The following is a 55,060-nucleotide window of genomic DNA, read 5'->3' on the forward strand; positions in this document are numbered from 1 at the left end:
TACGGACGCGCAGGCGCGCGGCGCGCTCTAACACCATAGCATCGGAGGCCGCCTGCATCTCGCCGGCGATCTTGCCCATGACGGCGCGCGACTTGCCACGCAGGAAGTCGCCGGCCTCGTCCACCAGGGCGTTGTAATCCGGCAGGCTGATCAGGCCGGTGCAGGGCGCGGCGCAACGGCGGATCTGGTGCAGCATGCAGGGCCGGGTGCGGCTGTCGTACACGCTGTCGGAGCAGGACCGCAGCAGGAAGGCCTTTTGCAGGGTGTTCAGCGTGCGGTTGACCGCGCCGGCGCTGGCGAAGGGGCCGAAGTAGTCGCCCTTGATCGAATGCGCCCCGCGATGTTTGCGCAGCTGGGCGGCGGCGTGCTCGCGCCGGATGACGATCTCGGGGAAGGACTTGTCGTCGCGCAGCAGCACGTTGAAGCGCGGTTTCAGCTGCTTGATCAGGTTGATTTCCAGGAGGAGCGCGTCGGTCTCCGTCCGGGTGGTGATGAACTCCATCGACCGGGTGAGGTCGACCATGTTGGCGATGCGCTGGGTGTGGAAGCGGCCCTGGGCGTACTGGATGACCCGCTTTTTCAGCGAGCGCGCCTTGCCGACATAGAGCACCTCGGCGTCCTCGCCGATCATGCGATAGACGCCCGGCCGGTCCGGCAGGCGGGTCACTTCGTCCTTGATGAGCGCGGCGCCGCGCAGCGGCGCATTCGCGATGGTGGTCGGCATGGACGCAGATATAGGCGAGTCCTGCTGACAACGCAGGGGCAGGATATCGCCTTTACCTCCCGCCGCTTTCGCGGGGGAGGTAGGCCGCTATTTTCCCATGACGTTCAGGACCGCGAGCGTCATGGCCTCGACGCCGGTGCGGATCGCCGGTTCGGGCGCGGGCGCGAACTGCGGCGAGTGGTTGGAGGGCAGGATCTCGCCCTTGGCCTGGGCCTCGGCGATCACCTTGGGGTCATAGCCGCCGAGCCCCCAGAACAGCGACGGGACCCCGGCGTTGATGAACTCCGAATAGTCCTCGCTGGCCGAGCCGGGGCCCGGCGAGACCTGGGCCTTGTCAGCGAAGGCGGCCTTGAAGACCGGCGCGGTGCGCGCGGTGACGGCGTTGTCGTTGATCACCGCCTCGCCGCCGGCGCGAAGGTCGATCTCCGGAGCCGGCGCGCCGGACATGGCGGCGACGGCGTTGGCCGTGCGGCGGACGCCTTCGAGGATGTGGGCGCGGACGTCGGCGTCATAGGTGCGAATGGTGCCGCGCAGAATGGCGGTGTCCGGGATGATGTTGCCGGCGCTGCCCGCCTGGATCGAGCCCACGCCGACCACGCCGAACGCCGCTGGGTCCTTCTCGCGGCTGATCACCGTCTGGACATCGACCACGAAGCGGGCGGCCTCCATCACCGGGTCGATCGAGACCTGCGGTCGTGAGCCGTGCGCGCCTCGACCATGGAAGGTGACCACCAGCTCGTTGGAGGCCGAGGAGTTGACGCCGGCCTTATAGGAGATCGTGCCCGCCAGGCCGTTGCCGACGTGCTGGGCAAAGCCGATGTCGGGCTTGCCGAAGCGGGTGAAGAGGCCGTCCTTGAGCATGGCCCGGGCGCCGCCGACGGTCTCTTCCGAGGGCTGGCCGATGAACATCAGCGTGCCGCGCCACTGGCCCTTCATGGCCACCAGCTGCTGGGCGGCGCCGACCCAGGCGGCCATGTGGATGTCGTGGCCGCAGGCGTGGTCCACCGGCGTGGGCTTGCCGTTGTAGGTCTGGATCACGTGGCTGGCGTAGGGCAGCCCGGTCTTCTCCTCGAGCGGCAGGGCGTCCATTTCGGTGCGCACCATGACCAGGGGGCCCGGGCCGTTCTTGAAGATCGCGACGATGCCCGTGCCGCCCACATGCTCGGTCACCTCGAAGCCCAGGTTGCGCATCTCGGCGGCCAGCCTGGCGGCGGTGCGGGTCTCCTGGAAGCCGAGCTCGGGATGCTCGTGGATGTCCTTGTAGAGCGCGTCGAGGCGGCCGTAGGCCTTGTCGAGGCCAGCGTCGATCTGGGCCTTCTGGCGGGCCACGTCCGCCGGCTTGGAGCCGGCCTGGGCCGCTGTCGCCAGCAAGGCGGCGGCGCCAAGCGAAAGAAGGGGGGCGAGGAGGACAGCGCGGACGGGAATCATTGGCTCACCTGAAATTGGGCAAGCCGCACCATAGCCCGTCCGCGCGTCTCGTCACTTAGCGGCCAGGAACGCGTCCAGGGCGTCGGCGAAAACCTTAGGCTGATCCAGCATGATGAAATGCTGGGAGTCTTTCACCAGGACCGTCTTGACGGTGGGCGCCGGCGCATAGAGGGCGGGATAGATCTTCTCCATCATGCCGGCCGGCACGCCCAGGGGCGCGTTGTCCGGGTACAGCAGGGTGATCGGGGTCTTGATAGCCGACAGGCCGTCGCGCAGATCCAGCGTCAGATCGTCGTACATGGCCCGCCCGACCACCGTGCGGTCGCTGATCGCGCCCCATTCCGAGACCAGCATCTGGGTGGCCGGGTCCTTCGACATGGACTTCATCTGCGGCAGCAGGTCCGCGGCTGTCGCCGGCTTGGTGTTGGCGGCCATGCCGTCGCGCATCTTGGCGGCCATCGGGCGGATACTGTCGGCGGTGGCCTTGGGGTCCATCATGCCGCCGAAGAACGGCAGGGCGTCGACGATCAGCACCGTCTTCAGATGCTCCGGATGTTTCTCGGCGAGATAGAGCATGGTCGTGCCGCCGAGCGAATGGCCGACGATGGTGGCGGGGGCCAGCTTCTGTTGCACCAGATAGGCGTCGATGGCCTCGGCGGTGGGGATCAGCACGTCGCCGGTGGCGTTGGCGCGGGCTGGCTCTCCGGAGAAGCCGGCGACCTGCAGCAGGTGCAGCCGGTAGTGGCCGCGCAGCCGCTCGGCGGTGGCCTTCCAGGTGGCGCGCGACGACGCCAGGCCCGGCATGAAGATCACGTCTGGCCCCTTGCCGACAATCTCGTCGGAGAAGCGGTCGCGGACCACCAGCTTGGAGTCGGCGAACAGGCGGTTGGGATCGGCGGGCGCCTTGGCCGGCAGGTCGGCGGCGAGCGGGGCGGTGGCGACCGTGGCGGCCAGGGCGCAGGCCGCCAGAGCGAAGGCTCGCGTCGCGACGGACCGGCGAAGAAGGGTAAGCATGGGAAGATCCTCTACTGGGGCTGGGAATTTACCAGACGCGCCATGGCGTCGAGGTATCGGATGAAGGCCGTGCGGCCGGGTTCGGTGAGCGTGATGGTGGTCAGCGGTTTCTTGCCGACGAAGCGCTTGTCGATGGCGACGTAGCCGGCGTCCTCCAGCTTGCGCAGATGGACCGAGAGGTTGCCGTCGGTGGCCTGGAGCCGGGCTTTCAGCGCGTTGAAGTCGGCGGCCTCGGCGCTGGAGAGATAGGCCATGACGCCCAGTCGCAGGCGCCCATGGATGACCTCGTCGATCCCGTCGATGTCGAAGTCATCAGCCATTGCGTCAGGCCGCCAGCTTGCCGGCCTGGCGGGCCAGGATGCCGCCGGGCAGCGCGGCCAGCAGATAGAGACTGAGCCCGTAGACGAGGTAGAGCGCAGCGCCTTCCGAAGTGAACCAGGCGACCACCAGAGCCATGCCGAAGGACGCGAAGGCGACCGCGTAGAGCCAGCGTATCCCGGTCAGCGCGGCGGCCAGGAACCAGGCCGAGCCGTAGATCGCCAGGATGAAGGGCATGAAGGCAGCGGCCACGTAGGGGTCCTTGCCGTGGACCGCCATGATCGCCAGCGAAAGACCCACGAAGAAGATCGCGAAGCCCGCGCCCGACCAGGCCATGCCGATGGCCTTTGACGCGCCACCGCCGCGGGTGCGCATGACCTTCGAGCCGAACATGTAGGCCATGAAGACCGCCATGCTGGCGATCCACACGCCGGGGATCGCCCAGTTACTCCGGACCAGCTTCCAGGTCAGCTCGGCCCAGACGGCCAGGCTGGCGCTGCCGAAGGACAGGCCCGAGACCAGCAGCACCGAGCCCCCGACCAGCGGCCCGACGCGGCCCTGCTCGGCCAGTTCACGCATGAAGGCGATGTCGTCGCGGATGGCGGCCTGGTCGGTCATGGAATTTCAGAGCCTTCGTGATCGTTGGCCTCGATATGAATGAAGTACTTTGGGATGTAAAGTACTTTTCCATTATCCTCCCCCAGCGCGGAGCGCGATTGCGGGGGAGGATCTAGGGCAACTAGAGCTTCACCAGGCCTGCGGAGAGCTTCTCGAAGACGCCCTTGGTGATCTTCACGTAGCCCTTCTTCGGGTCGCGGAAGAACAGCGGGCCCTTGATCTTGCCGGGATCGAAGCCGTCGGCGATCAGGTCCATCTTGCGGGTCTTGAAGGTGCCGGTGGTCTCCAACGCCGGCAGGATGCGGACGAACAGGGGCTGGGCATAGGCCGGCAGCTCACGCGCCACGGCCTCGCCGAACTGGGCGATCTCGAACTCGGGTCCGACCACCAGGCCGGCCATGCCGGCCCGACCCTCGGCGCCCGCCACCTCGACGCCATAGACGTTGGCCTCCCGGACGCCGGCAAACCCCAGCAGGTGCTCGGCCACCTCGTTGGTGGAGACGTTCTCGCCCTTCCAGCGGAAGGTGTCGCCGATGCGGTCGACGAAATAGAAGTAGCCGTCGGCGTCGGTCTTCATCAGATCGCCGGTCGCAAACCAGCGGTCGCCCTTTTCGAAGACGTCGTGCAGCACCTTTTTGTCGGACTCGGTCTTGGAGACGTAGCCGGAATATTCGCTGCGCGCGTCGCCGCCGATCTGGCCGATGCACTCGCCGATCTGGCCCGCGCCCGCCTCGATACAGAGGCCGCTCGCGCCGCGGATCGGCGCCTGGGTCTCCACGTCGAACTGGACCAGGCGGATGTTGAACTGCTTACGCAGCCACTTGGGCGCGCGGCCGATGGCGCCCTCGCGGCCGTCGAAGTTGAACATCGAGACGTTGCCCTCGGTCGATCCGTAGAACTCCAGGATCTCGGGGATTTTGAAGCGCTGTTTCATGACCGGCCAGATGTCCGGACGCAGGCCGTTGCCGAAGGCCATGCGAATCTTGTGGCGGGTCTCGTCGTCGCCGGGCGGCTGGTTCACCAGATAGCGGCAAAGCTCGCCGATGTAGACGAACATGGTGCAGCCTTCGTCCACCGCCTCACCCCAGAAATGGCTGGCGGAGAACTTGCGGCGCAGGAACCCCGAGCCGCCATTCAGCAGCGCCGCGCCCAGCGCGCAGAGCCCGCCGGTGGCGTGATAGAGCGGCAGGGCCACATAGATGCGGTCGCTGGCCTTGGCGCCGGTCGAGCCCGCGAAGCCGCGCATGTAGAGCTGGGCGCGGACGTGGGTGATTCGGGCGGCCTTGGGCATGCCGGTGGTGCCGGAGGTGAAGATCAGCAGCGCCGTGTCGCGCGCCCGGATGTCCTCGCGCACGATCTTGTCGGGCGGCAGCTGGCTGCAGCTTTTCAACGCCTGGACCAGGTCGCGCTGGTCGCCGTGGGCCGGCCCCAGGATCCACTGCGGGAGCGGCTTTTCCAACAAGGACCGCGCGGCCTCGAAGACCGGCGAGGTCTCGGCGTCCACCAGGATACAGGCGGCCTGGGAGATGTTCAGACAATGGGCGAGCGCCAGGCCGGAGAGCTGGTTGTTGATCAGGGCGGTGACCACGCCGATCTTCGCCAGGCCGTACCAGACGGCGAAATACTCCAGCCGGTTCGGCATGAACAAGGCCACCGTCTGGCCCCGCCGCAGGTTCTGACCCTTGCCCCAGTGGGCGTAGCGGTTGGCCATGGCGTCCAGCTCGCCATAGGTCAGGGTCCGGCCCTCGAAGGTCATCGCCGGGCGGGCGCGCCAGGTCTCGACGGCCGCCTGGATGTCGTCGCAGATCAGGTTGTCGCTGTCGCGGGCGATGGACTTCACCCGCTTCAGGGTGCGGCTCAGCCCCTGCCAGAAGCGCCAGTCGCGTTTGAGCCCGGCCTCGAGCCGCATTCGTGACCTCCAGTCGCGACGGCCAGCTTGGCGAGCGCCGCTCACAACCGCAAGCGGAGCCGGGACACACTTCTCCGGAGAACCCTTAAGAGAACCGCTCCCAGGCGGCCTGGCGCGAGACGCCCAGTTGCTCGGCGATGGCGGCCCAGCTGATCTCGCGGCTGCGCAGGTTGTCGACGATCGACTGCAGGTGGTTGCGGTGGCCGTCGGCGGTCAGGTTGAGCGGCTGGACCAGGGCCAGCAGGCGTTCGGTGGGCCAGGTGGCGGGATCGAAGGCGCGGTTCAGGCCCGGCGCACCGCCGGCCATCAGCACCTGGCAGGCCGCCACGCACGCGTCGCAGATCGAGATCCCGCCCGGGCCGGCGCAGAGCTTGGCGACGTCGTGTTCCGACCTGCCGCAGAACGAGCAGTGGAGCTTGGGCGGGATCATGGCGTCAAGGTAACCCTGACGTCTTGTCTGTCAAGGCACCCTTGACGACGGAGAATGTGTCCAGGATGAGGCGTGAATTGGCGGGAACTCCGGCAGAATAAAATTCTTAGTCCAAGTACATTAAGACAAACAAATGAAAACGTGATCGCAACGGCGGAGCTTATATCGGAACCCTACAGCCATGGCGCCGTTCTTCAGCTCCTGAACATCATGAGGGACGAGCCATGTCCATGGACTTCACCGGACGCGAACCGCAAATTTCCCCCACCGACGCCGAAGGTGTCATGTTCTCGGCCACGCCGGCCTGGGAGCGCAATCGCAAGCGCCGCGGCTTCGGCCTCGGTCACCGGACCTCGACCGTGGCCCCGGAGCCGCGCAGCTTCGCCCCGAGCGACTCGGTGCTGGACGCGCCGCTGGAGCGGCCGATGGACGACCTGTCGACCGTGACACCGTCCACCCTGGCCGCTGACGACGCCCTGATCGCCGCCGACGAAGGCCTGGCGGTCGATGCGCCGCCGGCCGCGCCGATCAGCCGGACCACCACCGTTCGCGCCCGCCATTCCAGCGGGGCGTCCCCGGCCGTCATCGTCGCGGCGCTGGGCGCGGTCGCCGTCCTGGGCGTCGGCGGCTGGTACGCCATGAGCCGCCACAACGACACCACGGTCCTGACCCCCGGGACGACCACCAGCGAGGTGGCCGCGGCCCCGATCACCCCGGCCGACCAGCCGGCGGGCGTCGGCACGGCCGCCAACACCCTGCCGCAGCCGCGCGCCGCCGCCGCGCTGCGCCAGATGGCGGCCGCCACCCCTGCCCGCGTCCGCCCGGCCCACGCGGCCAGCGTTGCGACCGCCGGGACGAACGCCAGCGCCACCCTACCGGACGGCCCGCAGCCCTATGCGGTCAATCCGGCCGCGCCGCCCGCCCCGGTGACCCCGGCCGCCCCGCCGACCCCCAGCGAAGCCGCGCCGGCCGTCACATCGGCGAGCCCGCCGATCGCGCCTGAGGCGACCCCGGCGCCGGCGACGCCCGCCCCGACCCCGGCGCCCGACACCACCACACCGCCGACCAACTAACAGCCTAGGTTGCGTTGGGACTGCAGGGCGGCGCTGCCCAGGAGCGCCGCCCTTTCCATGCCCGGCCGCCTCAGCCGTCGTCGGCGGGGATGGCGATCAGTTCGATCTCGAACAGCAGGGCGCTGCCCGGCGGGATCGGGGCGCGGTCGCGGTCGCCGTAGCCGATGGCGGCCGGGATCACGAACTCCCAGACTTCACCCACCCGCATCAGCGGCACCCCTTCCTGCCAGCCCTTGATCAGCCGGCCGAGCGGGAAGGTGGCCGGCTCGCCCCGCTCACGCGACGAGTCGAACACCCGGCCGTCGATGAACCTGCCGACGTAGTGGATGGTCACCACCGCGCCGGGCGGCGGCCTGGGCGCGGAAGCCTTGGCCGCCTTGACCTGATGATACTGCAGGCCGCTGGGCGTGGTGGTCCAGCCGGGGCGCGCGGCAGACCAGGCCAGGTAGGCGGCCTGGCCCTGGACCCACTGCTCCTGAGGCGTGCCGGTGTAGGCGACCGGCTGCGGCGCAGCGTGCGGCGGCTCCTTCATGGCGCAACCGCCCAGCGTTGCGCCGACGGCGAGGAGGAGCGTGAGGCGGGCGAGCATGGCGGGTCCGGGGCGAGGTTGATCGGCATGCCTCTCGTTAAGGCGCCGCCCGGCGTCTGTCGCGCGCCGCCCCGGCCCGCTATGACGGTTTGTGCCCATCCCTCCGCTTTCCGACCTCCGCGCCCATATGGCCGCCAATCTCGCCGGCTTCGCGCGACGCGCGATCGACGGCGCGGGCCTGCGCCACGCCGCCGTGGCGATCCTGGTCTCGCCGTACCGGCGCAAGGCCACCTTCGTGCTGACCCGGCGTGCGCTGACCATGCGCCGCAACGCCGGCAACTACGCCCTGCCCGGCGGCAACTGCGAACCGGGCGAGGACGCCGTCGACACCGCGCTGCGCGAGACCGCCGAGGAGCTGGGCGTGAGCGGCCTGCACCGCGACGCCGCCCTGGGCCGGCTGGACGACTTCGTCACCCTGGGCGGGCACCGGGTGACGCCGGTGGTGCTGTGGTCGGACCAGGCGCTGACGCTGGCCCCCGACCCGGTGGAGGTGCACGCGGCGTGGCGCATTCCGCTGGCGGAACTGGACCATCCAGGCTCGCCGCGCCGCCTGGCCCATGCCGGCAGCAACGATCCGATCCTGCAGATGCGCCTGCGCGGCAGCTGGATCAACGCCCCCACCGCGGCGTGGGTGTGGCAGTTCCGCGAGGTGGCCCTGCACGGCCGCGCGACGCGGCTTGACGGGGTGGGACAACCGGAGTGGACGCGGGGATGAAGGGGTTGGCCCGTCCCAAGCGCGGAACGGGCGGTCGAATTTCGAGCATTCGCGTGGCCTGACAACTTGACCGGATCGGGCAGGCCTCCATAGCCTGACGCGATCTTCGGAGGCTTCGGGTCGATGGTTCTTAACGTCTGATTTGAGGGGCTGGATCTGGGCTCCGGCCCGGTGGCCATCATGAGCCGGCTGCGCGATGGCGCGGCGGCGTCTTCTCAGGCTGCGGACGACAGATGCCCGAATCAGAATTTCACCTCTCGCGACCGGGGCGTGGACTCGAGGTGATTCCCGAGGCGCGACGCGACGGCGTGCGCGCCGGCCTGCATGCCGTATTCGGTCTCAGCATGGTCGGCGAGATGCAGCCGATCATCGGCGGCGTCTCCGGCGCGCTCATCCTTCGCTTCGAGGTCCGTGACCGCGCCTACGTCCTGCGGCTCGAACCTAAACGCGTCGCGCTGCCCCATCGTGAGCGAGGCTTTGCCTGCATGGCGGCGGCCGCCGAAGCAGGCGTCGCGCCGCAGGTGTATCACGCCGACCCGACGACCGGCGTGGCCATCATGGACCATGTGTCCGGCCGGCCTTTGTCGGGGCATCCAGGCGGACCAGCGGGAACGGCGCGCGCGCTGGGCGCGCTCATCGCGGGGGTGCAGGCGGTTCGATGACGCTCTGAAACAGGCGGCTCACGGCTGATCTGATCCCACGGGCCGCCCACCCGTGCCCCTGACCCCTGCCTACAGCTCCCGCGCCACGTCCTGGATCAGGTCGCGGAGCCAGGCGATGGGGGGTTCCTGGAGGCGGTCCTTGCGGAACAGCAGGCCGATGGCGACCGCCGGGGAGGCGTAGGGCGGGTCGATCAGCTTCAGCAGGCCGGCCTCGGCCCAGGCGCCGGCCAGTCGCCGCGGGACCAGGGTGGCCAACTCCGAGCGGCTGGCCACGGCCAGGGCCGTGGAGGTGTCGGGCACGGTCACGGCGATGCGGCGGGTTAGGCCCTGGTCGGCCAGGGCCTGGTCCAGGGCGCCGGCGTCCTCCCAGCTGGCCCGGACCACCAGGCCGCGCCCGGCGACCCCGTCCTCGCGCAGGGTCTGGCCCTCGATGGCGATGTGCGGCGTGGCGGCCAGGGCGGCGAGGTCGACGCAGGCCAGCCGCGCCAGCGCCGCGCCGGGGCTGACCGCCCAGGCGAGGTGCTCGCTGACCAGCGGGTCGTGGGTGAAGCGGTCCGGCGCGGAGAGTACCCCGGCGACGGCGAAGTCCGCCGCGCGGGTGTCCAGGGTGTCGAGCAGGTCGCGGCCATAGCCGCTGACCACCAGCTCCGCGCGGGGCGCCAGTTCGGCCAGCCGGCGGACCAGCGGCGGCGCCAGCACCGCCGCGCCATAAGCCCCGGCGACCAGGGTGAAGCGCCGCTGGCTGGTGGCCGGGTCGAAGTCGGTCGGCGCGAGCGCCGCCTGCAGCTGGGCCATCGGCGCATGCAGCCGTGCGCCTAGATCCAGCGCCCGCGCCGTCGGCTGCATGCCCGATGGACCCCGCACCAGCAGTTGGTCGTTCAGCATGTGGCGGAGCCGGTTCAAAGCGTGGCTTACTGCCGACTGGGAGAGCCCCAGCCGCACGCCTGCCCGGGTGACGCTGCGCTCCTCGAGGAGCACATCGAAGACGCGCAGCAGGTTGAGGTCAGGGATGGACATGCATGGGATTCATATCGGTCGTGACGATATACCATTTGGCTCATCGGACGGTGCTTCCTATTTCAGCGTGGCGGGAGAGCCGGCGCCGAGACGCCTTGGGCCCCGCGCATTCTTCCGATCTCGTCACAGTGACTGAGGGCCAAGGGACGTGAGCGATCCACAGATGGACGCCGTACAGGATTCGAGACCGCGGCGGGCGACCGGGCTGCGGCGCTGGCGCTGGCCGCTGATCGTCGGCGGCCCGCTGGTGATCCTGGCGATCGTCGCCTTCTTCGTGCTGACGGGCGGACGCTACCAGTCGACCGACAACGCCTATGTGCAGATCGCCAAGACCCCGGTGGCGCCGTCGATCGCCGGCCGGGTGGTCGAGATCTATGTGCATGAGAATCAGGTGGTGCGGCGTGGCCAGGTGCTGTTCCGGCTCGACCCCCGCGACTTCCGCGCCAACCTGGAGGCGGCGCAGGCGCAGGCGGCCAATGCAGAACTGGACGTCAGCCAGGCGCGCGCGGCCTACCAGCGCGAGGCCGCCAATGTGGCCGGGGCGCAGGAGACCGTCAGCTACACGGCCCGCGAGGCGGTGCGACAGCAGCAACTGGCCGCCGCCGGGGTGTCCTCCCGCCAGCAGGCGGACGAGGCGGTCCACGCCGCCCACGCCGCCCGCGACCAGCTGGCCGCGACGCGCCAGCAGGCGGCCCAGGCGCTGGCGGCGCTGGGCGGCGACCCGAATATCAGCTCACGCGCCCCGGCCGTGATGCAGGCCCGCGCCCAGCTGGAGCGCGCGCGGCTGAACGTCTCCTACGCCACGGTGGTGGCGCCGGCCGACGGCATCGTGGCCCGGGTCGACCAGATGCCGGTGGGCGCCTATCTCAACGCGTCGCAGACCGGGTTCTGGCTGCTGTCGGGCCGCCCCTGGGTCGAGGCCAACTTCAAGGAAGACCAGCTGGCCCACATGAAGGTCGGCCAGCCGGTCAGCATCGACATCGACGCCTATCCGGACAGCGACCTGCGCGGCCACGTGGTCAGCTTCGCGCCCGGCACCGGCTCGGCCTTCTCCGCCCTGCCGGCCCAGAACGCCACCGGCAACTGGGTCAAGGTCACCCAGCGGCTGCCGGTGCGCATCGCGTTCGACCGGACCCCGCCGGGCATGGCCGCGCGCGCCGGCCTGTCGGCCAAGGTGAAGGTCGACGTGCGGGCCCCGGAGAAGACCACTGGCCGAGCCGCTGGCCGCGCGGGCTGAGGCGGCACGCGCGATGAGCGAAGCCCGCGACACGGCCAACCGCTGGCCCATCACCATCAGCATCATGCTGGCCACGGTGATGAACTCGCTGGACACCACCATCGCCAACGTCGCCCTGCCGCACATCCAGGGCAGCGTGCAGGCCGGGCCGGAGCAGATCGGCTGGGTGCTGACCTCCTATATCGTCGCCGCGGCGATCATGACCCCGCTGACCGGATGGCTGGCCATGCGGCTGGGGCGCAAGCGGCTGTTCCTGGTCTCAATCGCCGGCTTCGTGGTCGCCTCGATGCTGTGTGGCCTGGCCACCAGCCTCCCGGAGCTGGTCGCCTTCCGGCTGCTGCAGGGGGTGTTCGGCGCCTCGCTGATCCCGCTGTCGCAGGCGGTGCTGCTGGATATCAACCCGCCCGAGAAGCACGGCCAGGCGATGGCCATCTGGGGCGCGGGGGCCATCCTGGGGCCGATCCTGGGGCCGGCGCTGGGCGGCTACCTGACCGAGGACTTCTCTTGGCGGTGGTGCTTCTACATCAACCTGCCGATCGGCATCCTGGCGTTCCTGGGGGTGTTCTTCTTCATCGCCCGCGACAAGCTGCAGGCGGCCCGGCGGTTCGACTTCCTGGGCTTCGGGATGCTGACCCTGTTCATCGGCGCCTTCCAGCTGGTGCTGGACCGTGGGCCGGGCGAGGACTGGTTCTCGTCGCGCGAGATCTGGACGGAGACCATCCTGGCGGCGGTCGGCCTGTGGGTGTTCGTCGCCCACACGATCACCGCCGAGCATCCGTTCTTCGACCGCCGCCTGCTGGCCGACCGCAACTTCGTCACCGCCAGCGTCTTCGGCTTCTTCGTCGGCATCCTGCTGTTCTCGACCATGGCCCTGCTGCCGCCGATGATGCAGACGCTGATGGGCTATCCGGTGCTGGCCTCGGGCCTGGCCAGCATGCCGCGCGGGATCGGCTCGTTCGTCGCCATGTTTGCGGTCGGGCAGCTGGTGGGGCGGGTCGACACGCGGCTGATCCTGTTCACCGGCCTGTGCCTCAGCTGCGTCGCGCTGTGGCAGATGATGCACTTCGACCTGTCGATGGGCGAGACGCCGATCGTGGTCTCCGGGATCGTTCAGGGCCTGGGGATCGGCCTGTTGTTCGTGCCGCTCTCGACCCTGGCCTTCGCCACCGTTCCCGCGGCGATCCGGGCGGAGGGGTCGGCGGTCTACACCCTGGTCCGCAACCTGGGCTCCAGCGTCGGGATCTCGGTCATGCAGGCCCTGCTGGTCGCCAACACCCAGACCGTGCACGCCTCGCTGGCCGCCAGGATCGTGCCCACCGACCCGGTGGTGCGCGACGGCCTGCCGGCGATGTTCAACCCCGATACCCTGGCCGGCCTGCTGTCGCTGAACGGCGAAATCACCCGGCAGGCCACCATGGTCGCCTACATCGACGACTTCCGACTCATGTTCATCATCACCATCGCGTGCATGCCGATGCTCCTGCTCATGCGCAGGCCACGGCGCGCCGGCGCCCCGGATCCCGCCCATGCCGCTGTCGAATAGGCTCCCCTGCACGGCGGTCGCCCTGGCGCTGGCGCTCGGCGGATGCGCGGCCGTGGGCCCAGAGTTCCGGCCGCCCGCCGCGCCGGCCGGCCCCGCCGGAGCAGGCTACGCCATGGTCGGGGATCCCGCCGCGCCCGGCGCGCGCCTGGATCCCGAGGCCCGCAGCGCCGGGCCCTGGTGGGAGGCGTTCGGCGACCCGGACCTGGACCGCGTCGTTCGCCAGGCCCTGGCCGAGAGCCCCAGCGTCGCCGAGGCCGGCGCCACCCTGGCGCGCTACCAGGCCGAGGTCCGCGCCGCGCGCGGCGCCCAGGCGCCCGAGGTCACCGCCAACGGCAGCGCCCAGCGCGAGCGGATCAACACCCAGGCGTTCGGCTTCAACTTCCCGACCCCGACGATCACGCTCTATTCGATCGGCGCCGGGGTCAGCTACGACCTGGACCTGTTCGGCGGCAAGCGCCGGGCGACCGAGGCGGCCCAGGCCCGCGCCGACCAGGCCGCCCGCCAGGCCGACGCCGCCTTTCTGGCGCTCTCCGGCAACGTCGCCCTGCAGGCCATGCGGGTGGCGGGCCTGCGCGCGCGGATCGCGGCGGTCGAAGCGGTGATCGCCGACGACCGGCGCACCATCGACATGGTCCGCAAGGCCGAGGCGCTCGGCGGCCAGGCGCCCTCCGCGATCACCGGCGGGCGGGCCCAGCTGGCCGAGGACGAGGCGCTGCTGCCGCCGCTGCAGCGCGAGCTCGACATGGCCCGCCACCAGCTGGCCCTGCTGGTCGGCAAGTCGCCGGCCGAGTGGTCGCCGCCGGACTTCGACATGGCGCGGCTGACCGCCCCGGCCGAGATCCCGCTCAGCCTGCCCTCGACCCTGGTCCGCCGCCGACCCGACATCCTGGCCGCCGAGGCCGAACTGCACGCCGCCACCGCCGAGATCGGCGTGGCGGTCGCCGCGCAATATCCGGACATCAGGCTGTCTGCGACCCTGACCCAGAGCACGATGAAGCCGGAACAGCTGTTCAACTACAGCTCCAGCGGCTGGAACCTCCTGTCCGGAGTGACCTCGCCGGTGTTCGACGGCGGGCGGCTCAAGGCCGAGCGCCGCGCCGCCGAGGCGACAGCGCGGGTGTCCCTGGCCCGCTACCAGCAGACGGTGCTGCGGGCGTTCGTGCAGGTGTCCGACGCCCTGGCGGCGCTGGGGTCGGACCAGCAGCGGATCGCCGCGCTGGGCCGCGCGGGCGACGCGGCGACCGCGCGGGTCCGCGACGCCGAGGCCGCCTACCGGCTGGGCGGCGGGGCGCTGATCCAGGTGGTCGACGCCCAGCGCCAGCTCAGCCGCGCCCGTCAGGCCCTGGCCGAGGCCCAGGCGCAGCGGTTCGCCGACCTGGTGGAGCTCTATGCGGCCACGGCGACGGACTGGCGCAAGGGTTAGGTCGCGGGCTCGACCGGGCCCACTTCGGCGAAGAACTCCGCGTCCGAGACCAGGCGGCGGGAGATCAGCAGGCTGCAGCCGATGTGGTCGACGAGGTAGGCGCCCGTGCCGCCGGACCACCAGCGTTCCAGCAGGCTCTTCTTGCGGTGCCCGACCACCAGCAGGTCGGCCTTGATCTCCCGCGCGCAGGCGGCAATCTCGGCGGCCGGTTCGCCGGTGACCAGCCGGCCGCGCCGCTCGAAGCCGAACGCCTGGAGACGCTCCATCGCCTCCTCGAACAGCTGGACGTGGACGTCCTGGGTGTGGACCATGGCGCCGGCATGGGCCGCCTCGCCGATCCGCACGCCAGGGTTCTCGGGCACCACGCAGAGCAGGAACACCTTGCTGCCGAACCGCCGCGCCAGCAGGGCGCCTTCGCGCAGGGCGGTGCGCCCCTCGCGGGAGCCGTCGTAAGCCAGAAGCACGGAGTCATACATCGGCAGCTCCCTGACCATGCGCGAAACGCCTGAGGCCGGTGATCGGCGCCCATTCCACTCCGACTTGCGGCCGATCTCAACGACTCCCTGCGGGGCCGCCCCTTGTCCGGGGTCCATGGGCGCCTACATAGCCTCCGATCGCGCTTGCCATCCGGCTCCCCCCTTCCGGAACGCGAGCGACGGGTGTGCGGCCCTGGCGCCTTCGATGGCCGCCGGGGCCGCCTTCGTTTTGAGGCCCCGCCGCCCATTGCGCAGCTCGCCGCGAACGGCCATGTCCCGATCCTGAACAGCACAAAAAAACGGGAGGCGGGACCATGGCCAATATTCCTTCGAGCGGGCTGCAACTGCGGTCGATCATCAAGGCCAGCGGCGAGCTGGAGCTATCTCTGGCCGAGGCGCCGGTGGCGGCGCCGGGCGGCGACGAGGTGCTGGTCCGTATCGAGGCCTCGCCGATCAATCCCTCCGACCTGGGCCTGCTGCTCGGCGCGGCCGACATGTCGACCGCGAAGGCCTCGGGCGGGGTGACGACGGCCAGCGTGCCGGCGCAGCTGATGCGGGCGATGGGCGCGCGCGTCGATCAGTCGATGCCGGTGGGCAACGAAGGCGCCGGCGTGGTGATCGCGGCGGGCCCCGATCCGGCGGCCCAGGCGCTGGTCGGCCGGACCGTCGCCGTGCTGGGCGGGGCGATGTACGCCCAGTACCGCACGATCAAGGCCGGCGACGTGCTGCCGCTGCCGGCGGGCGCCACCGCGGCGGACGGAGCCTCATGCTTCGTCAATCCGCTGACAGCCCTGGCCATGGTGGAAGTGATGCGGCGCGAGGGACATACCGCCCTGGTCCACACCGCGGCGGCCTCGAACCTGGGCCAGATGCTGAACAAGATCTGCCAGAAGGACGGCGTGGAGCTGGTCAACATCGTCCGCAGCCCGGCGCAGGCCAAGCTCCTCGCCGACAGCGGAGCCCGGCACATCGTGGACTCCACCTCGCCGAACTTCATGGACGAGCTGGTCGCGGCCCTGACGGCCACGGGCGCGACCCTGGCCTTCGACGCCATCGGCGGCGGCAAGCTGGCCAGCCAGATCCTGTCGGGCATGGAGATCGCGGCCAATTCCAAGCCGGGCGCCTACAGCCGCTACGGCTCCACCACCCACAAGCAGGTCTATATCTACGGCGGGCTGTCGACGGCCGCGACCGAGCTGGCGCGCAGCTACGGCATGGCCTGGGGGCTTGGCGGCTGGCTCCTGACCCCGTTCCTGATGAATCTGGGGGCCGAGGGCGTGCAGCGGCTGCGCCAGCGGGTGGCCGATGAGCTGAAAACCACCTTCGCCAGCCACTATACCGCCGAGATCTCCCTGGCCGAGGCCCTGCAGCCGGACGTCATCGCCGCCTACAACAAGCGCGCCACCGGCGAGAAGTACCTGATCAATCCCAGCAAGGGACTCTGAGCGGGCGCGGAGCGCCGGACAAAAAAAGGCCGGCGGGTCACTGGAGGGGACCGGCCGGCCTTGAAGTGGAATTTGGCGGGGGAGCTGTGCCGAAACGAGGTTCCGGAGCAGCTCCTGAGGTCCACGTTTCAAGTCGCGTGCCAGGATCGGCGCACCGGATCGGGACAGCCGCGCTTGTTGTCCGCCGCGAGCCCCTAAATAGGCCGCTCGCCCCGGCAGCTTGCGTATCTGGCCAAGGGGGAGCGGCGGCCTCGGCCCGGCGTCCCCGGGTTGGGGCCGCTGTCGTTTGGGGGCCGCTGTCGTTGGGGGGCCGCTGTCGTTTGGGGGCCGGTGTCGCTGAGGGTCGGGCCGCGTGACGCAGACCGCCGGCAACACCCAAATGCGCGGCTCAGGCCGCCGATCCTTCCGGCGTGAAATATATTTCCAAAGCTGAGCTTTTTTTGAGCGATTTGGCTGCCCGGCGCGTTTGGGGGCTGTCCCGTTGCGTCAGCTTCACCGTGTGAGGCCGAGGCCAACGGGGGCCCCATCACGTCTAGGAACCTCTCGTCATGCGACTTCACCAACTGGCCGCCGGCGTCGCCGTCGCGGCCCTGATCCCCACCTTCGCCCTGGCGCAGCAGAGCTGCGAGCAGCGGCAGTCCAACCGCGCGGTCGGGACGATCGCCGGGGCCGGCCTCGGCGCCCTGCTCGGCAGCGCTATCGCCGGCCATGGCGACCGCACCGCCGGCGCGGTAGTCGGTGGCCTGGGCGGCGCGGTGATCGGAAACCAGATCGCCAAGCCGCGTGGCGACTGCGCGCACGCCTATGGCTATTATGACAGCGCCGGAGCCTGGCACGCCAACAGCGTCGCCCGCGAGAACGCCTCGGGCTACTACGACCGCGAGGGCGCCTGGGTCGATGGCGCGCCGAACGGCTATTATAGCCGCGACGGCCGCTGGATCGCCTCCAACACGCAGGCCTCGGCGGCCGGCTATACCGACAGCCACGGCCATTGGATTCCCGCGTCCTCGACCGGCTACTACGATGCCGATGGCCGTTGGGTCGCCGGCGCCGCGGGCGGGCACTACGACCGCTCCGGGCAGTGGGTCGCCTCGCCGACCACCGGGCGCTACGACTCGCGCGGCAACTGGATCGCGGGCCAGCCGGCGCGCAGCACGGACGTGCAGCCCGGCTACTACGACCAGGGCCGTTGGCACGCACAGCCGTCGACCGGTTACTATGACGCCCAGGGCGGCTGGGTTCGCGTGGAGGCCGACGCCAATGTCGGCGAACACCGCGGCGCCGGGCTCCCGAGCGATATCGCCGGGCGCGCGGCCTGGCTCGACGATCGCATCCATCACGGCCTGGATGACGGCACCCTCAGCCGCGACGAGGGCGGGCGGGCGATGCAGCGTCTGGCCTCGATCAATCGCGAGGCGCGCGGCCTGCGCCGATCCGACGGCTACCTGCGGGCGCGGGACCAGCGGATGATCATGGCCAAGCTGGACGCCCTGACCTCGGACGTGCGCGACATGCGCCGCGGGCCGGTCCGCGAATACTAGACTTCGGAACGACCCCCGGCCTCGGTTCCCGGCCGGGGCGCTGGACGGCCTCAGCCCACCGCAACCGGGCTGGGGCCGTTTCGTCTGGACGGCCAGTCAGGCGGCCTTGACCGGGGCGGCGACGGTCTCGTTGAGGAAGGCCAGGCCGTCCTCGAAATCCAGGAAGATGTCCATCAGCTCTTCCGGGGTCGCCAGGGCGGGGCGGTTGAGCGGGAACCGGTAGCGCCAGAAGCTGAGGATGTGCTGCACCGCCCCGGTCTGCTCGCCCAGGGACATGAACATCTCCGGGGCCGACAGCAGGAAGTCGCGGAAGGCCACCGGCTGGCCGTCCTGGGTGAGCGAGCGGTAAGCCTTGTCGTAGACGGTGATCATCGTATTGACACCCTCCATCGCCTTGGTCACCAGGCCCTCGATCCGGGCGCGGCCGGCAGGCAGGTAGCGGGCGGTGTCGGGGGTCTGCGGCCCACGCGGATGGATCCTGGCCAGTTCGACCAGAACGTCGCCGAGCAGGGGCGTGAGCTCGGAGAGCACCCACTTGTAGTAGAGGAACCCGCGCCAGCAGAAGACACCATCCTGGTAGTCCTTGTCGCTGAGCCGCAGCGTCTCCTTCAGCGGCCCGAAGCTGTTGTCGACGGTGTTGGAGAGCAGCTTCTCCACCAGTTTCGACGCCGCCTGGGTGCCGCCGCTCTCGCCGGACGAGAGCTTCACCAGGGCCATCACCTCCTCGCGCACGAACGCCTGCATCCGCAGGATGTCGGCGTCGGTGATGGCGAAATAGGCGCGCGCCGGCTCGAAGCCGTTGCGCTTCAGATGCTCGCGCAGGAGGAAGGGGTCGAACGAGGGCAGTTCGTCGATCAGGTCGAGGATCTCGCGGTCGGGTTGCCCCGGCGCCAGCATGTGGCCGAACATCTGCTCGGCGGCCTGGTCGAAATCGCGCTGGCCCATCATCAGGAAGCGGGCGCCGTAGCGCAGGTCCGCCCCGTCGATCGGGGCCATGATCTTGGTGACGGTGGCCCGCGGCTGGGAGAACAGCTCGCGCTCGTGCGGGCGGACCCGGTGCTTGAGGATGATGCCGTGGTTGAGCAGCTTGTTCTGGAAGAACGGCTTCTCGGCCAGGGTGTCGTCCTGGGCCAGCTTGCGGTGCGTGGCGACGAGATTCAGCACGCGCGCCGTCGAAGCGGACTTCTCCAGGGCGACCAAGCTGCGGACGGTGCGGTCGTTCACGGGCTGCCTTGTCTGCGAGGGGCGGCGACCGCCTCTTCGCCAAGCCCCTATTAGACGCCCCAACCTGCAAACAGGGTCCTAACCGGGTGGCGGCGGGCGGTCGCGGCGGGCTTGCGTGACCCGCGGTCAGCCGGTGTCTGATACCGCCAACGTGCTCTGGGAGGATACAGGCCATGAAGATCGACCTCCTGTCGCCGGCCAGCTTCGCGGGCGGCCAGCCCCATGGGCAGTTCGACTGGCTGCGTGAAAACGCCCCGGTGCGCTGGCACGAGGAACCGGGCGGCGCCGGGTTCTGGGCGGTGACGCGGCACGCCGACGTCTGGGCGGTGGACCGCGACTTCCAGACCTATTCGTCGGAGCCGACGATCATGATTACCGACCCGCTGGCCGACGCCGGCTCGTTCGGGCCCTACAAGATGATGCTGATGATGGACCCGCCGGAGCACACCGGGTTCCGCAAGCTGATCCGCTCGGAGTTCACCGAACCGGCCTCGCGCCTGCGATCCGAGCGAATCCACGCGCTGGCGAAACAGATCGTCGACGCGGTCATCCGGCGCGGCGAATGCGATTTCGTTAACGAGGTGGCGGGGGAGATGCCGTCGTTCGTGATCGCCGAGCTGATGGGCCTGCCGCTGGAGGATGGGCGCGAACTCTACAAGCTGACCGAGACCATCCACACCGCGCCGGAAACCCTGCCGCCCGGGGCCGGCGGCCAGGCGGTGATGAAGATGTTCGAGTACGGCGGCAAGGTGATCGCCGAGAAGCGGGCCCGGCCGAGGGACGACCTGGCCTCGAAGCTGCTGGCCTGCGAGGTGGACGGGCGCAAGCTGGAGGACATGGAGTTCCTGCTGTTCTTCCTGCTGCTGGTGGACGCCGGCGGAGACACCACCCGGAACCTGCTGTCGGGCGGCCTGCTGGCGCTGATGGAGAACCCCGACCAGTACGCCTGGCTGATGTCCGACTTCGAGGCGCGGCTGCCGACCGCGCGCGAGGAGCTGCTGCGCTGGACCAGCCCGGTGATCTACATGCGCCGCACGGCGAAGCGGGACGCCGAGCTGGCGGGCGCGAAGATCAAGGCCGGCGACAAGGTGGTGATGTACTTCGGCGCCGCCAATCGCGACCCCGGCGTGTTCGACCGGCCCGACGTGCTGGACCTGAGCCGGGCGGAGAACCCCCACATCGCCTTCGGCACCGGCCCGCACGGCTGCCTGGGCCAGCACATCGCCCGCATCGAGATCGACGCCATGCTGCGCGAGGTGCTGACCCGGATGACCGGCTTCGAACTCGCCGCCCCGGTGGAATGGCTGCCGAGCAACTTCATCAGCGGGCCGAAGGCGATGCCGGTTCGGTTCCGGGCGGGCTGAGCGGCTTTCCCTCCCTCAATGGGGAGGGAAAGTTCCAGTTAGCGCTACCGCCCCGCGGTCAGGGCCTTGGCGACGATGGGGGCCAGGCGGGCGGCGATGACCATGACGCCCTGGGCATTGGGGTGGATGCCGTCGGGCTGCTTCAGGTCGGCGCGGCGACCGACGCCGTCGATCAGGTCGGGATAGAGCGGCACGCTGTGGGTCTTGGCGACGCGTTCGAAGGCGGCGTTGAAGTCGCGGGCGTAGGCGCCGCCGACCGCCTGCGGCGCGGCGATGCCGGCGATCAGCACGCGGATGTGGCGGGCCTGCAGCTTGCGCACGATGGCGTCGAGGTTGGCGCGGGTTCCGGCGGTGTCCTGGCCCTGCAGCAGGTCGTTGCCGCCCAGGGCGACGATGGCCAGGTCGGTGTCGGTCTGGACGCTGAAGTCGACCCGGGCCAGGCCGCCGCGGGTGGTGTCGCCGCTGACGCCGGCGGCGCGCACGACATTGGGAACCCCCAGCCGAGCCAGGGCCAGGTGCAGCTGGTTCGGCAGGGCGGCGGCGGCGGGCAGGCCCAGACCGGCGGTGATCGAGTCGCCCAGCATGGTCACCACCTTGGGCCGCGCGGCCCTGGACGGCCGCGCGAGCGCCGGCCCGGCGGCGGCCATGAGCGGCCATGCGAAAAGGGCGCGGCGGGTATGTCTTGGCATGGCCATGAACGTCCTATGTAAGGGAGGTGACGCGCCGCTCAATTGCCGAGGCCTGATTTGGACGATTTACCGCCGTTGGTGCTCGATGATGTGGGGCTGACGTTGCCATCGGCCGCGGGGCCGGTGGAGATTCTGCGCAACCTGAGCCTGACCCTTGGCGGGGGCGAACGTGTGGCGCTGGTCGGGCCGTCGGGGTCGGGCAAGTCGTCGCTGATCGCCGTCGCCGCCGGGCTGGAGCGACCCAGCGCCGGGCGGGTCGAGCTGTTCGGCCAGGACCTGAGCAAGCTGGACGAGGACGGCCGCGCCAAGCTGCGGCGCGGGCGCGTCAGCCTGGTGTTCCAGTCCTTCCACCTGCTGCCCAACATGACAGCCGAGGAGAACGTGGCCGCCCCTCTGGAGATCGCGCGCCGGCCCGGCGCCATGGAGGAGGCCCGCGCGTGGCTGGCGCGGGTGGGCCTGTCGGCGCGGGCGCGGCACTATCCGCACCAGCTTTCCGGTGGGGAGCAGCAGCGGGTGGCCCTGGCCCGGGCGCTGGCCCCCAAGCCCGCGCTGCTGTTCGCCGACGAGCCCACCGGCAACCTGGACAGCGCCAATGCGCGGCTGGTCGCGGACATGCTGTTCGAGCTGGTGGAGCAGACCGGCGCGGCGCTGCTGATGGTCACCCACGACACGGCGCTGGCCGCGCGCGCGCAGCGGGTGGTGACCCTGCGCGACGGACACCAGGTGTCTCAAGGGCCGGGGCCCGCATGACGCCACTCTTCTTGCGGTTCGCGGCGCGGGAGCTGCGCAGCGGCGTCAAGGGCTTCCGGATCTTCCTGGCCTGCCTGGCCGTGGGGGTGGCGGCCATCGCGGCGGCGAGCTCGACGGCCGAGGCGTTCCGCCAGGGCCTGGCCAGCCAGGCGCGCGAGATCCTGGGCGGCGACCTCTCCGTCTCGCTGCGGCAGCGGCGCTTCGAGCCGGCGGAGCGGGCCGACCTGGCGCGCATGGGCCGGGTGACTTATGCGGTCGCCTCCCCGGCCATGGCCCAGGCCCCCAGCGGCGACCGCCGGCTGGTGGAGCTGCGCGGCGTGGACGGGGCCTATCCGCTGGCCGGCGCCGTCACCATCAGCGGCGCGAAGTCCCTGGCCGAGGCCCTGAGCGTGCGCGACGGCGTGTGGGGCGCGGTGGTGGAGCAGGGCGTGCTGGACCGGCTGCACCTGAAGCTGGGCGACCGGTTCCTGGTAGGTAACGTCTCGGTGCGCGCCAACGCCATCCTCGAGCAGGAGCCCGACCGGCTGTCGCGCGGCTTCGCCATCGGGCCCCGGGTGCTGACCCGGCCGGGCGCGCTGGAACAGGGCGGGTTCCTGATCCCCGGCCTGCCGTTCGGCGAGACGGTGCGGATCGCGCTGCGGCCCCAGTATCCCCTGGCGCTGGCCAAAACCGATTTGCAGCGCGAGCTGAAGGGCGTGTCGCGGGTGCGCGACCGCAACGACGCGGCGCCCGGGATCAGCCGGATGATCGACCAGCTGGAGTATTTCCTGGGCTTCATCGGCCTGGCCTCGCTGGTGGCCGGCGGCCTGGGCGTGTTCGGCGCGGTCAGCGCCTATGTGGACAGCCGCAAGCCGGCCATCGCCACCCTGAAGGCGCTGGGCGCCGAGAGCGGCCTGGTGCGCGACACCTACCTGGCCCAGATCGGGCTGCTGGCGCTGCTGGGGGTGACCATCGGCGTGGTGGTGGGCGGGGCGACGCCGCTGGCCATGGGCGCGGCCTTCCAGGGCCAGCTGCCGGTGCCGGCGCTGTTCGCCATCTATCCGCTGCCGCTGATCAAGGCCGGGGCCTTCGGCCTGCTGTCGGCGGCGGCGTTTTCGCTGGCGCCGCTGGCGCGGGCGCGGACCACGCCGCCGGCCAGCCTGTACCGCAGCGACCTGACCGGGCGGTTGGGATTCGGGCCGGAGATGATCGGGGCGCTGCTGTGCGCGGGCGGGCTGGCGGCCCTGGCGATCGTCACCGCGCCGACCCCGCTGGCGGCCGGGCTGATGATCGGCGGGGTGGCCGTGGCCTTCGCGCTGCTCTGGGCCTTCGGGCTGGGCGCGGCCAGCCTGGCCGGGCGGCTGCGCGGCGGGACCCGGGGCGCGATGCGGATCGCGCTGGCCAACCTGGCCGGGCCGCACTCGGCGGCGCGGACAGCGGCGCCGGCCATCGGCCTGGGCGTCGCCCTGCTGGCCGCGGTGGTGCTGATCCAGTCCAGCCTGCTGCGGCAGATCTCGGTCGTGGCGCCACAGACCGCGCCGGCCATGATCTTCGCCGGCATCCCGGGCGACCGGGTCCCGGAGTTCGACGCCGAGATCGCCCGCGGCCTGGGCCACACGCCGACCGCCGACACCTATCTGCGCGCGCCGCTGCTCAGCGGCCGCATCATCGCCGTGCGCGGCCGGCCGGTGGTGACCGCGAAGCTGGGCGCCGAGGGGCGCTGGGCCTTCGACAACGACATCAGCCTGTCGGCGCTGGGCCCCGAGCCACCGAACCCAGGCATCATCGAGGGCCACTGGTGGCCGGCCAACTATGCGGGTCCGCCCCTGGTCGCCATCGCCGAGGACCCGGCGCGGGCGGCAAAGGTCCGCCTGGGCGACACGATCACGATATCGATCCTGGGCCGCGACATCGTGGCCAAGGTGGCGGTGATCCGGCGCGTGGACCTCGGCGCCTTCGGCGCCAGCTTTCCCCTGGTGCTGACGCCCAAAACCCTGGAGGGCGCCCAGCCCGTGCAGGTCGCCATCGCCAAGGCCAGCAAGGCCGAGGAAGCCCGCGTCACCCAGGGCCTGGGCGCGAAGTTCCCGGAGGTGACGGTGATCTCCGTGCGCGACCAGCTGGACGCCGCCACCGACCTGTTCGACCGCGTGGCCCTGGCGGTGCGCGGCGCGGCGGCCGTGGCCCTGGTGGCGGCGCTGCTGGTGCTGGCCGGCGCCATCGCGGCGCGGGCGCAGCAACGCACGCGGGAGGCGGCGATCCTGAAGGTGCTGGGCGCCTCACGGCTGCAGGTGCTGAGCGCCTATGTGCTCGAGTACGGGCTGGTCGGGCTGATCGCCGGGGCGGCGGGGGTCGGGCTGGGCTACCTGGCCGCCTGGCCGGTGGTGGTCAGGGTGTTCGAGGCCAAGTGGGCCGTGGACTGGGCGGAGATGGCGCTGCTGCTCGGCGGGGCGTCGGCCATCGCCGGGGTCGGCGGCGTGCTGGCCTCGTTCCAGGCGCTGTCGAAACGACCGGCCCCGGCGCTGCGGAGCGAGTGACCGCGAGGCCTGCGCAACAGTGTCGCATCGCGGTTTCGGTAAGCCTTTGGCATTCGAAATGCGGGAAAGCTGGCGTCGTCGAAACGCCGGACCGGGAGTGGGCAGATGTCCCTCGAGATCACCCAGAGAGACCTGACCGAATGGGGCTCGGCCGGCCTCGTCTTCGTCTCGGGCGCGATGACCGGCCATTATGCCGCCGCCGGCATGGACGCGACCCAGTGGCTGGGCGCCGCCATCGCGGTGCTGGGCTCGGTCGCCGTCGCGGTCGCCGTCCGGGTCTGGCGCCCGAAGGGCGCGGCCGTGAAGGCGGGGGACTGAAGTCCATCCCTCCCCTTTATGGGGAGGGTCGACTCGCCGCGGGCGAGCGGGGTGGGGAGCCCGCGATCAAGCTCCGTCGGCGTACTCCGGCCCACACTTCCCCACCCTGCACGCCTTCGGCGAGCTGTCCCTCCCATTAAGGGAGGGAAACAGGCACCAGGATCTCGCTGCCGCCGTCGCGGAATTTCTGGGCCATTTCGGCCATGCCGGTGTCGACTTCGTTCTGGGTGCGGACCTGGTCGCGGATGTCCTGGCTGATCTTCATCGAGCAGAACTTCGGGCCGCACATGGAGCAGAAGTGGGCGGTCTTGAACGCCTCCTTCGGCAGGCTCTCGTCGTGGTATTCGCGCGCCGTCTCGGGATCTAGGCCCAAGTTGAACTGGTCCTCCCAGCGGAACTCGAAGCGGCTGCGGGAGAGCGCGTCGTCCCAGGCCCGCGCCGTCGGGTGGCCCTTGGCGAGGTCCGCGGCGTGGGCGGAGATCTTGTAGGCGATCACCCCGTCCTTGACGTCCTGGCGGTCGGGCAGGCCCAGGTGCTCCTTGGGCGTGACGTAGCAGAGCATGGCGCAGCCGAACCAGCCGATCATCGCCGCCCCGATAGCCGAGGTGATGTGGTCGTAGCCGGGCGCGATGTCGGTCGTCAGCGGGCCCAGCGTATAGAACGGGGCCTCGTGGCAGTGCTTCAGCTGCTCATCCATGTTGGCCTTGATCTTGTGCATCGGCACGTGGCCGGGGCCCTCGATCATCACCTGCACATTGTGCTTCCAGGCCACCTTGGTCAGCTCGCCCAGGGTGCGCAGCTCGGCGAACTGCGCCTCGTCGTTGGCGTCGGCGATGGAGCCGGGACGCAGGCCGTCGCCCAGCGAGAACGAGACGTCGTACGCCTTCATGATCTCGCAGATGTCCTCGAAGTGGTCGTAGAGGAAGTTCTCGCGGTGGTGGGCCAGGCACCACTTGGCCATGATCGAGCCGCCGCGGCTGACGATCCCGGTGACCCGCTTGGCGGTCAGCGGGATGAACGGCAGGCGCACGCCAGCGTGGATGGTGAAGTAGTCCACGCCCTGCTCTGCCTGTTCGATCAGGGTGTCGCGGAACACCTCCCAGTTCAGGTCTTCGGCGACGCCGTTGACCTTTTCCAGGGCCTGGTAGATCGGCACCGTGCCGATCGGCACCGGGGCGTTGCGGACGATCCAGTCGCGGATGTTGTGGATGTTGCGGCCGGTGGAGAGATCCATGACCGTGTCGCCGCCCCAGCGGATCGACCAGACCATCTTGTCGACCTCGTCGGCCACCGTCGAAAGCACGGCCGAGTTGCCGATATTCGCGTTGATCTTGACCAGGAAGTTGCGGCCGATGGCCATCGGCTCCAGCTCGGTGTGGTTGATGTTGGCCGGGATGATGGCGCGGCCGCGGGCGACCTCGTCGCGCACGAACTCCGGCGTGCAGAAGTCGGGGATCTCGGCGCCGAAGCTCTCGCCGTCGCGGATGAAGGCGTCGCCCTGCTGGCGGCGCAGGTTCTCGCGGATGGCGACATATTCCATTTCGGCGGTGATCAGCCCCCGGCGGGCGTATTCCAGCTGGGTGACGTTGCCGCCGGCCTTGGCGCGGTAGACGCGGCGCGGCGCGGTGAACTGCGGCGCCAGGTGCTCGCCCTTGGCGAAGCCGTTGTCCTCGGGCTTCACCTCGCGCGGCGTCTCGACGATCTCGACGTCGCCGCGGGAAACCACCCAGGGCTCGCGGACCTTCGACAGGCCCTTCTCGATGTCGATGGTGGCGGTCGGCTCCGTGTAGGGGCCGGAGGTGTCGTAGAGGGTCAGCGGCGGCTCGTTGGCCGAGGGGTGGACCGCCACCTCGCGGAACGGCACGCGGATATCGGGCCACAGCACGCCGGGCTGGTAGACCTTCTTCGACCCCGGGCGTTCGCCGGTGGGGATGGCGCCGGGCGCCAGCTTGCTGACAGGCTTGTTCATCTTGACCGCTCCGCATCTTGCACGGATCACGGGCGTCAGGTCGGAACGCCAAGGGCCCTTCCCTTCGCCGGCATGACCCGGATCAGGTTCGACGGGTCGTGGGCTCACCCACCTCTCAGCCGCTCATGCGCGGCCCCCCGAGGAGGTCTGGAGGTTAGGCCCGAACCGTGGTCCTCGCCACCCAAAATGAAGACGTTGAACCCGCGCCGGCGTATCATGCATTAACGTGGGACGTTGAAGGAGTTACGCCGATGAAATTGGCGATCATCGCCCTGGTCGCGAGCGCGGCCGCGATTTCCACCGTGGCCGTCGCGGCCCGGCCGGAGAAACCCTCGCCGCTCGGCCCGCCGCCGCCGGCCGGGACCGGCCTGCCCAGCGGACAGTGCATCCGCGCCCACGACATCCGCAACCACACCATCGCCGACCGGCAGACGCTGCTGATCGACGGCGGCAACAAGTCGACCTACCGCGTGACCGTGGGCGGCGCCTGCCTGGGCGGGGCGGTGTCGTCCGACCCGATCATCACCCGTGAGCCGCCGGGCAGCCAGATCATCTGCAAGCCGATCGACATGGACCTGGCGATCTCGCGCAGCGGCTTCACGACCCAGTGCATCGTGCAGTCGATCGTCAAGATGAGCCCGGAAGAGGTCGCGGCCCTGCCCAAGAAGTTGAAGCCATAAGGCTGAGGGTCCTGGTTCCACTTCGCCTGAGGGCGCGCTAAAGGCGGGCATGCATTTCGCGCGCTTCAACCCGATCCGCTTCGCCCACCTGCCGACGCCGTTCGAGCCCCTGCCCGGGCTGACGGAACACTTGGCCCGCCCGGGCGGCGGGGGTCCGGCGGTGTGGGTCAAGCGCGACGACTGCACCGGTCTGGCCGGCGGCGGCAACAAGACCCGCAAGCTGGAATTTCTGCTGGGCGACGCGCTGGCCAACGACGCCGACACCCTGGTCACCCAGGGCGCGATCCAGTCCAACCACGTCCGCCAGACGGCGGCGGCGGCGGCGAAGTTCGGGATGAAGTGCGAGATCGTCCTGGAGGCGCGGACCGGCTCCAACGCCGTCGACTACAACCGCTCGGGCAACGTCCTGCTGGATGAGCTGCTGGGCGCGACGCTGCGCACCGTGCCGGGCGGGACCGACATGAGCCTCGAGCTGGCCAAGGTGGCGGCGCAGGTCGCCGACGCCGGCGGGCGGCCCTATGTGATCCCCGGCGGCGGCTCGAACGCCATCGGGGCGCTGGGCTATGCCGAGTGCGCGTTCGAACTGGTGGCCCAGGCGAACGAGCTTGGCCTGGAGATCGACCGGATCGTCACCGCCACCGGCAGCGCCGGCACCCACGCCGGCCTGGTGGCCGGGCTGGCGGTGATGGGCGCCGACATTCCGGTGCTGGGCATCGGCGTGCGCGCGCCGAAGAAAGCCCAGGAGGCCAATGTCTTCAAGCTGGCGGTCGAGACCGCGGCCCTGCTGGGCCACGCCGAGCGGGTGACGCGGGACATGGTGGTGGCCGACTGCGACTATGTCGGCACCGGCTATGGCCTGATCGACCAGGCGGTGATCGAGGCGCTGAAACTGGCGGCGCGGACCGACGGCATCCTGCTGGACCCGGTCTATTCCGGCAAGGCGATGAAGGGGCTGATCGCGCTGTCGAACGCCGGCGCCTTCGATGGCGAGACGGTGGTGTTCCTGCACACCGGCGGCGCGCAGGGGCTATTCGGCTACCAGACGGAGCTGGAGGGCAAGCTGTGAGCGACGACGACCAACTGGTCCTGGGCGTGCTGGGCGGCATGGGCCCGGCGGCGACCGTCGAGTTCCTGGCGCAGTTGCAGGCCTATACGCCCGCCGAGCGGGACCAGGACCACATCCGGGTGATCGTCGACATCAACCCCAAGGCGCCCGACCGCAATGTGCCCGGGTCCGGGGCCGGCGGCGTGCTGGCCGAGATGGCCGGCGCCCTGGCCGGGGCCGGGGCCCAGGTGCTGGCGATGCCCTGCAACACCGCCCACGCCCATGCCGACACCATCCAGCGGGCCTGCGGCCTGCCGCTGGTGGACATGATCGACCTGGGCGCCGAGGCCGCCAGCCGCAATGGCGCCATGCGCGCCGGGGTGCTGGGGACCAAGGGGGCGCTGAAGCTCTATCGCGAATACCTGGCCGCCCGCGCCATGGGCCTCGTCAGCCTGCCGCCCGAGCGGCAGGAGGCGTTCATGGTCACGCTCTACCGGATCAAGTCCGGCGACCTGGGCGACGACGTGACGCGCGAGATGGCCGGCCACGCCGAGGCCCTGCGCCAGCTGGGCGCCGAGGTGCTAATCGCCGGCTGCACCGAGGTGCCGCTTGTGCTGGACAACGGGGACGTGACGCTGGAGCTGATCGACCCGGGCGACCTGCTGGCGCGGCGGTGCGTGGGGGTGTGCCTGGGCTGGGACCCGCTGCCGCACATGCCGGGGTAGCTTTCCACGGTCATCCCTCCTCTTCAGGGGAGGGACAGACCGCGAAGCGGTCAGGGTGGGGGGATATATCGGGGAACTCATCGCTTGGACGTTAGGCCCCCACCCCGCTCGCCTCCGGCGAGTCGGCCCTCCCCTAAAGAGGAGGGATGGCGTCACCGCCGGGTCTGTGCGGCGTCCTGGACCTTGCGGTTGGAGTCGGCCAGGGCGGCGTCGGGGATCGAGGGGTACGTCGCGGTCGCGGCGGCGGCGCGGGCCGCATCCGAGGCCGGGGTCACATAGGGCAGCTCGGGCAGGACCGGCGGCGTGCGCTGGAGCCGCAGGTCGGCCACCGCCTGCTCGGCGCGCAGCCGGGCCTCCAGGGCCATCGACTCGTTCGCCTGGGCGATGGCGCGTTGCTGGGCGGCCTGCTGCTGGGCGCGCAGGTTATCGAGCTCGAGCTGCGTGTTCTGCGCAAACGCGGGCGTCGCCGCCGCGGCGCAGAGCAGACCAAGGACCAGGATGCGGAGGGGAGCCATAGTGCACCCAACGGGTGGGCCCTAGTGGTGTTCCACGGTGAAGCGGGCCAATTCCTTCCTGGGCTGGTCCCAGTCCGGCTTCAGCTCGACCGCCTTCTGGTAGTCGAAGTAGGCGGCCTTGAGATTGTCCAGGCCCTCGAAGGCCAGCGCGCGATTGTAGTAGGCCTTTTCCGGCTCCTCGACGCCCAGCGCCAGGGCCTTGTTGAGGTCGTTGAGGCCGTCGGCGTAGCGGCGGGCGCCCACGGCGGCGGCGCCGCGGTTCACATAGGCCTCGCCCAGATCGGGCTTGGTCTCGATGGCGCGGTTGAAGTCGAGCTGGGCGCCGTTGAAGTCCTTGCGCCGCAGCTTCAGCACGCCGCGGTTCACATAGGTGCCGGCCCGGTCGCGCAGGCTCAGCAGCTCGTTCTCCAGGGCCTGGGTGCAGACCGCTTCGAACCGCACCTCGGACTCGCCGTTGAGCGCGGCGGTCGAACATTCCTTGGCCATGCCGCCGCCCAGCACGGTGATGGCCCCGGCGGCGGCCGAGGACCCCCAGGCGAGGGCGGCGACGGCGGCGGCGGCGAGGGCGAGAAGGCGGGCGGTTCTGGACATGGGGTCAGGCTCCGACACCCGATCACGGCGGCGAGCCGCCGGGCCGGTGAGGAGCCGAGGGTCCGCCTGTCGCGCAGTTGTGTCAATTCTGACGCCGGAGTCAGCTGGCCCGGAAGCGACGCAGCTCGCGGTGCAGGATGTAGACCCCGCTGCCGGCGACGATCACCGCGCCGACCAGGGTCAGCGGATGCGGCAGCTCGCCCCAGACGAAGAAGCCGATGATCGTGGCCCAGACCAGCTGGGTATAGTCGAACGGCGCGATCACCCCGACCGGGGCATTGCGCAGCGCCTCGGTCAGCAGCAGCTGCCCGACCCCGCCGATCAGCCCGGCGGCCACCAGGGCCGCGAGGGTCACCGGGTCGGGAACCACCCAGTGGAACGCCGAGCCCACCAGGCCCATCACCACCCCGCCCAGGGTGAAGTAGAAGACGATGGTCGGGCCCCGCTCGGTGGCGGCGATCTGGCGGATGGTGACCATCGCCCCGGCCGCGCCCAGCGCGCTCAGCATGCCCAGCGTGACGCCGGACACGTTGATCTGGCCCGGGATCGGCCGGGCCATGATCAGGACACCGATGAAGCCCGCCACCACCGCCGCCCAGCGATGCCGGCCGACCGTCTCCGACAGCACCAGGGCCGAGAGCGCGGTCATGAACAGCGGCGAGGTGAACTGCAGCGCCGTCGCCTCGGTGAGCGGCAGGTACTGGACCGCAGAGAAGCCGCAGACCATGCCGGCCAGGCCGATCGCCGAGCGGACCATGTGGCCGACCGGGCGCTGGGTCCGCAGCACCTCGAACCCCGTGGTCCGCCAGACGTAGAGGCCGAGCGGGACGAAGGCGAAAAAGTTGCGGAAGAAGATGATCTCAAAGACCGGCACCCCGCGCGAGCCGGTCCACTTCACCAGCGCCGACAGGCAGGCCAGCGCCGCCATCGCGGCCACCCTGAGCGCGATGCCCAGCAGGATCCGCGGGGTTGGGGCCTGCACGGCGATGTCTGTTTGCTCGGGCGCGCTCACGGGCGCCCCTTAGGCGGGACCTTGGGGGCCGGCGTCAACCTGACGATGGCGAGGGGGGTGTAGAGGCGCCCGAACCGTCAGATGCGCATGGCGACCACGCCGGCCCCGATGCAGAGCCCCGCGGCCCAGCGCCAGGGGCCGGCCTTCTCCTTCAGCAGCAGCACGCCCATCAGCATGGCGAACAGCACGCTGGTCTCCCGCAGCGCCGCCACCAGGGCGACCGGGGCGCGGGTGAAGGCCCAGAGCGCGATCCAATAGGAGCCCAGCGAGAGCGCTCCCGCCGGCAGCCCGGTGCGCCATTCCGACAGCACCGCGAGGGGCGCCTTCGGTCCTCGCGTGACGACGGCGTAGGTCAGCATGCACAGGCCGTCGCCGACGAACATCCACATGGCGAAGGCGGTGGCCGACAGGGCGATCCGCGCGCCCTGGCCGTCCGCCAGGGTGTAGGACGCCACGAAGCCGGCGGTGGCCAGGGCATAGGCCAGGGCCCTGGTCGGCAGGCGGCCGGCCGCGCCGCCCCGAAGCGCCATCAGGGCGACGCCGCTGGCGATCAGCCCCACGGCCAGCCAGCCGGTCGGCTTCAGGGGCTCACCGAACAGCAGCACCCCGCCCAGGGCCACGATCGGCGGCGCGGACCCGCGGGCCAGGGGGTAGATCTGGGTCAGGTCGCCGTGCTGGTAGGCGCGGATCAGGAACAGCTTGTAGCCCGTGTGCAGCACGCTGGACGCGATCACCCAGGGCCAGGCCGCTGGGGCCGGCGCGGCCACGAACGGCAGCAGGAGCAGCGCCAGGGTGCTCTGGGTCATCGACAGCAGCAGGATCGAGGAGAACCGGTCCAGGCCCACGCGCACGAAGGCGTTCCACCCCGCATGCATCAGGGCGGCGGCCAGCACGCTGAGGAATACCGTCAGGTCCAGGGCCACCCTCCCTCGGGCCATCGACCGGCGGATGGCAGGATTCGTCAAGGTCTGTGGCCTTTACGGCCACGCTGAGGCGAGGCTCCACTGCGGCCCACACAAACTTCGGGGGAAATTCAGATGCCGAGTCCCATCCTGCAGCCGGTCGTGGCGCTGGTCCTGTGGTCGCTGGTGATGTGGGTCTGGCTCTACGCCACCCGGATCCCGGCCATGCAGGCGGCCAAGGTTCCGCTGAACCCCAACGCCACGGCGGCGGAGTTCAACGCCAACATCCCGCCGAACGTCCGCTGGAAGGCCGACAACTACAACCACCTGATGGAGCAGCCGACCATCTTCTACGCCGTCGCCCTGGCGGTGGCGGTGGCGGGGCATGGCGACGGGCTGAACGCCTGGCTGGCCTGGGGCTATGTGGGCCTGCGGGTCGCCCACAGCCTGGTGCAGGCGACGGTCAACGCCATCATGGTGCGGTTCTCGATCTTCATGCTGTCGTCGATCGTGCTGGCGATGCTCGCGATCCACGCCGCGATGGGCCTATTCTGATCGCGGAACTCTGAGGAGACGCGCATGGCCCGGCGGCTGGTGGACCTGTCGATCCCGATCACCAACGACATCATCTCCGACCCCGACACCATGCGGCCGCAGGTGACTTACACCCGGCATCGGGAAGGGGTCGCGCAGATGGCGCAGTCCTTCCCGGGCCTGACGGCCGACGACCTGCCGGACGGCGAGGGCTGGGCGGTGGAGCGGGTGACGCTGTCGACCCACAACGGCACGCACATGGATGCGCCCTGGCACTTCCACTCGACCACAGACCAGGCGACGGCGGGCGGCGGACGGCCGGCGCCGACCATCGACGAGGGGCCGCTGGAATACTTCCTGCAGCCGGGCGTGAAACTGGACTTCCGCCATTTCGCCGACGGCTACGTCGCCACCGGGGCGGACGTCGAGGTCGAGCTGGCGCGGATCGGGCACACGCTGCAGCCGCTGGACATCGTGCTGGTCAACACCGCGGCCGGCGCGGCGTTTGGCGACCCGGGCTTCATCCACAAGGGCTGCGGCATGGGGGAAGAGGCGACCCTCTACCTCACCGAGCGGGGCGTGAAGGTGGTGGGCACCGACGCCTGGTCCTGGGACGCGCCGTTCTCGCACACGGCCCGGCGCTGGGCGGAAACCCGCGACCCGAAGATCATCTGGGAAGGCCACAAGGCCGGCCGCCTGCGCGAGTACTACCAGATCGAGAAGCTGACCAACCTGGCCGCCCTGCCGGCCACCGGCTTCACCCTGTCCTGCTTCCCGGTGAAGATCGCCGGCGCCTCGGCCGGCTGGATCCGGGCGGTGGCGATCTTCGACTAGGACGACCTATCCCCGCGCGCGGCAACGGGCATACTCTACCTGGGCGGGCGCCACGGGAGGCAGCATGACCTATCGCATTCTTTCGCTGGATGGCGGCGGCACCTGGGCGCTGCTGCAGGCCATGGCGCTGGAGCGGCTGCACGACGACAGGAGCGGCCACGAGGTCCTGGCCACCTACGATATGGCGGTCGCCAATTCGGGCGGCTCGATCGTGCTGGGCGGCCTGATCGAAGACATGAAGCCAAGCCGAATCCGCGAGCTGTTCACCATCGAGGCGAACCGCACCGCGATCTTCGTGAAGAACGGCCCCCTCGCCCGGCTCGGCTCGCTGCTGCAGGGCAACCGCTATGACGCCGCGGCCAAGCTGGTCGGGCTGAACAAGGTGTTCGGGGTCCAGGGCCAGTCGCCGATGTCGGCGCTGGACGCCGTGCTGCCGACCGGGCCCGGAGGAAAGACGGTCGCGGTGCTGATCCCCGCCTTCGACTACGACCGCCAGCGGGCGGACTTCTTCCGCAGCTTCACCACCGGCCTCGGCGCCAAGCCCGGCGACACGCCGCTTGTGGAGGCCGTGCATGCCTCCAGCAACGCGCCGGTCATCTACTTCGACAAGCCCGCCATCGTGCGGCAGTCCACCCAGCCGAACGCGGCGACGCGGCGGTACTGGGACGGCGCGGTGGCCGGCTACAACAACCCGATGCTGGCCGGCGTGGTCGAGGCGCTGGCCCTGGGCGTCAAGGCCGCCGACCTGGAGGTGCGCTCCATCGGCACCGGCAGCACCCGGCTGGTCCCGCCCGAGAACAGCCATGGCGCGCCGCAGAAGATCGTCGAGACGCGGGACAGCCCGGGCTTCCTCGGCGACATCCAGAAGCTGGCCGGCAGCATCAACGACGACCCGCCGGACGCCGCCACCTTCACCACCTACTTCGCCCTGGGCCAGCAGCCGGGCCCGACCCCGCCGGGCGGACCGCCGCCGAACGGCGGCCGGCTGGTGCGCCTCAACCCCATGGTCCAGCCGATCTGGCACGCCGACACGGCGACCTGGTCGATCTTCGGCGGCCTCACCGTCGATCAGTTCGCCTATGTCGCGAACCTGCAGATGGACGCGCTGGCCCAGAGCGACGTCACCTGGATCCAGTGGCTGGGCGACCGCTGGCTGGCCGGCGACGCGCCCAACCAGCCGATCCGCGCCGACCCCATGACCCTGGAATGCACCCTGGGCGACCCCACCTTCCCGGGCGCCGCGGCGCGCTGGTAGGCGCAGGGTTCCGGCGGCTCTGAGCGGGTCGCCTTCCCCCGCTTGCGGGGGAAATGTCGCCGACGCCGCAGGCGGGCGACAACGGGGGAAGTTGTAGGATGGACTCCTCTCACACTCCCCCCATCGACCCTCGGCTTCGCCGTCGGGCCACTTCCCCCCGAGGGGGAAGGATTTGACGGCGGGAAGCCCCTTCAGGCCTTGGTGGCGGCGAAGGCGCCCACCAGCGGCGCGGGCAGGCGGTAGTCGACGAACAGGCCGGCGGGGTCTTCGCCGACGCAGGCCAGGATCGCGGCGTCGGTCCCCAGCGAACGGCCGTCCGGCGCCCTCCCGGCGTGGGTGTCGCCCCGCAGCACCGCGCCCTTGCTGAGCTCGAGCGCGCGCTTGAGGATGTCGGGGAACGGCATGTTCCAGCCGGCGGTCCCCTGGGCGCGGGCGTCGGTCTCGACCACCGGGATGAACACCACGAGGCTGGGATCGGTCATCCGCTCCAAGCCCTGGGCGTCCAGGGTGGCGTTGTGGCTGCCGTGGTGGCCCATCTTGTAGACCACCGTGCGGAGGAGGATGTCCTCGACGCCGACGCCGACCGGGCCACCAAGCGCGGTGGGCGGATAGGTCTGGTCGTACCAGGAGAGCCAGTTGCCGACCTGGGCGTCGGCGGCGAACAGCAGCACCTTCTTCGCCGGGGTCTCGAAGGCCAGGACTAGGCTGGTGTTGTTGGTGTTGGAGTCCAGCTTCAGCGCCAGGGCGCCGGCGCCGCCCAGCCAATCGGCGTCGATGCGACGCCAGGCCGGGCCGTCCACATAGGCGGCCTTGAGCCAGTCCAGGGTGGGATCGCCGCCGTGGGCCACGTCTTCCTGGGCGTACTCGTAGCGACGCGGGAACGGGGTCTCAGGGCCGGCCTCGGCCTCCCCGGCGGCGACCGCGCCCAGCAGGTGGTCGGCGTGGTCCAGGCCGTCGCCGGCCAGGTAGGTCTCCTTGTTGTCGCCGGCCGACGGCAGGGCCTTGAACAGCCGCGCCGCGCTGCGTGGCGGGCCCAGCACATAGGCCTTGAGCGGCGTCGCGCCCGGGGTGGCGACGACCTGTCCCGGCTCCAGGTAGGCGACCGCGCCGGCCGCCTGCTTGAGCGCCTGCAGGATCTGGCGGCCGGTGCGCGGACCGCCGGCGGCGGCGAGGCCGCGCTCGACCGGCCCGATGAACGCCTCCAGGCCGGCGGTGACCTCGGCGGCGCCGGTCACCCCGCGGGCGGCGAGGTGGGCGGCGGTGGTCGCTGCGGCGGCTACGGCCATCTTGGCCCGGTCGAAGCGCGCCCTCAGGCCCTGGGCCTGCGGATCGGCGTCGTTTTCGGTCCAGGCCATCCAGAGGGTGTCGATCTTCAGCCGACCGCCGAAGAACACCTCGGCGGCGTGGGCGAAGCCGGAGATGTGGTCCCAGTGCTCGTGGGTGACCACCAGCAGGTCGATGCGCCCGCCCGTGGCGGCGACGATGTCGTTGGCCACCTGGACCATCCGGTCGCTGGCGCCCTGGATCCCCTGCAGCACCCCGCAGTCGATCAGGATGAAGCTCCGCCCGGCGGCGGAAGCCAACTGCAGCAGGAAGCAGTCGCCCAGCAGGCCCTTGTACATCCGCACGGTGACGGCGTCGGAGATCGGCGCGGCGGGGATCGGGGGTTCGCTGGCCACGCTCATCCCCGGTGCAGCATGGCGAAGGGCTCGGCGCCGGGGCGGTTGGCCTGATCGCCGAAGTAGAGGGCGCGCAGCGCGTCCTCGGTCGCCCCGGATCGGAAGTCGCGCTGGGTCTGCAGGCGCCCGTCGTCCATGATGTTCTTGCGGATCGCGTAGCGGATAGTCCAGTCGCGCAGGTCGACCAGCATAGTGCAGCCGCCGCGAAACTCGAAGTCCATGTCGGTGGGATCGGTGCGCGCCTCGCCGCGGTCGGCCTGGGCCTGGACGTCGGGGTCGAGGAAGGCGCGGCGTCGCTGGGTGACCTCGATGACCAGCTGGCGCAGGTCCTGGCCGTCCGGGCCGGCGCGGCGGGCGACGCGGACAGAGTGCACCTCGACGGCCGGCAGCCCGGTGCGCTGCGAGCGGCCGATGGTCTGCGGGGCGTCGGCGCTCAGCTGGATGCCCAGCAGGCTCTCCCACTTGGGGTTCTTGGCCGCCTCGCGGCTGAGCCAGCCCCAGAGCTTCTGCTGGTTGTCCAGCGCCTGCCGCCAGATCTTGGGACGCCGCCATTCGGGATCGACGTTCAGGCGGACCGCAGGGTTGAAATGGCAGGCGCTGAGCCCCGGCTCGATGATCTCGGGCGACTCCCACATCAGGCTGTCCGGCGCCATCGAGGCGATGCTGTGGGGGAAGATGCCGCGCCGGCGGAAGGCCTCGGCAATGGCCAGCCGGTAGCGCAGCGGATCGTCCGGCACCAGGTCGGCGTCGGCGGTGATCATGGCGCGCAGGAACTCGCCGAACCGCAGGTCGACCGGGGGCACATAGTCCAGCGCGCGCACGCAGATACGCAGCATGTGGTCGGCCGCCTTGGCCGCCTCGCCCGCCAGCCGCGCCACCAGGTCGGGGTGCATGTCGGCCCCCGGCTGGGTGGTGTTGGCGAACATCCGCATCAGGTCGCCGGAGCGCCGCTCGAAGATGGTCACGAAGGCATCGAAAACGGCGGCCACCAGGAAGGCGCCGCGCTCGTGCGGGTCGATGGCGCTGGCGTAGGCCCCGCTGACCGGGTCGGTCTTCGGGTCGGCGACGTCGATGCCTTCGCGCAGCGCGCCGGCCATGCCGCGCGCGTCGGCGAACTGCTTGGCCAGGCCGCTCAGCAGGTCGCGGACCCGCAGCTGACCGCCATGCGCCGCCAGCTCGTGGCGCACCGCGCCCTCCATCGTGAAGTGCTGCAGCAGGGCCACGGTGTCGGCGAAGGCCTCGTGGAAGGCCAGGGAATCAAGGGTCGAGGCCTCGATGAACCGGTTGTGGATGCCGTCCAGGATCGCATGCGTCGTCTCGTGCGCGATGACGTCGTGCGAGAGGCAGGTGAACACCCAGCCGCCGGGCAGGCTGCGGGCGCCGGGCGCGTCGCCGGCCCGGAAGTAGCCGAACAGCAGGGCCTTCTTGTCGGGGCTATAGTAGGCGTTGTCCTCGCGGAGCGCGTGCGGATAGATGCGCAGCTTCTGGACGTAGCCGTCGTCCACCAGGGCGTCATAGTTCCCGTCGGCGGGCTTCAGCGGCGACCACAGCACCTTGCGGCCCAGCGCGCGCTCGAAGTTGTGGATGGTCTTCATCGCCACCGCATAGGCCATCTGCTGGTGGAACTGCGGCCGCCCCTCCGACGGCGGAAGGCCGTCCTGGGCCAGCAGCAGCGGGTCGTTCGGGTCGATCGGCGCGTAGAACAGGCCGCTGGCCGGATCGAAGTCGACGACCTCCAGATATTCGCCGCTCGGTCCGACGCTCAGGGGCGCCTCCCAGGCTTCCTCCCACGGCAGGCTGATCACCGCGTCGTTGAAGATCGCGGTCTCCAGCGAGGTCGAGGCCAGGGGGTCGAAGGCGTAGACGCGGAAGCGCCGCATCGCCGGGACCGGATAGCCCGCGCGCCCCGACGTGGCCGCTGTCGGAAGCTGCTCCATCGCCGTCCCCTTCCCGGCCAGCTTGAGGCGGCGGCTCGCGGCGTGTCAATTCGGCGACGTACAATTTCCAGTCGCGGGGTTCACAGGGTCGCCGCGCGGCGCAAGGATGGCCGGACAGACGACGGAGGCGACGATGGCCCAGGTACGTGCAGGCCCAGGGGTGACGGTCACCGCGCCGGCCAATGTCCAGGTCACGCCGCGGGCCGCGGCCCAGGTTACGCTGGCGGCCGCCCCGGGCGCGCCGGCCGATCGTTCCGCCCTGGGCCAGGGCCTGCTGGCGGCGGGCTTCACCCTGGTCGCCGACTTCGACCTGCGGCCCGTTACGCCATCGCCCCTGGCCGCGGTCGCCGCATCGGCGCAGCCGGTGACCGTGTCCGTCGACGTCGCCGCGAACGAAGGCGCGCTGCTGCTGCTGGAAACCCCCGACGGGGTGTTCGCCTGGAACTATACCGCGTCGCGCCAGAAGAAGGCGCCGCAAGGGCTGGGCATAGCCTCGTCGTCCGGGCCGGGCGCCGCGACCCTGACCTTCCAGCTGTCGCCGGCGCCGGCGGCGGCCGGCGCGCTGGCGCTGCACCTGCCGGACATCTCGGGCAGCTCGATCCTGAACTGGGTGGTCAAGAAGGCGATCGGCGCGGTCCGGACCCGGGTGCTGAAGTTCGTGATCGGCAAGCTGGAGGACCTGGCCGTCGACCATGTCGAGGGCAAGACGGTCGGCGGCCTGACCTCGCTGGCCTCGGACGACGTCAACACCTGGACGCCCGGCGGCGCGCCGATCCCGCCGGCTCCGGCCGCGGGGCCGCGCAAGATCCTGCTAATGGTGCACGGCACCTTCAGCAACACCAACGATAGTTACAGCGACCTGCTGCTGACGGCAGAGGGCAAGGCGTTCCTGGCCTCGGCGCGGGCCGGCTACGACGCGGTGCTGGGCTTCGACCACAAGACCCTGGGGGTGGGCGCTGCGCAGAACGCCGCCGACATGCTGGCGGCGCTGGAGGCGGCGGGGCTGCCGCAGGGTTCGACCATCGACGCGGTGGCCTATAGCCGCGGCGGCCTGGTCTACCGGGCCTTCGCCGAGACCCTGCTGGCGGCGCAGCGGCCGGACATCAAGCTGGGCAAGGCGGCGTTCCTGGCCTGCACTAACGCCGGCACTCACCTGGCCGAGCCGGAGAACTGGCACAATCTGGTCGACCTCTACACGAACATCGCCATGGCCGCGGCGCGGGTCGTCGGCCTGCTCGTCGGGGCGCCGGTGAACCCCCTGGTCAACCAGGTCATCGGCATCGTCGGCCAGTTCGTGCAGTACCTCTCGGTCGTCGCCATCGACGATCGCCGGGTGCCCGGGCTGGCGGACATGGAGCCCAGCAGCGACCTAGTCACCGCGCTGAACACCGCGCCGGGCGGCCTGGACCGGCTGGCGCAATATTTCGCGATCACCTCCAACTTCGAGCCGACGTTCGACCCCGCGCACGGCATCACCCACGAACTGGAACAGATGCTGGAGGACACGGTCACCGACCAGCTGATCGGTCCGATGAACGACTTGGTGGTCGATACCCCGTCCATGACCACGTTCGGGACCCGCGGGCCCCGGCTGCAGCCCACCGACGTGTTCGGCTTCGGCACGGGGGAGCTCGTCTACCACACCACCTACTTCACCGCCAAAGAGACCCCGGCGGCGCTCTCGAAGTGGCTGTTCGGCGCGTAGGCGGGCGGCGCCCGCTACTTCGCCGCCGAGTTCGCGTTGCGGAGCTGGCGGTCTTCGGAGGCCTCGGGCGGGGTCTTTTCGAAGGGTTTGGTGGTGGCGCGCAGGACCATGAACTTGTTCAGCACGTCGAACCAGAACGGCGCGCCGAGGCTGATGGCGATGGCGGTCAGCAGCCAGCCGACCATCAGGCTGAGGCCCGAGGCGACGGCGCCGACGCAGACGCCACCGCCGGGGCAGCGGAAGGCGGCCATCACATGTTCGCGGTTGCGTTCGGTCCAGCCGATCGGCAGGCCCAGGTTCTCGATCTCTCCGTAGCGCGCCTTGAGCGACGCGAAGGTCTCGGCCTGTGTGTCCGGAGTGGCGGCCCTCGCCTGTGCCTCGGCGTGGGCTACAACGGTCTGTCGCAGCGCGTCGTCCTGCGTCAGCGACTCCGCGATGGTCAGGGTGTTGACGTTGAGACCGATGGACAGGGCAATGGCCAGGACGAACACCCGCACCTGGGTGCTGCGCTTGTACGAGCCCGACACGCGCTCCATGGCGCTGTCGAACCAGAACTCCAGATATTTGCGGACCCGGTCTGCTTCGTCGCCGACGGCGGCCTTGGCCTGCTGGACGACGCTGTAGACCTCGGGGTGGTCGACGGACGTGATCTTGCCGGTCCTCTCCAGGTCCAGCACTGCAAGGGCGAAGCTGGCCGCCGGCATGTACGATGGCAGGTTGCGGCGCTGGCTGTGCTTCAGGTCGGGGTCGGGGAAGGCGTCGCGGAACATCGGGTAGATCAGCGGGTGGTGATAGAACTCCTTCACCAGGCCTCGGCCTTCGGTGTCGTGCAGCAGCTGGCGGATGCCGCGTTCGAACTCGACGGCGCGGGTCTTCAGCCGGTTCTCGATCAGCTCCTGGGCCGAGGTCAGCATGACGCTGAAGATCAGGAACACCAGCACCAGGCCGACGCCGACCTCGAGGATCTGGGACCCGAACATGCTCTTCCCCTCCGCGACCGGGCGGCGCCGACCTAAAGCGTCTTCAGATATTCCAGCAACGCCCGCTTGTCGGCCGCCGACAGGTCCGTACCCCAGGCGTGGCCGGTGGCGGCATTGCCTGGCAGGCGGGTGTCGTAGAGATAGCCGCGGTCGCTGACGAACCCGACCGCGTCCGGATCGTAGGCCTGGACCCCGCGGTGGAAGGTGAGCGGCCGCTGGTCGGGCGCGCTGAGCAGGGCCGCCAGGTTCGGAACCGAACCGTTGTGCAGATAGGGCGCGCGGGCCCAGATCCCGTCCAGCGGCGCGGCCACATAGCCACCGGTCTTGCGGAAGTGGGTGTAGCGCCACGCATAGCCCCGTGTGCCCAGGAAGGCGTCGCGGGTCTCCACGGTGAAGGCGTCCAGGCGGTTGCGGTCGGTCCCCAGCCAGGCGATCGGCGTGACCTGGCCGAGCTTGGCCCCACCCGGCGCGTGGCACATCGCGCAATTGTCCGCGAACACCGCGTGGCCGGCCTGGGCCAGGCCGGAGTCCACCGGGAACGGATAGGGAGCGGACGGCAGGTCGCGGACCCAGGTCTCCATCCGCTGCAGGTTGGGTCGGTTGATGCTGCCGGCGCTGGCGCCATTGCCGATGCCGGAGTTCAGGAACACCTCGTGGATCGAGGTGTTGGCGCCGTCCCAGTGCAGGCCGCCGCCCTCGCGCAGGCGGGTGTCCCAGAGCGGCGGGATGTCGACGATGTCCAGAGTGCCGTCATAGGGGCGGCCCAGCACCTGGACCTTGGCCGGCTGGAAGCCGGAGGCGCGGCCGGGGCCCCAGTCGGGCTGGCCGTCCATGAAGCTGAGCTGGCGCTGCTGCAGGGCCAGCACGCTCTTGACCTGGGGAATGATGACCGCGCGGTAGAACAGCTTCTGGACCGGGTTCAGATGGCCGCCCAGCCGGTCGTTCTCCGCCAGGATGGTGTCGGCGTTGAAGGCGGGGCTGGAGGCGCAGCGGAACAGAAAGCGCAGGTAGGACTGCAGGTCCAGCGAGGTGTTGGGCGCCCCCACCAGCTGGCGCGGACCGGCGGCGGTCTCGACGCGGCCGACGTGGCAGAGCGCACAGTTGACGCCGACGCGCGGCACCACGGCGGTCTCCAGCGGCATGCCGATCGGCGTGGCCTTGCCGGGATCCCACTGGAAGCCGAAGGCGTGGTAGCCGGCGGCCCGTTGGGCGGTCGGCATGCAGATGCCGGGCAGGGTCCGCCAGACCTCGTACGGCACGCCCGACGCCGCCTCGACGCCGACGGAGCCGTATTTGAAGTGGTCGACCTCGGAGGCGTAGTGGGTTGGCTTGGGGAACAGTTTCGAGTAGCCGAACGGGCCCAGGAAGATCAGCCCGGCGACGATCCAGGCCAGGACGTAGAAGAGGCGGTGGCCCTTCAAGCTGCGTACCCGTAGTCACCCGCCGCCGGCCCGCGGCGGAAGATCTGCAGCAGCAGGACCAACTCGATCACCCCGAACGTGCCGTCGGCCAGAAACAGGCCCAGGAACCCCTCCGGCATGTAGCCCAGCGCCACCCCCAGCAGGAAGGTGCTGGACGGCACCAGCCGCCCCACCACCAGCAGCCAGGCGTTGGTCCGGTAGCGGAACGGGTCGTTGGCGGCCGGCAGGTAGAACAGGCTGAGGATCATCAGCAGGAACGAGTAGTTGTAGAGCCACAGGATGCTCTGCTGGTCGCCAAGGTTCAGCATGTTCAGCAGCTTGTGCGGGTCGAAGAACAGGACCCACACCCCGAACGACCAGTTGGCGATGACGCCAAGCCAGACAACGATCTTGAACAGCGTGCGCGCGGTCATGACGGCGTCCTCACTTGGTCTTCAGATATTCGATCAGGGCGTCCTTATCGCCGGCCGACAGGTCGACCCCGTAGAGGTGCCCGCCGTTGCCGTTGCCCCGGTCCTGGGTGCTGAAGGCGTAGTACCGGCGGGGTCCCTGCTGGGCGATGTCGGAGACGAAGCCGACGTTGGCCGCGTCGAACACGTCGTTGCCGCGATAGAAGGTGGGCCGCCGCTGGGCGACCGGGCTCAGCAGTTCGCGCAGCGTCGGCACCGAGCCGTTGTGCAGGTAGGGCCCGCGCAGCCAGATCCCGTCCAGCGGATGGCTGGCGTAGCCTTCCGTCGGCCGGAACCGATGGAACGCCCAGGGCTGGCCCTTGCCGATGGTGTTCATCTTGCCGGCCATGGTGGCGTCGAACGCCTTCTGCCGCTCCGGGTCGGTGCCCAGGTAGGCGGTCGGGATCACCGCGCCGTAGTTCTTCCAGCCCTGTTCGTGGCAGTCGGCGCAGGTCTTGTCGTAGACCGCGTGGCCGGCGTTGGCCTTGGCGTAGTCGATGGCGAACGGATAGCGCGGCGGCGGCAGGGTCATGATCCACTGCTTGATGCGCTCGATGCCAGCCAGGTTGAGGTCGCTGGACAGGGTGAGCGGCGTGGCGCCGGCGCCGATCGAGGCCGACAGGTTGCGCTCGTCGATGGAGTCGTTGTTGCCGTCCCAGTGCAGCCACAGGCCCTCGCGGGACTGCTGGTTCCAGATCGACATGAAGTCGGCGGTGCCGATCGACTTGTCCTTGCTCATGTCGTCGTGGAAGACGAGCACCTTGTACGGATTGAAGGTATCGACGCGGCCGGGGCCCCAGGGCGGGCGGCCGACGACGATGGAGTCGAACTGCTCACCGCCGGTGATCAGCGCCTTCTTCACCTGCGGCACCGCCAGGCCATAGATCTGGCGCTCCAGGAAGCTCAGGTCCTTGTGCCGCGCGATGGCCGCCAGGACGTTGGCCTTGTTGAAGGAGTCGCTCTTGCCGCAAGCGAACAGGAACCCGAAGTAGCCCATCAGGTCGAGCTGCTGGGCGGGCGCGGCGAGATAGACCACCGGCGCCGAGGCCGGGGTCTCGCGTACGGGCGTGGAGTGGCAGAGGGCGCAGTTGGGGCCGACCTGGTCCAGCAGGCCCACCTTGCGCACCGAGAAGCCGATCGGCGTCATCTTGCCGGGCTCCTGGATCACCCCCAGCGAGGCGTAGCCGCCGGGCAGCTGGGCGCGGCAGACCTCGGGCAGGGTGGCCCAGATCCAGTACGGCAGGCCGCCGACGTCGCTGCTGATCGAGCCGTATTTGAAATGGTCCGCGTCGTTGGCGTAGACCCGGGGCTGATTGACCCCCATGGCCAGGCGGAAGCTGGAATAGCCGACCAGCCCGATCACCACGATCAGCCCCAGGACAATGAGCCACCAGGGCCGTTTCGGCTTCCCCGCCACGTCAGTGGTCATGCAGTGTCCCTCCCCGCTACGGCCGGCTCATCACTTCAGCTTCGAAGTATCGGAAGTAGAGTTGCGCCAGGCCGAGGGCGGCGACGATCTCGACCACCCCCACCCACAGCAGCCGGCCCGCCAGCAGCACCAGCAGCACGCCCAGCGCGGTGCGCCCGACCAGGCCCAGCAGGTTGGGGACCTTGGCCCGCGCCGGCTCGCCGCGGCCGGTCAGCAGCAGCACCGTGACCAGCAGCCAGAACAGTCCGGCGATCCGCAGCCCCGCAACGCCCTCCGTCGCGTCCGGCAACAGTAGCCGCGCCACGCCGTCTGGCCAGAACAGCAGTGCGGCGCCGGCCGCAGCCTCGACGATCAGCACCACGCCCAGCAGCAGCCGGTACTGTTCCTTCGCCGACCGCGCGGCGTCCTGGGTGAAGCCACGGAAAAGGGTGTCGTTCATGCGCCGGGCCCCTTAGTTGGTCAGCAGTCCCTCGTCGCCCGAGACCTTCAGGTCCGCGTGCGTCGAGTAGATGGACATGATCGTTTCGACCATCGTTTCGTAGTCCGGGTAGCGGGCTTCCTCGTAGCAGCCGAGCGGGTTCTTCGGCGCGTTGACCAGGCACTTGTTGCAGTAGGTGCAGGGCCGGTCCGGCCGGTCCTTGCCGCTGGCCCAGATCTTCGGAAGGTCGTTGTTGGCGATAAGCGAGCGGGCGATGGCGACCCCGTCGCAGACGCCGTCGTGGATGGCGCTGGCGACGACCGACGCCGTCTGGAAGCCGCCGGTGACGATCACCGGGATCTTCACCGCGGCCTTGATCACCCTGGCCTCGTCGAGGCTGATGCCCTCGATCGGGTGGCCCGCCTTCATTCGGAACCAGACCCAGTGGAAGATCGGCCGCAGCACCGGATAGCGGAACATCAGATAGTTCCGCATCCCGTAGTCGCCCGACGAGATCATGGTGTCGTAGGTGTAGGCCAGCACCTCCAGCGGGAAGTCGCCCGGCGGATTCAGCGGGTGCGGGAAGCTTGAGCCGCTGGAGACGTGGATGCCGTCGACGCCGGCGGACTCGCACCACTTGGCGATCTGCACGCAGTCGGCGAGCGTATTGCCCTTCTTCTCCCAGGGGATGACGTTGTTGCGGTCGATGGCGCCCAGCTTGACCTGCAGGTGGAACTCGCGGCCGACCTTGGCGCGGATGGCCTCGATCACCTCCAGCAGGAAGCGGGCGCGGTTCTCCAGCGAGCCGCCGTATTCGTCGGTGCGGTCGTTGATGCCCGACGAGAGGAACTGGCTGAACAGGTAGCCATTGGCCGAGTGCAGCTCGACGCCGTCCAGGCCCGCCTCCCGCGCCCGCCAGGCGGCGTCGGCGAAGGCGTTCACGGTGTAGTCGATCTGCGCCTTGCTCATCGCCTGGCAGGGGACGCCGTTGATCGGCTCCTTGTGGCTGGTCGAGCTCAGCGCCTTGCGCTTGCGGTTGTGGATGCCGGGCACGTCCAGCTGCCGGCCGGAATGGCTCAGCTGCATGATGAACTTCGAGCCGTGGGCGTGGACGGACTCGCCCAGCTTCTGCCAGAGCGGGATGTAGGCGTCACGGTGGACGGTGCCGTAGCCGGCGATGATCCGGCCCTCGATCAGCACCGGCACATAGGACGAGATGATCGCCCCCACGCCGCCGGCCGCGAACTTGGACTCCCAGTTGATCCGGGTCTGAGTCAGCGAGCCGTCCTCGTTGTCGAAGCGGCCGGAGATGCTGGACCGGAAGATGCGGTTCTTGACCTCCAGGTTGCGGAACTTCAGCGGCGTGAAGATGACGTCCGAACTCATCAGGCCTGCTCCGCTGTCGCTTGAAGCCATACGGCCGACATCAGCGCAGGGATCCACCGATGGGCCGGGCACTGGGCCCAGGCGCCTTCCATGAACACCATGTCGTAGCCGGGATTGTCTGCGTTGGCGGCCTGCAGCTGCAGGATCACCAGGGTGTCGGGCGAGAGCTGGCCGGCCGGGAGGGTCATCGCCATGGTCGGCTGGCGCAGCACCTGGCGCGGCGCGAACAGGGCGTTGCCGACCGCCTTCTCAGCCGACACCGAGGGGTGGCCGCGGGTCTCGGCGTAGATCTTGCGCATCCGGGCGAAGGCTTCCGACAGGTTGTGGATCGCCACGCCGGTGCCGTGCAGGCCACTGGGGTCGCCGCCGACCTTGACCGCCAGGGCCGCGCGGGCGTTTTCCACCCGCCCGGTCAGCGCCCAGATCAGCGCCTTGAACGGATTGAAATTGCTGGGCGCCGCGCCCAGCACCTCGGCGTCGGCCCAGCTGTCGGCGCTGGCCTGGTAGGCGGGGCTGAACAGACGCCCGACCGCCTGCTGCGACAGCCGCCCGGCGTCACCCTCGGGCCCCTTGCCCCGGACGTAGTCGACCAGCGGCTGGAAGTCCGCGCCCTTGATCCCGCCCTCGGCGATGGCGTTCAGCCGCGCGGCGAGCGCCGCCTGCTCCGGCGCCGGCCGCACCGGCCCATGCTCGGCCACCGGCGGCAACCGCCGGCCACCCAGTTGCAGCACCCTGCCCAACCGGCCCAGCAGGATGCGGTTGATCAGCGCCCCGCGCGGCACGTACTGGCGGTCCAGCCGCGGATCGGTCGCCAGCGTACGGATGGTCGCCGCGTCCTTGACGATCAGGGCGTCGATCAGGCCGGGGACGGCGATCCGGGGCATCAGGCCTGGCCTCGCGCCCAGGGGAAGAACATGTTCCGTACGTCGCCGTAGCGCGGCTCCAGAGCGGGGCAGTGGCGCTCGAACACGCTGCGCAGGTCGTTGTCGGCTACCCACGCGAAGCCGCCGGGCGTGTAGACCTCGGGCGTGAAATCGCGCGTGTAGAAGCGGTCGCTCTTCAGCCGCCGCGAGGCCATCAGGATGAAGATGCGAAACACCGTGTCGGAGAAGCCGAAGCCCACCGGGGTGCCGCCGTTGCTCTCGCTGAGGGTGCCCACCAGCAGGTCGACATCCTCGACGCTCGGGTAGAGCTCTTTGATGTCCTTGCGCCACTGCGGATTGGTCGTCAGCTCCTCGAAGCTGCGCGGCGCCTTCATGCCCATCAGCCGGCGGAACTCGCAGTAGCGCGGCACGCCGCGCTCGCGATCGCGCAGGATGTCGACTGCCGCCAGGTCGGTGAAGATGTTCTTGGCCGGGTCCTCGGCCAGCTTGCGCAGGGTGTTGGGGAAGTTGTGCAGCACCAGGGCCCCGGGGTGCATGGTGCCCATGGAGTAGACGATGTCGTCGAAGCTCATGTCGCGATAGAGCTGCGCCACGTGGCCGTGGCTGACCTCCGCCATCGTCGTCTTGCGAATTTCGCGGTCGTCCTTGGCGGCGCGGAACGAAAAGTCGTCCGGGATCAGCGAGTGCATCCGGTAGCTGGCGACGAACTCCTCGGTCATCGCATAGGGCGCGGCGTGCTGGTCGGTCTCCGACCCCGGTATGCCGCTGAAGGTCTCGCTGCCGTCGAAGCGGCCGAAGCCGCGGGTGAAGTGCTCGCCCGCCAAGCCCCACCAGTTGGTGCGCATGATGGTGCGGCCGAGCGCCGAGTTCATCAGCGCCGGGGTCCATTCGGTGGTGTGGATCTTGGCCAGCAGGGCGGCGTTCACCAGCCGCGCCTTCTGGAACAGCCACTCGCCGCTCTTGTCGGGGTGGTCGACCTTGAGCCGGTCGACGATCGCGTTGTGTTCGCGGGCGAACAGCGTCTGGAACATCGACAGGCAGATCCACCAGTTGCCCGTCACCCCGGCCAGCTCCTGGTCGGGGAACTTGAATCCGGAGGCGTCGCCCTTGTCGGCGATCTCGCTGATGATCGGCAGGTTGCCGCTGGCCGACAGGCCCAGCTTGCCGTCGGTCCGCATCTCGGTCTCGCCGGGGTTGGTGCGGATCAGCCGCTGGCGCTCCAGCGAGGAGCCGTAGATCTGCGAGCCGTCCCACCAGTGGGTCTCGGCGTTGGCGTAGGCGGCCGGACGCCCGTCATCGGCGGCATCGACCTTATCCGGCTCGCTGCGCAGGATGGTCATCGGGTTCTGCGGCCAGTCGTCGCCGGGCGGCAGCGGCACCAGGTGCGGATTGTCCTTGGGGCTGGTCCCGTGGCTGACCCAGTCGTGGACCATGAACTGCAGCCAGCCGGCCGCCATCAGGTTGAGGTGCGGCACCGGCACGAAATCCTGCCGGGCCAGCAGCTTGTTGCTGACCTCCCGCGGGTTCGGCGTCAGCAGGGCCTTGGCGTCGGCGCCGAAGGTGCGCTCGATCGGCATGTTGCGGCCGAACCGCGCCCCGGCCATGCCCATCCAGGGCTTTTCCAGGTCGTTGTAGCTGCCGTCGGCCGTGCGTTCCTTGGTGACGTCCTGCCCGGGCAGGCCCGGCGGGATCGGCGGATCGCGCCGCTGGGTGTCGAACAGGTTGCCCCAGCGCATGTTGTGGCGAAGGCCGTCCAGCGTCGCCAAGGCGATCAGGAAGGGCCATTTATGCCACGGGGCGAACGCGCCAGTGACCGTTGCAAACCGGCCTAGGAGTCGATCAAGAGCACTACTCTGCGGCATATCGCCCCCCTGCACGGGGACCATAAGGCCGGCCTTGCGCCTATGACAACTGAGAATTGTGAACGCCGCGGCGCACTCGCGAATCCCGCGCGATTGCAGCCGTCTCGCCTCTCGGACGAGTGGCCGGACCCCATCGTCAGCCGCCCGCCGACCCCACGTCCGGGCAACGCGGCGCCCTCGCTTGCAGCGACCCGCCGAGCCATAGCATGCCTTGCACGCCAAGGCTGGTGCCCCAGGCCGGACTCGAACCAGCACGCCTCTCGGCAATAGATTTTGAGTCTACCGCGTCTACCATTTCGCCACTGGGGCGGCGGAGGCGGAACATAGGCGCCGATTGATCCGCGTCAACGCGAGCCTTGCGCGAACCGGGCACAAGACGTAACTGATAATCGTTCGCAATAGCGCGGACGCCGGAACCGCCCGATGCATGACATGCTGGCTGAGCCGATTGGCGCGACGGCGCTGGACGCCACGTCGGTCGCGACGGCCGACTGTGTGCGGCTGAGCACGGTGGGGCCCGGCGACCGGGGCGAGATCGTCGACGTGCGGGCCGAGAGCCATCCGGACGGCCACGGCGTCGACGTGCACGAACTGCAGCGCCGGCTGCTGGAATTCGGCTTCGTCGAGGGCGCCCGGTTCGAGGTGCTGCACGAGGGCGCGATCTGGCGCGACCCGATCGCCATCCGGCTGGACGACATGCGCGTGGCGCTGCGGCGGCGCGACGCCGAGGACGTCTGGGTGCGACTGGACCGCACATGAGTGAAGTTGCGCTGAGGCCGGCGCGGGTGGCGCTGGTCGGCAATCCCAACACCGGCAAGACCGCCCTGTTCAACGCGCTGACCGGCAGCCGGCAGAAGGTGGCCAACTACGCCGGCGTCACGGTCGAGCGGAAGGAAGGCCATATCGTCACGGCGGCCGGCCGGGCGCTGTCGATCCTGGACCTGCCGGGCACCTATTCCCTGCGCGCCCGCAGCCCCGACGAGGTGGTGACCCGCGACGCGGTGCTGGGCAAGCTGGCCGGCGAACAAGCGCCCGACGTGGTGGTGGCCGTGGCCGACGCCACCAACCTGCGCCTGGTGCTGCGGCTGATCCTGGAGCTGAAGGCCGTGGGCCGGCCGATGGTGCTGGCGCTCAACATGTACGACATCGCCCAGCGCCAGGGGCTGCGGATCGACCTCGAGGGCCTCGAGCGCGACCTCGGCTGTCCGATCGTCACCACCGTGGCCACCCGCAAGCGCGGCATCGAGCAACTGACCGCCCAGGTCGACGCCCTGATCGCGTCGGGGGCGCTGTCGACCGAGAACGTCTGGCACGAGCCGTCGGCCGGCGAGATCCGCGGCGCGCACCGCGAGGCGCAGCGGATCCTGAAGGCCTATGTGCGCCCGCCCGAGCGGCCCGATACCCTGACCGGCAAGGTCGACGCGGTGCTGCTGCATCCGGTGGCCGGGCTGGCGATCCTGTTCAGCCTGCTGTTCCTGATGTTCCAGGCGGTGTTCACCTGGGCGACCCCCGCGATGGACGGGATCAGCGCCGCCTTCGCCTGGCTGGGGGTCTTCGTGGGCCAGGCGCTGCCGGACGGCCTGCTGAAGAGCTTCATCGCCGACGGGGTGATCGCCGGGGTCGGCAGCGTGCTGGTGTTCCTGCCGCAGATCCTGGTGCTGTTCTTCTTCATCATCCTGCTGGAGGACTTCGGCTACATGGCCCGGGCCGCGTTCCTGATGGACCGGATCATGGGCGGCGCCGGCCTGCATGGGCGGGCCTTCATCCCGCTGCTCTCCAGCTTCGCCTGCGCGATCCCGGGGATCATGTCGACGCGGGTGATCGACAACAAGCGCGACCGGCTGACCACCATCATGGTGGCGCCCTTGATGACCTGTTCGGCGCGGATTCCGGTCTACACCCTGATCATCGGGGCGTTCATCCCGAACACCCACGTGTGGGGCCTGAGCCTGCAGGGGCTGGTGATGTTCGGGCTGTATGCGGCGGGGATCGCCTCGGCGCTGGGCGTTTCGTTTGTCACCCGCCGGCTGTTCTGGCGCGGCGCCGTCGAGCCGTTCCTGATGGAACTGCCGACCTACAAGCTGCCGTCGGCCGAGAGCGTGCTGCGCAACCTGCTGACCCGCGGCCAGATCTTCGTCAGCCGGGCCGGCCGGATCATCTTCCCGATCATGATCGTGGTCTGGTTCCTGTCGACCTTCCCGGGTCCGCCGGCCGGCGCCACCGAGCCGGCCATCAACTTCAGCCTGGCCGGCCGGCTGGGCCACCTGCTGGAGCCGCTGCTGGCGCCCATCGGCTTCAACTGGCAGATGACCGTCGCCCTTATCCCCGGCTTCGCGGCGCGCGAGGTGGCGGTGGCGGCCCTGGGCACCGTCTATTCGATCGGCGACGCGGACAACCACGTGGGCGCGCTGGCCACCCAGCTCTCGAACCACTGGAGCCTGGCCACCGGCCTGTCGTTCCTGGCCTGGTACATCTTCGCCCCGCAGTGCGCCTCGACGCTGGGCGTCGTGAAGCGGGAGACCAACTCCTGGCGCTGGCCGATCATCATGTTCCTGTACATGACCACCCTGGCCTACCTGTCCTCGCTACTGGTCTATCACGTGGCCGTGGCGATGGGCGGCGGGTAGTTTCACCGGCAGGTTGCATTAATCGCACATTTGCCGTGCGCCTTAACCGCCCGATAAACCCATGCGGGCAAAGCTGTGCCCGTCATGCAGAACCAGCACGAAATCGCCTGCGACGTTCCCACCGGAAAAAAGCCCATCCGGGTCAAGACCACCCTGTGCCGGCACGTCCGCAAGGCCCTCCTTTCGCTCGGCGGCGAAGCGCACCGGACGATCGTGATCGAGCAAGTGGCCAAGACCCTTGGCCACAATGTCCACCACATCCCAGAGGAGCTGCAGCTCCAGGTCATCGTCTCGTTCGAGAAGACCTGGGCCGACGAGCGCAAGCGGGCCGCCTACGGCTTCCACCTGCCGTTCGGCGAGGGCTCGCACCGCTGGGGCGTCAGGCCGGACGCGATCCTCGCCGCCTGAAGCGTGACGGCGTTTCAGCCGTCGGGCGCGTCCCCGGCCAGCTGACCGGCGGCGGACTGCAGGCGCGCGAGCAGGCGTTTCAGCAGCTTTACCTCATCCGGGGCGAGGCCGGCGATCAGCGCCGCCTCGTAGGCCAGGGCCAGGGGCGCGATCTCGGCATGCAGGCCGCGACCCTCGGGCGTCAGGGCCAGCACGTGGGAGCGGCCATCGGCGGTGTTCTGCGCGCGGTCGACCAGCCGGCGCTTGACCAGGACCTGGGCGGCGCGGCTGACCGTCACCTTGTCCATCACCGTGCGGGCGACGATCTGGACCTGGGTCAGGCCACCGTCCTCGGCCAGCACGCAGATCAGCCGCCACTGCGGGATCGAGAGCCCGAACCGGTCCTCATAGGCCCGCGCGATCAGGCCGGAGACGGCGTTGGAGGCAACGGACAGGCGATAGGGCAGGTAGCGGTCGAGCTGCAGTCCGCTGTCGGCCGGGTCTCCGCGATCTCCCGAGTCCGGGCTCATCGGCCGGCGACGTCCTGTTCGATGGCGCCGAAGATGGAGTGGCGGCGGGCGTCCATCATCTGGATCCGCACCCGGTCGCCGGCCTTGAGGAACGGCGTCCTGGCCGCACCACCCAGCAGGGTCTCCACCGTGCGCACCTCGGCCAGGCAGGAATAGCCGACCCCGCCGTCGGCGATCGGCTTGCCGGGTCCGCCGTCGGGGCCGCGGTTGGAGACGGTGCCCGAGCCTACGATCGTGCCGGCGCCGAGCGCCCGGGTCTTGGCGGCGTGGGCGATCAGGGTCCCGAAGTCGAAGGTCATGTCGACCCCGGCGTCGGCCTCGCCCAGCGGCTGGCCATTGAGCTCCACCTCCAGCCTGCCGTGCAGCTTGCCGTCCTTGAAGTTCGGCAGGGCGTCCGGCGTGACGGCGACCGGCGAGAAGGCGGAGGCGGGCTTGGACTGGAAGAAGCCGAAGCTCTTGGCCAGCTCGCCCGGGATCAGGTTGCGCAGCGAGACGTCGTTGCACAGCATCACCAGCCGGATGGCGGCCAGGGCCTGCTCGCGGCTGGCGCCCAGCGGCACATCGCCTGTGACCACCGCGATCTCGCCCTCCAGGTCGCAGCCCCAGGCCGGATCGGCCAGCGGGATCGGGTCGCGCGGCCCCAGGAACCCGTCCGAGCCGCCCTGGTACATCAGCGGATCGGTCCAGAAGCTGTCCGGCATGTCGGCGGCGCGCGCCTGGCGCACCAGCGCCACGTGGTTGACATAGGCCGAGCCGTCCGCCCACTGGTAGGCGCGCGGCAGCGGGCTGGCGGCGTCATGCTCGTGGAAGCGGGCCTGCGGCACCGAGCCGTGCTCCAGGCTCTCGGCCAGGCCGCGCAGCTCGGGCTCGCAGCGCTCCCAGTCGTCCAGCGCCGCCTGCAGGGTCAGCGCGATGCGATCGGCCGGCGAGTACCAGGCGAGGTCGTTGGACACCACCACCAGGCGCCCATCCCGGCCCCCCTTCAACGACGCCAGCTTCATACGATACTCCCATCCCCGGGTTCGCGCGGCATGAGCCGAGTATGGCGCACCCCGTCTTCATAGGCCCGGGCCTCATAGACGGTCACCTCGACCCGGATGTCACCACCCGTCTCGCCTTCCCAGAGGTAGGCGCGCTCGAAACAGACCTCGCGGCCTTCCGGCGTGAAGCCCTCGAAGGTGTCGCCCCACGGCGTCAGCTTGGCTAGCGCCGCCCAGCCGAGGTCCATGGCCCGGTCGATCTCCTCGTCCGCCGCGGCGGTGAGGTCCTCCTGCTGGCTCATCCGCCCTTCCAGCTGTCGACGTAGGCCGGGTTCTCCACCGAGGCGGCGGCGTCGCCGACGTCCAGCGGGTCGCGGGTGTCGATCATGACGGCGTATTCGTCGGTGGCGGCCTTGGGCTGCACCAACATGTTCTTCAACGCCTTGGGATGAGGGCCGTGGGTGAAGCCGCTGGGATGGAACGTCATCATCCCGGCCTCGATGTGGTCGCGGCTGAAGAAGTCGCCGGCGTGGTAGAACAGCACCTCGTCGTAGTCGTCGTTGTTGTGGAAGAACGGCACCTTCAGCGCGCCCGGATCGGTCTCGAAGGGCCGGGGCGCGAAGGTGCAGACCACGAACCGGTCGCTGACGAAGGTCGAGTGGACGCTGGGCGGCAGGTGATAGCGGTGGCTCGACACCGGCCGGATGTCGGCGACGTTCAGGCGCACCGGCGCCAGGTCGCCGTGCCAGCCGACGGCGTCCAGCGGATTGTAGCCGAAGGTAACGGTAGAGACCTGGCCGCGCTTCTTGACCTCGACGCGATAGTCGCCCGCCAGGTCCTGGTGCGCCCGAAAGGCGGCATCCATGGCGGGAGTCTCCAGCATGGCCGGGTCGAACTGGGCGTGGCCGCCCATCAGGCCGCGGTCGGGCAGCTTATAGTGGGTGTTGATCGCCTCGATCATCAGGATCGCGGTGGGGCTGGCGGGGCTTAGCCGCCACATGGTGCCGCGCGGCAGATAGAGGTAGTCGCCGGGGCGATAGGCCATCCGGCCGTAGTCGCAGAACAGCTCACCATCCCCCTGGTGGACGAACAGCAGCTGGTCGCCGTCGGCGTTGCGGGCCAGGGCCGGCATGGCCTGCGCCAGCTTCCAGAACCGCACCTCCACGGCCTTGTTCAGCAGCACCACGCCCGCCGACCACGGCGACGGCTCGGCGGCGTTCAGCCGGTTCAGGTCGAAGGCGCGCGGGCGCAAGGGGCCCTCGAAGCTGGTCCAGCCGGTGGGCGGCCGGCGATGGTGCAGGAAG

General features: G+C 70.1%; 53 protein-coding genes, 1 tRNA gene and 1 riboswitch (1 of these 55 cut by a window edge). Of the genes, 22 read left to right on the plus strand and 32 right to left on the minus strand.

The genetic code is table 11. The features are described from left to right. The 7 genes from Q0R13_RS13320 to Q0R13_RS13350 all read right to left on the minus strand — a co-directional run. Window positions 1-724: GIY-YIG nuclease family protein (locus Q0R13_RS13320; protein ID WP_293904674.1), on the minus strand; the 724-nt coding region annotated here is incomplete at its 3' end. Between the two features lie 87 nt (window positions 725-811). After that, the gene (locus tag Q0R13_RS13325) at window positions 812-2,095 is read right to left on the minus strand and encodes an amidohydrolase (protein WP_293904676.1); all 1,284 of its coding nucleotides are present in this window, start codon (window positions 2,093-2,095) and stop codon (window positions 812-814) included. Between the two features lie 108 nt (window positions 2,096-2,203). Further along, window positions 2,204-3,166, minus strand: coding sequence for an alpha/beta hydrolase (locus tag Q0R13_RS13330; protein ID WP_293904678.1), 963 nt, complete (start codon window positions 3,164-3,166; stop codon window positions 2,204-2,206). Window positions 3,167-3,177: 11 nt separating this feature from the next. Beyond that, window positions 3,178-3,486: a transcriptional regulator gene (locus Q0R13_RS13335; RefSeq protein ID WP_293904680.1), complete on the minus strand. Its 309-nt coding sequence runs from the start codon at window positions 3,484-3,486 to the stop codon at window positions 3,178-3,180. 4 nt (window positions 3,487-3,490) lie between these two features. After that, window positions 3,491-4,102, minus strand: a complete 612-nt coding sequence (locus Q0R13_RS13340; protein ID WP_293904682.1) for a hypothetical protein — start codon at window positions 4,100-4,102, stop codon at window positions 3,491-3,493. A gap of 121 nt (window positions 4,103-4,223) precedes the next feature. Beyond that, window positions 4,224-6,011 (minus strand): long-chain-acyl-CoA synthetase, encoded by a 1,788-nt coding sequence (locus tag Q0R13_RS13345; RefSeq protein WP_293904684.1) that lies wholly within the window; start codon window positions 6,009-6,011, stop codon window positions 4,224-4,226. Window positions 6,012-6,096: 85 nt separating this feature from the next. Then, window positions 6,097-6,441, minus strand: coding sequence for a ClpX C4-type zinc finger protein (locus Q0R13_RS13350; RefSeq protein WP_293904686.1), 345 nt, complete (start codon window positions 6,439-6,441; stop codon window positions 6,097-6,099). A gap of 224 nt (window positions 6,442-6,665) precedes the next feature. Here Q0R13_RS13350 and Q0R13_RS13355 point away from each other — a divergent pair, with 224 nt between their 5' ends. Further along, window positions 6,666-7,514, plus strand: a complete 849-nt coding sequence (locus tag Q0R13_RS13355) for a hypothetical protein (protein ID WP_293904688.1) — start codon at window positions 6,666-6,668, stop codon at window positions 7,512-7,514. Window positions 7,515-7,584: 70 nt separating this feature from the next. Here the strand turns inward: Q0R13_RS13355 and Q0R13_RS13360 are convergent, their stop codons facing one another. Beyond that, window positions 7,585-8,103 (minus strand): FKBP-type peptidyl-prolyl cis-trans isomerase, encoded by a 519-nt coding sequence (locus Q0R13_RS13360; RefSeq protein WP_293904690.1) that lies wholly within the window; start codon window positions 8,101-8,103, stop codon window positions 7,585-7,587. Between the two features lie 127 nt (window positions 8,104-8,230). Between Q0R13_RS13360 and Q0R13_RS13365 the strand changes: the two genes are divergently transcribed. Together Q0R13_RS13365 and Q0R13_RS13370 are read left to right on the plus strand one after the other, a co-directional pair. Continuing rightward, complete coding sequence (locus tag Q0R13_RS13365) at window positions 8,231-8,818, plus strand: CoA pyrophosphatase (RefSeq protein ID WP_293904692.1); 588 nt, start codon at window positions 8,231-8,233, stop codon at window positions 8,816-8,818. A 233-nt stretch (window positions 8,819-9,051) separates the two neighbouring features. Continuing rightward, window positions 9,052-9,480 (plus strand): hypothetical protein, encoded by a 429-nt coding sequence (locus Q0R13_RS13370; RefSeq protein ID WP_293904694.1) that lies wholly within the window; start codon window positions 9,052-9,054, stop codon window positions 9,478-9,480. 69 nt (window positions 9,481-9,549) lie between these two features. Here the strand turns inward: Q0R13_RS13370 and Q0R13_RS13375 are convergent, their stop codons facing one another. Then, on the minus strand, window positions 9,550-10,497 hold the full coding sequence (locus tag Q0R13_RS13375) for a LysR family transcriptional regulator (protein ID WP_293904696.1): 948 nt from the start codon (window positions 10,495-10,497) through the stop codon (window positions 9,550-9,552). A gap of 163 nt (window positions 10,498-10,660) precedes the next feature. Here Q0R13_RS13375 and Q0R13_RS13380 point away from each other — a divergent pair, with 163 nt between their 5' ends. From Q0R13_RS13380 to Q0R13_RS13390, 3 genes are read left to right on the plus strand one after another with little or no spacing between them, the layout of a single operon-like run. Further along, window positions 10,661-11,734: an HlyD family secretion protein gene (locus Q0R13_RS13380; protein WP_293904698.1), complete on the plus strand. Its 1,074-nt coding sequence runs from the start codon at window positions 10,661-10,663 to the stop codon at window positions 11,732-11,734. Window positions 11,735-11,747: 13 nt separating this feature from the next. Next, on the plus strand, window positions 11,748-13,277 hold the full coding sequence (locus tag Q0R13_RS13385) for a DHA2 family efflux MFS transporter permease subunit (protein ID WP_293904700.1): 1,530 nt from the start codon (window positions 11,748-11,750) through the stop codon (window positions 13,275-13,277). After that, window positions 13,261-14,700, plus strand: coding sequence for an efflux transporter outer membrane subunit (locus tag Q0R13_RS13390; RefSeq protein ID WP_293904702.1), 1,440 nt, complete (start codon window positions 13,261-13,263; stop codon window positions 14,698-14,700). The genes Q0R13_RS13385 and Q0R13_RS13390 overlap by 17 nt, the downstream gene beginning before the upstream one ends. Here Q0R13_RS13390 and Q0R13_RS13395 read toward each other — a convergent pair. After that, entirely contained in the window at window positions 14,697-15,176 is a 480-nt protein-coding gene (locus Q0R13_RS13395; protein ID WP_293904704.1) for a universal stress protein, read from the minus strand. The genes Q0R13_RS13390 and Q0R13_RS13395 overlap by 4 nt on opposite strands. Window positions 15,177-15,490: 314 nt before the next feature. Here Q0R13_RS13395 and Q0R13_RS13400 point away from each other — a divergent pair, with 314 nt between their 5' ends. Further along, complete coding sequence (locus tag Q0R13_RS13400; protein WP_293904706.1) at window positions 15,491-16,621, plus strand: zinc-binding dehydrogenase; 1,131 nt, start codon at window positions 15,491-15,493, stop codon at window positions 16,619-16,621. 548 nt (window positions 16,622-17,169) lie between these two features. Then, entirely contained in the window at window positions 17,170-18,162 is a 993-nt protein-coding gene (locus Q0R13_RS13405) for a glycine zipper 2TM domain-containing protein (RefSeq protein ID WP_293904708.1), read from the plus strand. 96 nt (window positions 18,163-18,258) lie between these two features. Here the strand turns inward: Q0R13_RS13405 and Q0R13_RS13410 are convergent, their stop codons facing one another. Beyond that, window positions 18,259-19,386 carry a hypothetical protein gene (locus tag Q0R13_RS13410; protein ID WP_293904710.1) on the minus strand — a complete coding sequence of 376 codons (1,128 nt, stop codon included), beginning with the start codon at window positions 19,384-19,386 and terminating at the stop codon, window positions 18,259-18,261. Window positions 19,387-19,559: 173 nt separating this feature from the next. Here Q0R13_RS13410 and Q0R13_RS13415 point away from each other — a divergent pair, with 173 nt between their 5' ends. After that, window positions 19,560-20,750 (plus strand): cytochrome P450, encoded by a 1,191-nt coding sequence (locus Q0R13_RS13415; protein WP_293904712.1) that lies wholly within the window; start codon window positions 19,560-19,562, stop codon window positions 20,748-20,750. A gap of 44 nt (window positions 20,751-20,794) precedes the next feature. Here the strand turns inward: Q0R13_RS13415 and Q0R13_RS13420 are convergent, their stop codons facing one another. Continuing rightward, window positions 20,795-21,397: a GDSL-type esterase/lipase family protein gene (locus Q0R13_RS13420; protein WP_293904714.1), complete on the minus strand. Its 603-nt coding sequence runs from the start codon at window positions 21,395-21,397 to the stop codon at window positions 20,795-20,797. A 117-nt stretch (window positions 21,398-21,514) separates the two neighbouring features. Here Q0R13_RS13420 and Q0R13_RS13425 point away from each other — a divergent pair, with 117 nt between their 5' ends. From Q0R13_RS13425 to Q0R13_RS13435, 3 genes are all read left to right on the plus strand, one after another. Then, entirely contained in the window at window positions 21,515-22,189 is a 675-nt protein-coding gene (locus Q0R13_RS13425; RefSeq protein ID WP_293904716.1) for an ATP-binding cassette domain-containing protein, read from the plus strand. Then, complete coding sequence (locus Q0R13_RS13430) at window positions 22,186-24,702, plus strand: FtsX-like permease family protein (protein ID WP_293904718.1); 2,517 nt, start codon at window positions 22,186-22,188, stop codon at window positions 24,700-24,702. The genes Q0R13_RS13425 and Q0R13_RS13430 overlap by 4 nt, the downstream gene beginning before the upstream one ends. 105 nt (window positions 24,703-24,807) lie before the next feature. After that, window positions 24,808-25,020 (plus strand): hypothetical protein, encoded by a 213-nt coding sequence (locus Q0R13_RS13435; protein WP_293904720.1) that lies wholly within the window; start codon window positions 24,808-24,810, stop codon window positions 25,018-25,020. A gap of 136 nt (window positions 25,021-25,156) precedes the next feature. On the opposite strand, the gene thiC is transcribed toward Q0R13_RS13435, so the two are convergent. After that, window positions 25,157-26,989 (minus strand): phosphomethylpyrimidine synthase ThiC, encoded by a 1,833-nt coding sequence (thiC, locus tag Q0R13_RS13440; protein ID WP_293904722.1) that lies wholly within the window; start codon window positions 26,987-26,989, stop codon window positions 25,157-25,159. A gap of 42 nt (window positions 26,990-27,031) precedes the next feature. Further along, a riboswitch (TPP riboswitch) is annotated at window positions 27,032-27,139 on the minus strand. A gap of 101 nt (window positions 27,140-27,240) precedes the next feature. Between thiC and Q0R13_RS13445 the strand changes: the two genes are divergently transcribed. From Q0R13_RS13445 to Q0R13_RS13455, 3 genes are read left to right on the plus strand one after another with little or no spacing between them, the layout of a single operon-like run. Beyond that, complete coding sequence (locus tag Q0R13_RS13445; protein ID WP_293904724.1) at window positions 27,241-27,669, plus strand: DUF6491 family protein; 429 nt, start codon at window positions 27,241-27,243, stop codon at window positions 27,667-27,669. 49 nt (window positions 27,670-27,718) lie between these two features. Next, window positions 27,719-28,735, plus strand: a complete 1,017-nt coding sequence (locus tag Q0R13_RS13450; protein ID WP_293904726.1) for a D-cysteine desulfhydrase — start codon at window positions 27,719-27,721, stop codon at window positions 28,733-28,735. Further along, the gene (locus Q0R13_RS13455) at window positions 28,732-29,439 is read left to right on the plus strand and encodes an amino acid racemase (protein ID WP_293904728.1); all 708 of its coding nucleotides are present in this window, start codon (window positions 28,732-28,734) and stop codon (window positions 29,437-29,439) included. Before Q0R13_RS13450 ends, Q0R13_RS13455 begins: the two co-directional genes overlap by 4 nt. 152 nt (window positions 29,440-29,591) lie before the next feature. Here Q0R13_RS13455 and Q0R13_RS13460 read toward each other — a convergent pair whose 3' ends face one another. The 4 genes from Q0R13_RS13460 to Q0R13_RS13475 form a co-directional block, all read right to left on the minus strand. Then, window positions 29,592-29,954: a hypothetical protein gene (locus Q0R13_RS13460; RefSeq protein WP_293904730.1), complete on the minus strand. Its 363-nt coding sequence runs from the start codon at window positions 29,952-29,954 to the stop codon at window positions 29,592-29,594. A gap of 21 nt (window positions 29,955-29,975) precedes the next feature. After that, window positions 29,976-30,545: a hypothetical protein gene (locus Q0R13_RS13465; protein ID WP_293904732.1), complete on the minus strand. Its 570-nt coding sequence runs from the start codon at window positions 30,543-30,545 to the stop codon at window positions 29,976-29,978. A 100-nt stretch (window positions 30,546-30,645) separates the two neighbouring features. Then, on the minus strand, window positions 30,646-31,557 hold the full coding sequence (locus Q0R13_RS13470) for a DMT family transporter (protein ID WP_293904734.1): 912 nt from the start codon (window positions 31,555-31,557) through the stop codon (window positions 30,646-30,648). A gap of 77 nt (window positions 31,558-31,634) precedes the next feature. Then, the gene (locus tag Q0R13_RS13475; RefSeq protein ID WP_293904736.1) at window positions 31,635-32,522 is read right to left on the minus strand and encodes an EamA family transporter; all 888 of its coding nucleotides are present in this window, start codon (window positions 32,520-32,522) and stop codon (window positions 31,635-31,637) included. A 72-nt stretch (window positions 32,523-32,594) separates the two neighbouring features. Here Q0R13_RS13475 and Q0R13_RS13480 point away from each other — a divergent pair, with 72 nt between their 5' ends. The 3 genes from Q0R13_RS13480 to Q0R13_RS13490 all read left to right on the plus strand — a co-directional run bounded on the left by Q0R13_RS13480 (window position 32,595) and on the right by Q0R13_RS13490 (window position 35,082). Further along, entirely contained in the window at window positions 32,595-33,014 is a 420-nt protein-coding gene (locus Q0R13_RS13480; RefSeq protein WP_293904737.1) for an MAPEG family protein, read from the plus strand. A 24-nt stretch (window positions 33,015-33,038) separates the two neighbouring features. Then, a complete protein-coding gene (locus Q0R13_RS13485; protein WP_293904738.1) occupies window positions 33,039-33,827 on the plus strand; it encodes a cyclase family protein in 789 nt (262 codons plus the stop codon). Window positions 33,828-33,891: 64 nt separating this feature from the next. Next, complete coding sequence (locus Q0R13_RS13490) at window positions 33,892-35,082, plus strand: patatin-like phospholipase family protein (RefSeq protein WP_293904739.1); 1,191 nt, start codon at window positions 33,892-33,894, stop codon at window positions 35,080-35,082. A gap of 191 nt (window positions 35,083-35,273) precedes the next feature. On the opposite strand, the gene Q0R13_RS13495 is transcribed toward Q0R13_RS13490, so the two are convergent. Together Q0R13_RS13495 and Q0R13_RS13500 are read right to left on the minus strand one after the other, a co-directional pair. Then, window positions 35,274-36,761, minus strand: a complete 1,488-nt coding sequence (locus Q0R13_RS13495; protein ID WP_293904741.1) for an MBL fold metallo-hydrolase — start codon at window positions 36,759-36,761, stop codon at window positions 35,274-35,276. A gap of 2 nt (window positions 36,762-36,763) precedes the next feature. Beyond that, a complete protein-coding gene (locus Q0R13_RS13500; RefSeq protein ID WP_293904743.1) occupies window positions 36,764-38,698 on the minus strand; it encodes a hypothetical protein in 1,935 nt (644 codons plus the stop codon). Window positions 38,699-38,831: 133 nt separating this feature from the next. Between Q0R13_RS13500 and Q0R13_RS13505 the strand changes: the two genes are divergently transcribed. Then, window positions 38,832-40,403, plus strand: coding sequence for a hypothetical protein (locus Q0R13_RS13505; RefSeq protein ID WP_293904745.1), 1,572 nt, complete (start codon window positions 38,832-38,834; stop codon window positions 40,401-40,403). 14 nt (window positions 40,404-40,417) lie between these two features. On the opposite strand, the gene Q0R13_RS13510 is transcribed toward Q0R13_RS13505, so the two are convergent. The 9 genes from Q0R13_RS13510 to Q0R13_RS13550 all read right to left on the minus strand — a co-directional run bounded on the left by Q0R13_RS13510 (window position 40,418) and on the right by Q0R13_RS13550 (window position 49,541). Further along, a complete protein-coding gene (locus Q0R13_RS13510) occupies window positions 40,418-41,383 on the minus strand; it encodes a hypothetical protein (protein ID WP_293904747.1) in 966 nt (321 codons plus the stop codon). Window positions 41,384-41,415: 32 nt separating this feature from the next. Further along, window positions 41,416-42,804, minus strand: a complete 1,389-nt coding sequence (locus Q0R13_RS13515) for a c-type cytochrome (RefSeq protein WP_293904749.1) — start codon at window positions 42,802-42,804, stop codon at window positions 41,416-41,418. Continuing rightward, window positions 42,801-43,217 carry a hypothetical protein gene (locus Q0R13_RS13520; protein ID WP_293904751.1) on the minus strand — a complete coding sequence of 139 codons (417 nt, stop codon included), beginning with the start codon at window positions 43,215-43,217 and terminating at the stop codon, window positions 42,801-42,803. The genes Q0R13_RS13515 and Q0R13_RS13520 overlap by 4 nt, the downstream gene beginning before the upstream one ends. Window positions 43,218-43,227: 10 nt before the next feature. Next, a complete protein-coding gene (locus Q0R13_RS13525) occupies window positions 43,228-44,682 on the minus strand; it encodes a hypothetical protein (RefSeq protein WP_293904753.1) in 1,455 nt (484 codons plus the stop codon). Between the two features lie 16 nt (window positions 44,683-44,698). Then, complete coding sequence (locus Q0R13_RS13530) at window positions 44,699-45,121, minus strand: hypothetical protein (RefSeq protein WP_293904755.1); 423 nt, start codon at window positions 45,119-45,121, stop codon at window positions 44,699-44,701. A gap of 12 nt (window positions 45,122-45,133) precedes the next feature. Then, entirely contained in the window at window positions 45,134-46,486 is a 1,353-nt protein-coding gene (locus tag Q0R13_RS13535; protein ID WP_293904757.1) for an NADH:flavin oxidoreductase, read from the minus strand. Next, complete coding sequence (locus Q0R13_RS13540; RefSeq protein WP_293904759.1) at window positions 46,486-47,370, minus strand: hypothetical protein; 885 nt, start codon at window positions 47,368-47,370, stop codon at window positions 46,486-46,488. The genes Q0R13_RS13535 and Q0R13_RS13540 overlap by 1 nt, the downstream gene beginning before the upstream one ends. Further along, entirely contained in the window at window positions 47,370-49,136 is a 1,767-nt protein-coding gene (locus Q0R13_RS13545) for a peroxidase family protein (protein WP_293904761.1), read from the minus strand. Before Q0R13_RS13545 ends, Q0R13_RS13540 begins: the two co-directional genes overlap by 1 nt. 321 nt (window positions 49,137-49,457) lie before the next feature. After that, window positions 49,458-49,541 (minus strand) — tRNA-Leu (locus Q0R13_RS13550). 123 nt (window positions 49,542-49,664) lie between these two features. Here Q0R13_RS13550 and Q0R13_RS13555 point away from each other — a divergent pair. From Q0R13_RS13555 to Q0R13_RS13565, 3 genes are all read left to right on the plus strand, one after another. Further along, window positions 49,665-49,991, plus strand: a complete 327-nt coding sequence (locus Q0R13_RS13555; protein ID WP_293904838.1) for a FeoA family protein — start codon at window positions 49,665-49,667, stop codon at window positions 49,989-49,991. Continuing rightward, entirely contained in the window at window positions 49,988-51,859 is a 1,872-nt protein-coding gene (locus Q0R13_RS13560) for a ferrous iron transporter B (RefSeq protein WP_293904763.1), read from the plus strand. Before Q0R13_RS13555 ends, Q0R13_RS13560 begins: the two co-directional genes overlap by 4 nt. 84 nt (window positions 51,860-51,943) lie before the next feature. Next, the gene (locus Q0R13_RS13565) at window positions 51,944-52,267 is read left to right on the plus strand and encodes a hypothetical protein (protein WP_293904765.1); all 324 of its coding nucleotides are present in this window, start codon (window positions 51,944-51,946) and stop codon (window positions 52,265-52,267) included. Window positions 52,268-52,281: 14 nt separating this feature from the next. On the opposite strand, the gene Q0R13_RS13570 is transcribed toward Q0R13_RS13565, so the two are convergent. The 4 genes in view from Q0R13_RS13570 to Q0R13_RS13585 are tightly spaced (each overlapping or abutting the next) and all read right to left on the minus strand, a layout consistent with a single transcriptional unit that may run on beyond the window. Further along, window positions 52,282-52,776, minus strand: coding sequence for a MarR family winged helix-turn-helix transcriptional regulator (locus Q0R13_RS13570; RefSeq protein WP_293904767.1), 495 nt, complete (start codon window positions 52,774-52,776; stop codon window positions 52,282-52,284). Then, window positions 52,773-53,777 carry a fumarylacetoacetate hydrolase family protein gene (locus Q0R13_RS13575; RefSeq protein WP_293904769.1) on the minus strand — a complete coding sequence of 335 codons (1,005 nt, stop codon included), beginning with the start codon at window positions 53,775-53,777 and terminating at the stop codon, window positions 52,773-52,775. Before Q0R13_RS13575 ends, Q0R13_RS13570 begins: the two co-directional genes overlap by 4 nt. Further along, a complete protein-coding gene (locus Q0R13_RS13580; RefSeq protein ID WP_293904771.1) occupies window positions 53,774-54,058 on the minus strand; it encodes a hypothetical protein in 285 nt (94 codons plus the stop codon). Before Q0R13_RS13580 ends, Q0R13_RS13575 begins: the two co-directional genes overlap by 4 nt. Beyond that, a protein-coding gene (locus tag Q0R13_RS13585) for a homogentisate 1,2-dioxygenase (protein WP_293904773.1) crosses the window boundary here: on the minus strand, window positions 54,055-55,060 show its 3' portion. The gene runs 128 nt beyond the window's last position; 1,006 of the gene's 1,134 nt are visible here — the last part of the coding sequence; its start codon lies beyond the right edge, outside the window; the stop codon is at window positions 54,055-54,057. The genes Q0R13_RS13580 and Q0R13_RS13585 overlap by 4 nt, the downstream gene beginning before the upstream one ends.

Source organism: Phenylobacterium sp., assembly GCF_025351295.1.
Classification (GTDB): Bacteria; Pseudomonadota; Alphaproteobacteria; order Caulobacterales; family Caulobacteraceae; genus Phenylobacterium.

Bases quoted from the DNA above. Each gene is read 5' to 3' on its own strand.
- Q0R13_RS13330 (WP_293904678.1), bottom strand. From the start codon at position 3,166: ATGCTTACCCTTCTTCGCCGGTCCGTCGCGACGCGAGCCTTCGCTCTG.
- Q0R13_RS13335 (WP_293904680.1), bottom strand. From the start codon at position 3,486: ATGGCTGATGACTTCGACATCGACGGGATCGACGAGGTCATCCATGGG.
- Q0R13_RS13340 (WP_293904682.1), bottom strand. From the start codon at position 4,102: ATGACCGACCAGGCCGCCATCCGCGACGACATCGCCTTCATGCGTGAA.
- Q0R13_RS13345 (WP_293904684.1), bottom strand. From the start codon at position 6,011: ATGCGGCTCGAGGCCGGGCTCAAACGCGACTGGCGCTTCTGGCAGGGG.
- Q0R13_RS13350 (WP_293904686.1), bottom strand. From the start codon at position 6,441: ATGATCCCGCCCAAGCTCCACTGCTCGTTCTGCGGCAGGTCGGAACAC.
- Q0R13_RS13355 (WP_293904688.1), top strand. From the start codon at position 6,666: ATGTCCATGGACTTCACCGGACGCGAACCGCAAATTTCCCCCACCGAC.
- Q0R13_RS13360 (WP_293904690.1), bottom strand. From the start codon at position 8,103: ATGCTCGCCCGCCTCACGCTCCTCCTCGCCGTCGGCGCAACGCTGGGC.
- Q0R13_RS13365 (WP_293904692.1), top strand. From the start codon at position 8,231: ATGGCCGCCAATCTCGCCGGCTTCGCGCGACGCGCGATCGACGGCGCG.
- Q0R13_RS13370 (WP_293904694.1), top strand. From the start codon at position 9,052: ATGCCCGAATCAGAATTTCACCTCTCGCGACCGGGGCGTGGACTCGAG.
- Q0R13_RS13375 (WP_293904696.1), bottom strand. From the start codon at position 10,497: ATGTCCATCCCTGACCTCAACCTGCTGCGCGTCTTCGATGTGCTCCTC.
- Q0R13_RS13380 (WP_293904698.1), top strand. From the start codon at position 10,661: ATGGACGCCGTACAGGATTCGAGACCGCGGCGGGCGACCGGGCTGCGG.
- Q0R13_RS13385 (WP_293904700.1), top strand. From the start codon at position 11,748: ATGAGCGAAGCCCGCGACACGGCCAACCGCTGGCCCATCACCATCAGC.
- Q0R13_RS13390 (WP_293904702.1), top strand. From the start codon at position 13,261: ATGCCGCTGTCGAATAGGCTCCCCTGCACGGCGGTCGCCCTGGCGCTG.
- Q0R13_RS13395 (WP_293904704.1), bottom strand. From the start codon at position 15,176: ATGTATGACTCCGTGCTTCTGGCTTACGACGGCTCCCGCGAGGGGCGC.
- Q0R13_RS13400 (WP_293904706.1), top strand. From the start codon at position 15,491: ATGGCCAATATTCCTTCGAGCGGGCTGCAACTGCGGTCGATCATCAAG.
- Q0R13_RS13405 (WP_293904708.1), top strand. From the start codon at position 17,170: ATGCGACTTCACCAACTGGCCGCCGGCGTCGCCGTCGCGGCCCTGATC.
- Q0R13_RS13415 (WP_293904712.1), top strand. From the start codon at position 19,560: ATGAAGATCGACCTCCTGTCGCCGGCCAGCTTCGCGGGCGGCCAGCCC.
- Q0R13_RS13420 (WP_293904714.1), bottom strand. From the start codon at position 21,397: ATGGCCGCCGCCGGGCCGGCGCTCGCGCGGCCGTCCAGGGCCGCGCGG.
- Q0R13_RS13430 (WP_293904718.1), top strand. From the start codon at position 22,186: ATGACGCCACTCTTCTTGCGGTTCGCGGCGCGGGAGCTGCGCAGCGGC.
- Q0R13_RS13435 (WP_293904720.1), top strand. From the start codon at position 24,808: ATGTCCCTCGAGATCACCCAGAGAGACCTGACCGAATGGGGCTCGGCC.
- thiC (WP_293904722.1), bottom strand. From the start codon at position 26,989: ATGAACAAGCCTGTCAGCAAGCTGGCGCCCGGCGCCATCCCCACCGGC.
- Q0R13_RS13445 (WP_293904724.1), top strand. From the start codon at position 27,241: ATGAAATTGGCGATCATCGCCCTGGTCGCGAGCGCGGCCGCGATTTCC.
- Q0R13_RS13450 (WP_293904726.1), top strand. From the start codon at position 27,719: ATGCATTTCGCGCGCTTCAACCCGATCCGCTTCGCCCACCTGCCGACG.
- Q0R13_RS13460 (WP_293904730.1), bottom strand. From the start codon at position 29,954: ATGGCTCCCCTCCGCATCCTGGTCCTTGGTCTGCTCTGCGCCGCGGCG.
- Q0R13_RS13465 (WP_293904732.1), bottom strand. From the start codon at position 30,545: ATGTCCAGAACCGCCCGCCTTCTCGCCCTCGCCGCCGCCGCCGTCGCC.
- Q0R13_RS13480 (WP_293904737.1), top strand. From the start codon at position 32,595: ATGCCGAGTCCCATCCTGCAGCCGGTCGTGGCGCTGGTCCTGTGGTCG.
- Q0R13_RS13485 (WP_293904738.1), top strand. From the start codon at position 33,039: ATGGCCCGGCGGCTGGTGGACCTGTCGATCCCGATCACCAACGACATC.
- Q0R13_RS13490 (WP_293904739.1), top strand. From the start codon at position 33,892: ATGACCTATCGCATTCTTTCGCTGGATGGCGGCGGCACCTGGGCGCTG.
- Q0R13_RS13500 (WP_293904743.1), bottom strand. From the start codon at position 38,698: ATGGAGCAGCTTCCGACAGCGGCCACGTCGGGGCGCGCGGGCTATCCG.
- Q0R13_RS13505 (WP_293904745.1), top strand. From the start codon at position 38,832: ATGGCCCAGGTACGTGCAGGCCCAGGGGTGACGGTCACCGCGCCGGCC.
- Q0R13_RS13510 (WP_293904747.1), bottom strand. From the start codon at position 41,383: ATGTTCGGGTCCCAGATCCTCGAGGTCGGCGTCGGCCTGGTGCTGGTG.
- Q0R13_RS13520 (WP_293904751.1), bottom strand. From the start codon at position 43,217: ATGACCGCGCGCACGCTGTTCAAGATCGTTGTCTGGCTTGGCGTCATC.
- Q0R13_RS13525 (WP_293904753.1), bottom strand. From the start codon at position 44,682: ATGACCACTGACGTGGCGGGGAAGCCGAAACGGCCCTGGTGGCTCATT.
- Q0R13_RS13530 (WP_293904755.1), bottom strand. From the start codon at position 45,121: ATGAACGACACCCTTTTCCGTGGCTTCACCCAGGACGCCGCGCGGTCG.
- Q0R13_RS13535 (WP_293904757.1), bottom strand. From the start codon at position 46,486: ATGAGTTCGGACGTCATCTTCACGCCGCTGAAGTTCCGCAACCTGGAG.
- Q0R13_RS13540 (WP_293904759.1), bottom strand. From the start codon at position 47,370: ATGCCCCGGATCGCCGTCCCCGGCCTGATCGACGCCCTGATCGTCAAG.
- Q0R13_RS13555 (WP_293904838.1), top strand. From the start codon at position 49,665: ATGCTGGCTGAGCCGATTGGCGCGACGGCGCTGGACGCCACGTCGGTC.
- Q0R13_RS13560 (WP_293904763.1), top strand. From the start codon at position 49,988: ATGAGTGAAGTTGCGCTGAGGCCGGCGCGGGTGGCGCTGGTCGGCAAT.
- Q0R13_RS13565 (WP_293904765.1), top strand. From the start codon at position 51,944: ATGCAGAACCAGCACGAAATCGCCTGCGACGTTCCCACCGGAAAAAAG.
- Q0R13_RS13570 (WP_293904767.1), bottom strand. From the start codon at position 52,776: ATGAGCCCGGACTCGGGAGATCGCGGAGACCCGGCCGACAGCGGACTG.
- Q0R13_RS13575 (WP_293904769.1), bottom strand. From the start codon at position 53,777: ATGAAGCTGGCGTCGTTGAAGGGGGGCCGGGATGGGCGCCTGGTGGTG.
- Q0R13_RS13580 (WP_293904771.1), bottom strand. From the start codon at position 54,058: ATGAGCCAGCAGGAGGACCTCACCGCCGCGGCGGACGAGGAGATCGAC.